Raw genomic sequence first — 57671 nt, 5'->3', positions numbered from 1 at the left:
GATCGACTTTAGCGGCGGGTACACGATTAGATATACAGACGACACATGGAATGTTGGATTTTCCCGCTACATAAGAAACCGCGATTCCATGGTTTCCTGTAGAAAAAGTAGCGACTCCTTTTTCCTTTTCCTCCGGTGTCAGAGAAAGAATTTTGTTCGCAGCTCCTCTCAGCTTAAATGATCCGGTGGGATGAAAGTGCTCTAGCTTCAAGTAGACGTGTGAGTCCACATGTTGGGAAAGGTGCTCAGAATAAATTAAAGGTGTGGGACCATCAACGATCTCCCGAATGCGTTTCTTTGCTTTCCAGACTTCTCTAAACGGTAATAATGGATGCTCCACCAGCCCGTCCCCCTTTGCTTAACTATATGAGACAACCATTCTGACTTTTCTGATATTTTTGTTGTAATTCTTATTATAGTTGATAGTACGCTTCTCATAAAAGAGTCTGGCAGGAAAAAAACAATATTCCTCCTTTTTTTTCGATAGTTTCAGTGTAGCTTGTTATAGATAAGTTCCCTTTTGTTGAAGACTCAGTTTCGAGCTATTTTGGGTCGATACTTCATATAGAGAAGGGATGGCTGCGGAAACAACTCGCTTTCCTGCGGGATGAACATAACAGGTGAGGCCCCGGAAGGCGCCAGCCTGAGGAGACTCAGCGCATGCCCGCGGAAAGCGAGCCGGTCCCTGGAGCCCCTTTCTCCACACAATATCTCGAAACGGAGTCTTACAGTAATCGGCCGGATTGTTGAATAAGGTGTTTGTAGAGTAAGATGAAAAACAGCCTGGAGAGGAACCAGGTGGGTTCTCTCCAGGCTGAGAAGCTTGGAATAATTTATTATTATCAGTAAAGGGTTCGACCCTTTCTATGACGATACTGTAGCGCGGGGCGTTAAACGTTCTCTAAGCCGTAGCCCATTTTCCTACGGTCTGAAGCATATTTTCTCCAGGGAAATGCTTTTTGAATATTTGATAGTAAAAAGCTTCCTGCTTCGAGCGGATTTCTACAGGGACAGTGTCCTTAAGACGAACCAGCTCATCATTCGTAATGCTTTCTTCCGCATGCGCATCCAGTAGATCCAGCGCTCCGCTTCCTTCGGAGAATTCTGCTTTCTTTCTCCAGAGAACTTCATCAGGGAGCATGCCATCAAATGATTTTCGAAGTAGCCATTTCTCCATTCGGTCTGTCTTATGAATCTTGAGACCAGCCGGGATCTTCAAGGCATTCTCTACAACTTCCATATCAAGAAATGGAACACGAAGTTCAAGCGAATGCGCCATGCTCATTCGATCGGCACGCTGCAGGTTAACATGATGAAGAGTATTTAGAATGCGGATAATTTCTTTATTAAGAGAGCCTGTATCCTGAAACCTCTCCATGTAGGCGTAACCTGCGAACAGTTCATCAGCTCCTTCACCTGAAAGGATTACTTTCACATGTTCGGATGCTAATTTTGATACAAAGTAGTTCGGGATCGCACTTCTGACTAAAGAAGGTTCATAAGACTCTAAATGGTAGATTACATCCTCTACAGCCGCTACCAGTTCCTCCTGCGTATAAATATATTCATAATGATCTGTTCCAATCGCTTCGGCCACTTTTCGTGCATTGATTACATCCGCACTGCCTTCCGCACCAACACAAAAAGATTTAAGCGGAAATGGCCCTTTATGATATCGTTTCGCGATCGCGGCTATTAAACTGCTGTCCAGACCGCCGCTTAGCAGAACGCCAACCTCTACATCCGCAAGCAATCGTTTTTCAATAGCTTCCTCCATCGTTTCACGGATTGAATGGTTCACCTGATCCAGAGAATCTTCGTTAAACGTTCTATCTGGAGCTTGTACATGTCGATAACATACAAAACCTTCTTCAGGAGTGAAGTAATGGCCATGAGGGAACTCTTCAGGCTGTTGAACGAAGCGCTCAATAGCTTTCAATTCAGAAGAAAATACATACTGTCCTCCCTGGTCTAATCCGTAATATAAAGGTTTTATTCCTAATGGATCACGAGCCACAATAAAGGTATCATTACGTTCATCCGCAATAAAAAAAGCAAACATTCCATCAAGCTGCTCAATGGCTTTCGCGCCTTCTGATTCGATCAGTTTTAAAGCAACTTCACTATCGGACTGAGTAAGAAAGCTGGTTTTCCTTTCCAACTCTGATTTTATTGATTCAAAATTGTAAATTTCTCCATTGCAGACGATCCACCGATCTTTTTCGGCGTTGTGAATGGGTTGAATACCATCATCCAGCCCTATAATCGACAGGCGCCGGTGTCCTAAATGGACGCGGTCGGTTACAACTGACTTCCCTTCATCCGGACCACGGTGATGAAGCAGTTGCAGTACTTCATCCATTTGGCTCTTTTCGATTTCTCCCATTGACACAAATATCCCACACATTTGACGGATCCTCCTCAATAAATATCTTTCTTTTCATTAGTCCTACAACAGGCTACGCCCATTTCCAACTTTATTCAAACCCCAAATAACTCCAAATTCCTGTAAAAAAAGCTACTTCCCATGTTCTGGAGTACTCTAGCAAAAAACACAGGGAATGTGTGTGTTTTGAGATAAAATAAAGCCTCCAGCTTTATAAAAGCCGGAGGCGGATAAGTTAATTCTTTTTACTTAACGATTCTTCAATCACTCGTCTAAGCATACAGGTGTCATGGACAGACTCGATGCTTGCTTCCAAAATCCGTTCTCTCGGGAGCACAGACCAATCAAGATCGAATTTCGCTTCTAAGGCCAGACAGCGGATAAACTCACGGAGTGCACGGCCATTTCCTTCTCGAAAAGGATGAAGGACATTTAACTCAGCCATATAATAAGCAAGAGCATCAGCGAGCTGTTCCCGTTCCATATGTTCCCAGTTTTCTTTCGCTAATGCTTCAAACAATGGCCCCGCAGCTTCTCTAATAAAGCGTGCTTGAGCAAAGGAAAACCCATCTTTGGTTATGTTTTCAGTCCTTATTTCCCCGGCAAATGGATACAAATCCCCAAATAGATACGTATGAATCTTTTGCAAATGGCGTAAATCAAAATCACCCTGGGCAGGGAATGCCTGTAATTCAGCTAATCGCTGGGTAGAAAGAATCGTTTCCATGCTCTGTAACTGATTGTCATCCATAATATCATAATGGTTAATCAGAACCGTAGAATCCCGGTAGTAATAACGGGAAGACCCACTGCCGTATCGGGAATTAGGCATGACGCGAAAGTTCCAAAGCCCTCTTAATAAATTCCTTATGGGTGATGGCACCGGTTAAGCATTTCTTCACAAGCGTCTCTTGCTTTTGGCTGAGGCGCAGTCCCTCGACAGCCAATGATGCTTTGGCTGGACGCATCAAAATTTCTGCCTCTTCCTCTGTACGCGTACTCATTAACAAACCCTCCGCCCCATAATCATTCTATTATATATTATACTACAATCCGGAGAATAAATACAGGTGAAGCATGCGACAAAATCCTATTATGACGCCTTTTTTACGAGGTTTTCTTCTTTGATCCTGCACTGGACTTTCGCTTTGTTGTCTTTTTCTTGGTTCCCGCTTTTGTTTTCTCTAAAGATTTCTCTAAAGCTTCCATCAAATCAGTTACATTATCAGGCTTCGGTTTATCCGCAGCTGTTGTAATCTCTTCATTATTTCTTTTCGCTTCAATTAAATCAAGCAGAGCTGTACGGTATTCATCCTTATATTTTTCCGGGTCAAACTCTGCCGTAAGCTGATCAATTAACGTCACGGCTGTACTTACTTCTTTTTTGCTTAGTTCCGTTTCTTCTGGAACGTTAGGAACATCTTTAGATTCTCGGACTTCGTCCGGAAAATGTATGGTCTCCATAACCAGCGTATTTTGGTAAACGCGCACAATGGCAAGCTGCTCTTTAGAACGAATAATAATTTTCGCTACGCCGATTTTGCCTGTGTCGGTAAGGGCTTTTCTTAACAATCCATAGGCTTTGCTCCCGCCCTCGTTCGGTGACATATAGTAGCTTCTTTCAAAATAAATGGGGTCGATTTCTTCAAGTTTTACAAAGTCCAAAATCTCTACTGCTTTATCTTCCTGTTCCTTTTTTAACGTTTCCAGATCTTCCGCATCTAAGACCACGAATTTGTTCTTAGCATATTCATAAGCTTTTACAATTTCCTGACTTTCTACTTCTCTTTCACAAACCGGGCACCGTTTTTTATATTCAATCGGCGATTTACATTCTTCGTGAAGCTGTCTGAGCTTAATGTCCTTATTCTCGGTTGCTGCATGAAGCTTAATTGGAATATTAACAAGCCCAAAGCTAATCGTGCCTTTCCACATTGTATGCATAGAGCCCACTCCTTTTTCCATAGCTTTCTCGAATGCAGGGAAAATATGTTTAAAAGAGCAGGGATAACCCAAACTAATGGAAAGAATGAGGAGGTTTAAAGATGGTCAAACCTATGCTGTTGACGCTAACGGAAGCTCTTCCTACAGGTGATGAGTGGATGTATGAAGTGAAATATGACGGGTTTCGTGTACTTTTACATGCGAGCGAAGGTAACATTACACTCACAAGTCGAAATGGCAAAAATTTCACTGCTCAGTTTCCGGAAATCAGCGAGTTGAAAATCGAGGCAGATCTCTCCCCTTTTACGCTGGATGGGGAACTCGTCATCTTAAACACCCCTTATCAAGCTTGCTTTTCTGCTCTTCAACAAAGAGGAAGGTTACGAAATGCAGATAAAATTCAGCAGTCGGCCAGGCAGAGACCCGCTGTCTTTATGGCGTTTGACTACCTGAATGATGAGAAGTCATCCTACATAGAAAGGAAGCATATTCTGGAAAAAATTCTTAACACCCTCCGTCATTCCAGCATACAGGCAGTCGAATCATTTACTGACCTGAAGGAGGTTGAAGATCTTGTCCATCTTCATCGCGGAGAAGGAATCATTGCGAAAAGAAAAACCAGCCGCTATGAAGCTGGGGTAAGATCCAAACATTGGCTTAAAGCCAAACAATGGAGAACTGCTTCCGGATTTCTTACAAGCTATGACCAATCAAACGGATACTACCAGCTTCATTTGGAAGAAGAAAATAACGGCCTTTATCCTCTGGGGAGTTTTAAACACGGCATGACATCTGAAGAAGATCATACTTTACGAAATTTTTTTAAAGAGAAAGGAACTAGAAAAAAGCAGGTGTGGGAGCTCGAGCCAAGTGTATGTGTTGATATCCATTGTTTGAATGCTGAAAAAGGTGAAATGAGAGAGCCAGCATTTCACCAGTTTCGGTTTGATCTATCTCCGTCCGACTGTACTTTACAGAAGCTGAAATGGGATTTGTCTCTCTTTCCGGAACAAGTAGAAGCTACAAATCTCTCTAAAGAATTATGGAACGGCCTGTCCAAAATGGACTATTTAGTGTATATGAGAATGGTATCACCCTATCTTCTACATTTTCTAAAAGATAAGAAAATAACATTAATCCGCTACCCAGACGGAATTAATCAGCAATCATTCTATCAAAAACACTTTCCTGATCATGCTCCGGATTACCTGAATGTATTTGAGGAAGCGGGAGAAAGGTATATTCTCTGTCAAAACCTGTCGTCTCTGATGTGGATCGCTAACCAGGGGACTCTTGAGCTCCACCTACCTTTTCAAAAAGCGGGGGCATATTTCCCTGATGAAATTGTCATTGACCTGGATCCTCCAGACCAAAACCATTTTCACTTAGCCGTATCAGCAGCCAGCCTGTTAAAACCTCTTTTGGACAAGCTGCACATTAAAAGTTTCATAAAAACCTCAGGAAATAAGGGTATGCAAGTTCATATTCCTATTCCAGAAGGTTCTTTGAGTTATGAAGAAACCAGGAAGCTGACCGAAACTTTTGCGCGTCTGCTCGTGAAACAAGAGCCTGACCTTTTTACAATTGAACGGCTCAAAAAGAAAAGGGGAAACCGCCTGTATATTGACTATGTACAGCATGCAGAAGGCAAAACCATAATAGCTCCCTATTCTGCTCGAGCCACTAAAGAAGCAACAGTTGCCGCCCCTGTGTACTGGTATGAAGTAACCAATAATCTTGATCCTCATTCATTCACGATTACCAATGTAGTGGAACGCCTTGAGCGAGTAGGGTGTCCTTTTTCTAATTATGAAAAAGCAAGACACGAGCAGCCAATTGAACAATTGCGAAATGTAATAAGCGATAAATAATCTGTATTTCTGTCGATTATTGCCCGGGAAATAAGAAAATCCCCGAGAATATTCCCGGGGATTTTAATAAGCTGCTACTCCGATACTAAATTGAAGTTTTCTCTTAGTTTGAACTTTTGAAGTTTACCGCTGGCATTTCTCGGAAGCTCATCTACAAACTCATAGCGTCTGGGTCGCTTATACCGGGCGAGCCGGTTACTGGAGGTACAGAACTCATCAAGGGTTTGTTCATTAAGGCTGTCATCTTGTTTAACAATAAAGGCTACCACTCGCTCTCCCCATATTTCATCCGGTTCTCCAATAACTGCTGCATCAAGTACGAGAGGGTGCTCAAACAGAGTATCCTCTACCTCTCTGGAATATATATTCTCCCCGCCCGATATAATCATATCTTTAACCCTATCACTGACCCATAAATAACCCTCATCATCTATCGAGCCAATATCTCCCGTATGATACCACCCTTTATACAGAGCTTCCTCTGTGGCTTCCGGTCGGTTGTAATACTCCTCCATCATACTGGGGCCTCGTACAATAATTTCCCCTCGTTCACCAGGTTTGCAGATAGCCTCCGGTTCAGATGGTCCATGCTCGTTCGTTCTTACTACCCGAACTTCATGATTTAAGAGAGCGCGGCCCGCTGATCCAGCTTTGGAAATCTGCTCGTCTTCCATTAAAGCAGTAATTGCCGGCCCCATCTCCGTCATACCATAAGCCTGCAAAAGCTGTACTCCAATCGCTTCGTGCAGTCGTAATGTTAAAGCGGGTGCCATTGGCGCTCCACCATACAGTCCTTTTCGGAGGGTCTGGAAATCCTCCTGAGAGAAATCCTCCTGGAGCATCATATTCCACATGGTAGGTGCAGCAAACAGAGTCGTAATCTGTTCCTGTTTAATCGTTTCAATAACAGAAGGAGCATCAAAGTGGTGCAGCAGCACATTGGTACTTCCAATCATGACTCTTGGGAAGAAAGCGCAGTGCAGTTCAGCACAGTGGAAGATGGGAGCCGTGGTTAATCCCCGGTCCTCTGGGTTTAACTGCAGGCAGGCGGTCATAATTAAAGACTGATCAATCATATCTCTGTGTGAGTGCACGACACCTTTTGGCAGGCCGGTGGTACCTGAAGTGTACATGATCGCATAGGGATCCGTTTCATCTAAATCGCAGGAAGGTCGGACAATCGGAGCATCCATCAATTGATCATAGTAATGGACAGCATAAGCAAGATCATGTTCATCGATTGACCATAACTCTACATCACTAAGTACAGGTACCAACGGCTCAATTCGATCCGCAACAGCCTTTTCGAAAAGAACCACCTTAGGATCTGCATCTTTTAGAATAAATTCGATTTCTTTAGAGGTCAGCCGGAAGTTGATCGGATTGAAGATGGCCCCAAGTTTCGTACAGGCAAAAAGGGCTGTAGCAAATTCGGCCGTATTAAACAGGATGGTGGAAACTTTATCCCCTTTTCCGACGCCGGAGGTCTTAAGGGCATTAGCCAGTCGGTTTACTTCAACATCCCACTCCTGAAACGTCCACCTTGTACCTAACCGAAGATCCACTAATCCCTCTTTGTTCGGAAATTTCGCTGCCGTCTGTTCAAACATGCTACGTAATGTTGCTCCCACTTTGATCGACTCCTTTTATATGATTTTTATAAAACACATTTTTCAGAACCCTCTCGTGAACCCCTACTTTGCCGGCATCCTCACTGCTCCGTCGAGACGGATCACCTCCCCATTTAACATGACGTTATCCAATATACTAAGAACCAGCTGGCTGAATTCTTCAGGCATGCCGAGTCGTTTAGGAAAAGGTGTCATCTTTCCCAGCGAATCTCGTGCCGACTCTGGAAGCTGACTGAACATAGGAGTATCAAACAATCCTGGAGCAATCGTCATCACCCTTATCCCGTGCTCTGCAAGCTCTCTTGAAATGGGTAGAGTCATCCCGATCACCCCGCTCTTAGAAGCGCTATAGGCGGACTGTCCGACCTGTCCATCATACGCTGCAATAGATGCAGTATTCACAATGACACCGCACTCCCCTTTTTCATTCGGCAGGTTGTGCTGCATCTGCTCAGCAGCCAGCCGAATCATATTAAATGTGCCTATTAGATTTACTTCAACCACCTTCGAAAAGGATTCCAACTTATGAATTCCCTGCTTCCCAATCACCTTTTCCCCAGCTGCAATGCCCGCACAATTGACAAGAACGTTGACCTTGCCAAAAGCGCGGCATGCCTGGTCGATGAGCTGTTTCGCTTGCTCAGAAGAAGTCACATCTGTGTTAGTAAATATAGCTGCTTCTCCTAACGATTGAGCAAGCTTCCTTCCTCTTTCGGTATCCTGATCGGCAATAACGGCCCGCCCGCCGTTCTCTACTATACTTCGAACTACTGCTTCTCCTAAACCGGAGGCTCCGCCTGTGACAATCGCTACGATTTCTTCACGGATCATTCCTGCATCTCCAGTCGTTCAATAATGGTGCCATTGGCCATTCCCAATCCTTCACATATCGCAAGCAATCCATATCGCCCCCCGATACGCTCCAATTCATGAAGTAAACTAGTCATGAGTTTAGCTCCTGTTGCACCTAAAGGATGACCGAGAGCGATAGCTCCTCCATTTACATTTAACCGGGCATGTTCCACCTTTGTTTCCTTCATCCAGAATAAAGGCACGGACGCAAAAGCTTCATTGACTTCAAATAGATCGATGTCATCGAGGCTAAGCCCGGCTTTTTGTACCACTTTTTGCGTGGCAGGAACGGGTCCCGTCAACATCAGTGTTGGATCGGATCCTACTACGGACCGGGCAACAATTCTAAATTTAGGCTGCACACCTAGTTCTTCCGCCTTTTCACGCGACATTAATAAAAGGGCAGCTGCTCCATCACTAATCTGACTTGAATTTCCAGCCGTAATGATTCCGTCTTCTTTAAAAGCGGGCTTCAGCTGAGAAAGAGTAGCTGTTGTGGTGCCCGGCCTTGGTCCCTGATCCACATCCACCTTAATGGACTCTCCCTGCTCATTCGTTCCCACCACTGGCATCGTTTCTCTTTCGAAATATCCTTTTTTAATCGCATTTAAGGCTCTTTCGTGACTGGAAGCAGCATAAGCATCCAATTCTTCCTTCGATATTTCCCACTTTTCTGCAATACGTTCTGCGGACAGACCCTGGTTGATCATGTCATACTTTCCGGTAAGCAGTTCACTATACTTGCTTCCTTGCATATTGGAAAACATAGGAACACGTGACATGCTTTCTACTCCTCCGGCAATAACTACGTCCATATCCCCACAGGCAATGGCCTGGGAAGCAAAATGGACGGCCTGCTGGCTCGACCCGCACTGACGGTCTATCGTTACTCCGGGGACCTCCAGTGGAAATCCAGCCATCAGCGCTGAAATCCTGGCTATATCCCCCGCCTGCTCACCTACCTGCGATACACAGCCTGCAATGACGTCTTCTACTTCCTTCGGATCTATCTGGCTCCGTTCGATTAGTTCCTTCAGAACTAACGCAAAAAGTTCATCCGGTCGTTTCCCACTTAATACACCATTTCTCTTTCCAACCGGAGTACGAACCGCTTCCACGATAACTACTTCTTTCATATTCCCTGCCTCCTAAACGAGTCCCATTTTCTTCGCAATGATCGATTTCATGACTTCATTCGTGCCTGCATAAATAGCTGTGACTGGTGCGTCACGGAACCTTCTGGCTATTTCATACTCTTCCATATATCCATAGCCTCCGTGCAATTGCATACATTCAAGTGCCACTTTTTTCACAAGTTCGGTTGTCCACCATTTGGCCATGGAAACCTGTTTTACCACATCTTCTGCCTGCATATGAGCTTCTATTGTTCGATCGAGAAAGGTGCGGCCTATTTCAACTTCCGTCTGCATTTCAGCCAGTTTGAACTGAGTATTTTGAAAAGAAGCGATCGACCTCCCGAATGCCTGGCGTTCTTTTACATATTGGATCGTAAGTTCAAGCATTCGCTCACAGGCAGCAATGGCTCCAATTCCTACGATCAGCCGTTCCTGCTGAAGCTGATTCATCAGATAATAGAAACCCTCTCCTTCTTTCCCTAACAGATTGGAAGTCGGTACTTTAGCGTCTTCGAAAATAAGTTCAGACGTATCCTGACTGTGCAGTCCCACTTTTTCAAGTTGTTTTCCTCTGGTAAAGCCCGGAGTGTCTTTCTCTACTACAATTAAACTGATTCCCTTATGGGCTGGGGAAGCTTTTGGATCCGTCTTGCACACAACCAGGACTAAATCGGCATAGGTACCATTGGTAATAAACGTCTTTTCCCCATTTAATATATAGTGGTCCTCTGTCTTCTGAGCAGAAGTCTTTACAGCTGCCAGGTCTGAACCCGCACCTGGCTCAGTCATAGCAATAGCGGTGACACATTCTCCAGTCGTACATTTCGAAAGCCACCTTTTCTTTTGATCCTCGGTCCCGTAAGCGGATAAATAGGGAACGACGATATCGTTGTGCAGACCAATGCCAATTAATCCTGTCCCCACTCTTTCCATCTCTTCATTAATAATTACAGAGTAACCAAAGTCAGCATTGAATCCGCCATACTCTTCATCGAGCCACGGACATAGATATCCTTGTTGCCCAAGTTTTTTCCAAAAGGACCTTGGTATGGCTTTTTGTTTTTCCCACTCCTTAAAGTATGGATAAGCTTCTTTCTCCAGAAATTGGCGCAATGACTTTCGCAAAATCTCATGCTCTTCTTTTATGTAACCTGCTTTCATCATAGCCTCCTAATTAGTTTCATCCTGAAGGGAAATCATTTTCTAATAGAATGATTCTCGCTGTTTACGTTCAATTCCTCCACGATTAGGAAAACGGTTACAAAAAGACGTTTAATTGAATAATATGACATGTTTTTACACCATGAATATAGGTGCACAGACGTTAATCCGATAAAAGCCTGTACGGGGACACATAGCTCTCCGCAGCGCATAAAAAAAGCTTGCAGGAAAACCAGCTGGTTTTCCTGCAAGCAAACGTTACGATCTCTATGAATTCAATATTTTTTCGATTGCCTGAGCTACTCCATCTTCAGCATTTGTTCCTGTGACGAACGTTGCTTCCTGCTTCACTTCATCCTGAGCGTTACCCATAGCGACTCCTACACCGGATTCACGGATCATCGCTATGTCATTCATGCTGTCCCCTACTGCCATTACGTTTTCCATCCGCAGATCAAGCCAATCACAAACTTTCAGTAAAGCCGCGGCTTTCGTGACACCTGTTGGGTTAACTTCAATATTTGTGGGACTGGAGTTTGTAACCTCCAGGTCCTGGTTGCCGTTCAATTCCTGTAGAATAGCTTCTCTGATATCATCATCCTCTATATCAAAGCCGAACTTAAGCCAGTTATATTCTTCAATTTCTTTTTCAAAAGGTTCCTGGGAATTAAAAATTCCTTGTTCCGTAGAGGACCAGAAATATAATCCATGTTCTTCTTTCAGCTCCCACAAACGACTGACGTGGTGAGGCTCCAGTAAGGTTTGGTCAACCAGTTCAAAGTCCTGATTATAAATCTCGCCACCGTTGATTGTTACAATATACGAAGAACGGCCAAGCTGATCAGCTATATCGCGGCATCGCGACAGTGACCTTCCTGTACTTAATAGGACATGAATTCCCTTATCCTTTGCTTTCTGGACGGCTTTAATATTCGCGTCTGATACAGTTCCCTCCGGATTTACAAGGGTACCATCTACGTCTAGTGCAATTAATTTAATATCTGTCATTGTATTCACGTCCTCTCTTCTACTTTCTCTATTCTAATACAAGGACAGACTTTCATACAACGAAATGACTATACGGTATCGGCTGGTTGATTCAATTGATTAACAATAGGTCCATTTTACGCTCCTATTTGCTTACCAGCCTATTTTTTCAAGTGATACAAATGTAGGGATCAAAGAGTCATTGTAAACTTCACGAATGTGCTGGGCTACGTCTTCTTCCTGATATAGATCGACAATGGTTTCATACACTTCTTTATCCGTTTCATCTGCACGGGATGCAATGATATTGATATAAGGCTGTGCCGTATCATCTTCAATAAAGATGGCATCGTCTACAGGAACAAAACCGGCTTCTACGGCCACGCCGTTATTTATAATAGATGCGGCAACGTCTGGCAGTACACGGGGGGTCTGGGCGGCCACGATTGGTTCAAATTTTAAATTTTTAGGGTTTTCCTGAATCTTGTCCAAGTTCCCATTTCCATCAAAATCATCTGGCAGACCAATCAGTTCTGCTTTTTCAAGAAGTAATAAAGCACGTCCCATATTGGTGGCCTCTTTTGGTATAGCAATGGTGCTTCCTTCTGGAATGTTTTTAACATCATCATATTTTTCTGAGTAAATTCCCATTGGAGCGATTAACGTTGTACCAATTGGGGCCAGATCCAAATCATGTTCTTTTATAAAAGAGTCAAAGTAAGAGACCGTTTGAAACGCGTTTAAATCAATGTCTCCATCCGCGAGCGCCATGTTAGGCCGTACATAATCTGAAAACTCAACTAACTCAATTTCAATATTCTCCTTGGCTGCTTTTTCTTTTATCTTTTCCCAGATCGGTACGCCGGACCCGTTCAGTCCAACTTTAACGACTTTTTTCTCCTCTGCTCCTTCACTGGATTGTGCTCCGCTGCTTTCACTGGAACATCCGGCTAATACGGTTCCAATGGCAGCTACTATACTTAATAAAATGATTAATTTCTTCATGTTGAGACCTCCTATTGTCTGCGAATTTTTTTAGATACAAAGTTTCCTATTGTTTGTGTGAGCTGCACAATGACGACGAGAAGAAGCACGGTCGCAATCATGATATCCGTCTCAAATCGCTGATAGCCATACGAAATGGCTAAGTCACCAAGACCACCGCCGCCTACAAAACCGGCCATGGCGGAAGCCCCCACAAGACCAATCGTCGCGATGGTCAGATTCAGTACAATGGAACTTAACGCTTCCGGTATATATACGCGCGCGATAATTTGCCAGGGTGTCGCTCCCATAGCCTCCGCCGCTTCAATAACCCCTGGCTTTACCTCGAGCAGACTGCTCTCTACAAGGCGTGCGATGTAGGGCGCCGAGAAAATGACGAGCGGGACTACTGCTGCAGCCGTACCAATGGATGAGCCCACAATAAATCTTGTCACTGGAAGAATGGCTACCAGTAAGATGATAAATGGGATCGACCTGAAGAAGTTAACGACTGAACTTAACGCATTGAATATAGGTTTGTTTTCAAGCAGCCCTCCGTTTTTAGTAACCACTAGCGCAATCCCGAGGGGAAGACCAATTAATGTGGCTGCAAGCAGAGAAATCCCGACCATTAAGAGGGTCTGATTGGTAGCTTCCAGAATTCTCGGCCAAAAATCCATTAACTTAACCTGCATGTGCTTTCACCTCCTGAACCGTCACGGAACGCTGGATTGAGTCGATTGCTCTCATAATTTCTTTATCTTCTCCTTGCAGTTCCACCACTAAATGCCCAAACGGAATGCCCTGAAGCTCTGTAATCTGCCCGAACAGTACATTCACTTCCACTTCATATGACTTCGATACGTGGGAAAGTACTGGCTGCCCCGCACTTTCATCTACAAAGGTGACACGGTAAATATGCCGGCTTGCTCCCCGCTTTTCAATCCCCTCCAGGATGGATGCTGGAATTTCATTTTCCATAACCGTTCTTACAAAGTTCTTTGTAGTGGGATGTTCCGGCTGGGAAAACAAATCAAATATAGATCCTTGTTCGATGACACGACCATGTTCCATAACTGCGATTCGATCACAAACTTCACGGACCACATTCATTTCATGTGTGATCATAAGAATCGTGATGTTATATTCATCCCGTACTCTTCGCAAAAGTTTCAGAATGGACTTGGTGGTCTCAGGATCAAGAGCAGATGTCGCTTCATCACAGAGCAATATGTCCGGAGAGGTAGCTAACGCTCTCGCAATTCCGACCCTTTGTTTCTGGCCTCCCGATAACTGGTCCGGATACTGTCTGGCCTTATCTGATAAACCTACAAATTCCAGGATTTCTTCTACACGTGAATCGATCTCTTTTTTAGGTACTCCTGAAATCGCTAATGGAAAAGCGACATTGTGACGTACCGTTTTAGACTCCAGGAGATTAAAGTGCTGGAAGATCATACCGATTCGCTTCCGGACTTTTCGTAATTCAGGTTTAGACAGCTGGGTCAAATCTTCCCCATCCACGAGAAGCCTGCCTTCAGAAGGATATTCCAGTAAGTTAACTAAACGAACAAGCGTACTTTTTCCTGCCCCGCTATAACCAATAACTCCGAAGATTTCTCCTTTATTAACGGTTAAATCCACTTGATCGACAGCTCGTAATTCATTTCCATTGTGTTCATAGATTTTAGATATTCCTTCAAATTCAATCATGAACGTCCCCCCTTTGTTTTTCGATTCTTCCAATTAGCTTGTCTTTCTATGTACGACAAAGTGTGAAACTTTCGTTATGGCACATAAAAGAGCCCCTCTTCTTAAAAGATAAGAAGAGGGGCTCTATCATACGTGATTTATGAGAACCGTCTCTTCTCATCTTTCACGTGCATAAAGCACCTGCTGGAGTTGGCACAGTTTCTGATGACGTATCAGTCCCGCTGCCGAGGTATCGTAGGGCCAGTCCCTCCACCTCTCTAGATAAGAAGAATTTCATTTGTTTTTAAATTGGATGGTGATTATCTTATTATAGCTCACCAGCTTTGTCAATTTTATCTGAAAACTTTTCGTTTTTTTCTCTTCCCTGACTAAAAACCGGATCCAATGTCTATTACAGGACAATCCAATTTTCACGATTATATTTATACCTGAACGGGTATGCTGAAATAGAGAGCTTATAAAGGAGGTTTAACATGTTTCATTACACTGTAGAAACAGAAAAAGGAATGGAAGAAGCAGTAGAAAGTTTAGAAGCCAGCCTTAAAGAAGCCCAGTTCGGAGTTTTATGGAATTTTGATATTAAAGATAAACTCAATGAAAAAGGATTAGAATTCGAAAAAGAATTTAAAGTATTGGAAGTATGTAACCCTAAGGAAGCTCAGCGTATTCTTAATGAAAATACACTAGCGGGTTATTTCCTGCCATGTAAAATGGTGGTTTATTCTGATGGAGGCTCTACTAAAATTGGTATGCCTAAACCAACGGCCCTCATTCAATTGGTGGAAGATGAACAAATCCAGAGACTAGCGGAAGATATTGAACAGCGATTAATCCATTGCATGGACCAAAGCGTGTAACGGTAAGGGGAAGGATAATCATTGCATTATCCTTCCTTTTTTACTGGCATTAGAATCTAAGTTTTGTTCGCTCTAAATTACCGAAGAACTACCTAATAGGAAAATCCTTAATTCTCTATCGGTGGAAGATTTGAAACCTTCTTTCCTTTGACAGAACAATGAAAATCCCCCTGATTCGTAATCGCACCATAAAATATATTTTCAATAGAATTTATACCGCAAGCTCTCAATTGGTTCTCCAACCATTCCTCGTTTTTATCGAGACGCTCCAAAATATCTTTTTGCAGTGTACCGTCCATAATAAGCGGAATGTCATAACCCCCGCCCCTATATGGAAGATGAAGATCTCCCCTCGTAATTTTTTCTTTTTCTGGCTTTAACTTCACAGACATTAATCCGTTCGCTTCAATCAGGGCTAATTCGACATCATTAATGTGATAAACATCCTTTTGCCTAAGCATTTGTAGGATATTATCTATAGAATAGTGGATACTCTTAATATTCTTTTCAACTATCTCTCCATTGTACACAACTACTGTTGGTTCAAAAGTTAAGAGCTTGCCCAGCTTGCGGTTTCGAAGTTTGTTTCTTATGATAAATTTCTGCAGTAAAGCGATCGCAATCATAGCTACAATCGTATGAATATGATCGACATTCGGATTGGCAATATCAGCCCCCACCACCGACCCCAGTACAAGAACCACCAGAAAATCAAATACCGGCAATTTACCTATTGCCCGCTTACCCATGATTAATCCAATTACCAGTAAGATCGGGAGGATCGTTACAATTCTACCTAGAACCTTAAGTAAATCCAACAACAAATCCAATTGAATCACCACCTATAGGTAGGTTTGCTTACCACATCACGTTTTATCCAATTTTCTTAAATCCACCTGTTGACAATATACCTTATGGGGTATATTATTAGTCATGTACTGTTCAACACAGCAAACAAAATCTTCATCAAGGGAGGGGAATCAATATGGAGTACAACGAAGCCATGAAAAACAGAGTAAAGCGTCTGGAAGGACAATTAAGAGGCGTTCTCAAAATGATGGAAGAAAATAAAGATTGCAAAGACGTCATCACTCAATTGTCTGCTTCCAGAAGTGCCATTGATCGCACCATCGGTTTAGTCGTCAGCTCCAACCTTGTGGAGTGCATTCAGGAATCGAATGATAACCAGAACACAGAAGATTCCATCAACGAAGCTGTTCAGCTTCTAGTTAAAAGCCGATAATTTTTAATAATTTTAATACCCATACACGTATATGTATAATCAACTTTTAGGAGGATAAAGATGTCTGAAACAAAATCAACGAATATCATCTTGTTCAGCGGAGATTATGATAAAGCGATGGCCGCATATATAATTGCTAACGGCGCAGCTGCTTACGATCATAATGTAACCATTTTCCACACATTCTGGGGGTTAAACGCTCTGCGTAAAGATGAACAAGTATCTGTTAAGAAAAACTTCATGGAAAAAATGTTTGGAAAAATGATGCCCAGGGGTGCCGATAAAATGGGCATATCTAAAATGAACTATGCTGGATTCGGCCCGAAAATGATTAAAGATGTCATGAAAAAACACAACGCGATGCCACTGCCTGACTTAATTGAAATGGCCCAGGAACAGGACGTTAACCTTGTCGCTTGTACCATGACCATGGATCTCTTAGGGCTTCAAAAAGAAGAATTGCTCGATGAAATTGAATATGCTGGTGTTGCTGCTTATATTGGTGATGCTGAAGACGGCAACGTAAATCTGTTTATTTAATAGGAGGTTACCTTAAATGAAAACCATAAGTGCGCAAGAACTGGAAGAAAAACTGAACAAGAATGAATCATTGAATCTCATAGACGTTCGTGAGGATGAAGAAGTAGCGGCCGGGAAAATTCCTGGTGCTGCACATATCCCTCTCGGCTCACTAGAAGCCCGTATAGATGAATTGGATCAATCCAAGGGCTATGTAATGATTTGCCGCTCTGGAGGCCGCAGCGGTCGTGCTGCGCAGTTTCTTGAACAAAATGGCTATGATGTTACAAACATGGACGGCGGCATGCTGGATTGGAACGGCCCTACTGAATAATTTAACAAATTATAAACCCTCTGGGGTTATAGGAGGATAAATGGATGGATATTAAAGCAGATCATTTATTAGATGCTAAAGGACTTGCGTGTCCAATGCCTATTGTAAAAACGAAAAAAATGATGAAGGACTTAAATTCTGGCGATGTCGTCGAAGTTCAGGCAACCGATAAAGGTTCTAAAGCAGATCTCCAGGCCTGGGCGAAGAGTGCCGGTCATCAATATTTAGGAACCATTGAAGAAGACGGCACCTTAAAACACTACATTCGTAAAGCCAGTGATGAATCAGAAGAGAAATTGCACCCGAATACCGTAAATAATGAGGAGCTATCTCAAAACCTTCAAAATGATAACGTACTCCTTCTCGATGTCCGTGAAGCAGCGGAGTTTGCATTCGAGCATATTCCGGACGCTGTATCTATTCCACTTGGTGAATTAGATGAGCGAATCAATGAAATTGACCAGAATAAAGATGTATATGTCGTATGCCGCACAGGAAGCCGAAGCGATATGGCTTGCCAGAAGCTTACGGAAAAAGGCTTTGACCGAGTATACAATGTGGTACCAGGAATGAGCGACTGGTCCGGTGAAACAACCTCACTGCGTTCATAAAATTTTTTAACCAAAATTATACCTTAGGGGGTAATTAACCATGGCAATAAAAGAAATCTCAGTTAAGGATTTAGCTGAAAAAGTACTTCAAAAAGAAGAACTGTTTTTACTTGATGTCCGTACAGAAGACGCTTTTCAGGATTGGAAGATCGAGAGCGAGAATTTCACTTATTTGAACATCCCTTACTTTGATCTTTTGGATGGCGTGGAAGAAATTGAAGATCAGCTTCCAAAAGATAAGGATATTGTAGTGGCCTGTGCCAAAGGCGGGTCTTCCCAGATGGTCACAGAAATGCTGGATGAAGCCGGATTTACAAATGTGTATTCCTTGGAAGGCGGCATGAAAGCGTGGAGTGAACACTTAATGCCTGTTAAGGTAAGTGATCTTACGGACGGCGGCGAGCTTTACCAATTTGTACGTATCGGTAAAGGCTGCTTATCTTACATGGTGGTATCGAACGGAGAAGCAGCGATTATCGACTCCACCCGTAAAACCGATGTATATGTGAATTTTGCTGAACAAATGGGTGTGAACATTAAACATGTATTTGATACCCACCTGCACGCTGACCATATATCCGGAGGCCGAACCATTGCTCAGCAAACAGGTGCAGCTTACTGGCTACCACCAAAGGATGCAGAAGAAGTAACCTTTGATTATCAGCCATTGGAAGATGGAGAAAAGGTGACCATTGGAAACACAACCATCGACATTCACGCGCTGTATTCACCAGGGCACACCATTGGTTCCACGTCTTTTGTCGTGGATGATCAGTACTTGATGACGGGAGATATCCTGTTCATCGATAGTATCGGCCGCCCTGACCTGGCAGGAAAAGCTGATGATTGGGTTATGGATCTTAGAGAAACTCTGTATGAGCGCTATAAAGACCTATCAGATGAACTCATCGTGCTTCCTGCGCACTTCATGATTATGGATGAATTAAATGAAGATGGAACAGTAGCCGAGAAGCTGGGTGTTCTCTTTGAGAAGAACCACGGTCTGAATATCGAAGACAAAGATGAGTTTAGAAAAATGGTAACAGAAAATCTTCCGCCACAGCCAAATGCTTATCAGGAAATCCGTGAAACCAACATGGGTAAAATTGATCCGGAAGAAGAAGAACAGCGTGAAATGGAAATTGGTCCAAACCGCTGTGCCGTTCGCTAATGAAATCTAAGATAAACAACCAAATGTTTTGAAACCAAACTAATTAATGGAGGTTATTCACTATGAACGTAACAAAAGTATTAGATGCCAAAGGTTTAGCATGCCCTATGCCAATTGTGAAAACAAAGAAAGCGATGAAAGAAGTGGAGACCGGCGAAACGCTTGAAATCCACGCAACCGATCAAGGTGCTAAAAGTGACTTAACAGCCTGGGCTAAATCCAGCGGCCACGAACTTCTTCAACATGACGAAGAAGACGGTGTATTTAAGTTCTGGATCCAAAAAGGGTAAGGAATTTTTCAAAAGAGGGAACCAGGTATGGTTCCCTTTTTTAAGGAGGTAGACCAAAAATGGAATTTGGATTAATTATAACTATTTTTCTTATTGGATTTGCAGGCTCTTATGTATCAGGAATGCTCGGTATCGGCGGGTCGATTATTAAATACCCGATGCTGCTTTACATCCCTCCACTCGTAGGGTTTACAGCTTTTACTTCGCATGAAGTATCTGGAATCAGTGCAGTTCAGGTTTTCTTTGCTACGATTGGAGGCGTATGGGCCTACCGAAAAGGTGGATACTTGAACAAATCCCTCATTCTCTATATGGGAGTTAGTATCCTAATTGGAAGCTTTATAGGTGGGTATGGCTCAAGATTCATGCCGGAAAGCGGAATAAACCTTGTTTACGGTGTGCTTGCACTAATAGCTACGATTATGATGTTTATCCCTAAAAAGGGCTTGGACGACCAATCTCTGGAAGAAGTAGACTTTAACCGGCCACTTGCTTCCTCTCTAGCTTTAATCGTTGGGGTCGGCGCAGGTATCGTAGGAGCTGCCGGCGCTTTCCTGCTCGTCCCTATTATGCTTGTGGTATTAAAAATACCAACCAGGATGACGATTGCTTCTTCCCTCGCGATTACTTTGATCTCATCCATTGGAGCAACGATAGGTAAAGTGACGACCGGCCAGGTTGAGTACTTTCCAGCGGCCATTATGGTCGTAGCCAGCTTGCTGGCAGCACCCCTTGGAGCCATGGCAGGCAAAAAAATCAATACAAGGATTTTACAGACCATTCTTGCAGTCCTGATTTTAGGCACTACAATAAAAGTATGGATGGATTTCTTTTAAGATATTTAAAAAGCTGACCCTTTGGGGTCAGCTTTTTTTCTTGATTGTAAGGATTGATGATAATTTTAAAAGTTTAATTCAACTCTCATGCAGGGCCGTTCGACGTTGCCACACGACGTGGCGGTCTTAGTCGAACTTCCTATATGCGCGGAGCCTCCTCAGGCATCGCCTTCCAGGATCTCCCGTGTCGTTTTCATCCCACTGGAGTCTACATCATCCCCCTCCGGACCTAGCGATACTAGAATCTCGAAATCATGTATGAAACGAACTAAATTTGGTGGGGATAAATCTATAACAACGAACGTTTTCGCGAAAAATCCTAGCTATAGAAGCATTAAAGGCTCATTCAGGATGATGAATTCTCCTAAGAAGGGTCCGTAATAGGGGGGCGGCGGAAACGACGAGACTCCCGCGGGAGAAGGAGCTAGACGAGACTCCACAGGGAGGGAAGCGACCAAGAAGGATTATATGTTAAAGGAGGATCAACTAAAATCCCCACGTTCTGTGGCAACGTCGAGCGCCCCTACGTCTTGCAGGGCCGCAGGAAAGCGAATTATTTCCCAACCAACTCTAGCCTACATACCTGAACGGACCGGACCCAAGGTATCTCGAAACTGAGTCTTACAGTAAACGGCCCTATTCCGTAATAATCCTCTTATGAAAAATCAACAACCCACTATAACAGAACCAAAAATAAAAAAGCTGCCGGTCTGGATTTAGGCCGGCAGCTTTTCATTATTTATTCTTTTTTATTGTCTGCATTTAAAGTCTGGTCTGTGTTAACCATTTCGGTCTCATCAAGATAGCGCAGCAAGTCACCGTAAATGACAGAGTCAGAGACGCTGAGTTCCTCTTGCGCAGCTTTAAAGCCTTCTTCACAAGCTTTACCTTCGACCTCTTCTCCAGTTTCTCTGTCATAACAAACTCCCTGAATACCCACATACTCTTCATTAGCAAAATCACCATCGCGGGTAATCATCATTTCACGACGATCTTTATTCAGCAAGTCCTGACCAAATTGTACAGGGTTCTCATCCTCAATTCCAAGCAGGTTGGTAATCGTTGGACGAAGGTCAATCTGACCTCCTACGGTATGGTTCGTTTCAGAAGGAATGTCTTTACCATAAACCAACATAGGAACACGCTGTAACTGGAACTGTTCATAGGCGTTGATATCTTTACCTAGATACTCTCCCATTGCTTTCTGGTGATTTTCAGAGATTCCGAAGTGGTCACCATAGATTAAGAGAATCGTATCATCATAAAGTTCTGATTTCTTGAAATCCTCTACAAACTGTTTTAAAACTTCATCCTGATAACGGATGGTCTGGAAATAACGGTTTAATGTTCCACTGGATGTTTCGCCTTCCTCAATCATGACTTCTTCTTCAGGTAAGGAGAAAGGATAGTGGTTCGTCAGCGTAATCATTTTTGAATAGAATGGTTGATCCATTTCTTTCATTTTCTGAAGGGAATCTTCAAAGAAATACTCGTCCAGATAACCCCATCCATGAGATTTCTCCGGCGTGATTTCATAATCTTCTTTAGAGAAAAACTCATTGTAACCAAGGGAGTCGTACATGACGTTACGATTCCAGAAAGTCTTGTCGTTTGCATGCATGACATTCGTAAAGTAGCCATTTTCACTTAATAACTCAGGCATAGCTTCATATTCATTTCCTGAGTGGGTGAAAAAGACAGCGCCGCGGTTCAATGGATACATGGAATTCGCTAATAGGAATTCAGAGTCTGACGTCCGTCCTTGCTTCACCTGATGATAGAAGTTATCAAAGTATAAGCCTTCTTCTTTAAGGTCATTGAAGTATGGAGTAAGCTCTTCTCCATGAAGCTTATTATCGACTACGAACGTTTGTGTACTCTCAAGCGAGATGGCAATAACGTTCTTACCTTCAGCTACCCCTTCCAGGCGGTTGCTGTCTTCTGTCTTCTGTTCATTCAGATAGTTGATCACGGGCACAAGTTCGTTACTGTCAGCGAGCGTTTTCTTCATTTCCGTCTTACCTTGCAGCACGGCATCATAGACGTGATAGTTTAACAAGCCAATATATTTCACCAGCATCGTGCGGTCAAATGTACGCTCAAGAAGATCAGTACGCTCTTCTTCAGCCCACTGCAAGTTAATCACAAACAATGGAATCGCAATAATCGCAAGCAGAAATCCTTCACGTCTTTTCGGTGTAAATTGACTTAAGCGTGCAGGCTTCAAATAGAACAAGAAGAATGCAGCGATTAAAACATCCACGAACAAAAAGATATCTGATGCTTCAAGGATCGTTTGAATACTGCCTCCCATTCCTGCCAGGTTCGCTACCTGATTTAACATAGGAATGGTGATAAAGTCGTTATATTCCCTATAAAAAAGAATGTTCACATACAGAAGTAAAGATCCAAGAATATAGGAAACTAACATCCCCCGGCGTCCTGCCAGCAGTACTCCAATACCAAAGATTAGAAAAATACTACTTAGAGGATTGAATGCAAGAATATTAGCTTCATTAGGGTTTTCTACATTTAAAGAGAAGATATTGCTTTGAATATATGACATTTTCAGCCAGAATAAACCTATGACAAGGGCATAGACAGTTAATTTCAACAATGTGTTTTTGTTTAAATATTTTTTTAGTGTAAACATTGTAAAACCTCCGTTAAATTTACATTAACCTATTTTACCTTATTTGAACCGATTTTTGTACCATAAAATGATAGTTTAAATTAGCTGAAATAATTGTAACCTTATCTATAAAGCTTTGTAATCTAAAAATGCATCTGTAGACCTATGCTTGTTTTTACCAATTTTTAAATACATCCGATTTTACATTCCCGCCATCCTATTTACTTAAACTTAATAATCCTACGCTGAATTTATGTACAAACCTTCCTGTTTGACTTCCTTAGATATACAAATTACGTTTGAACGGAAGCAAATTAATTTAGGAGGTTACGTACATGAGTAAAGTTGAACAATTCATCAATTCCTTGTCTCCTCACCGCGGAGCATTAAATGATTTAATTGAAATGATCGATGAAAATAACTATGCATTTAAACCTACTCCTACATCTATGGAGACAGAAAAGCTGGTTAACCATACGCTGAAAACTACTTATACCTTTGCCCGCCTTGCAGCCAAGCAGTCACCTGAAGATCTTTTTCCAGAAGGTGATGACACTCCCTTAGCGGAGCGCGCCAGAGTTTACACGGACGAAACATATGCATCGATTAAACTGTTGGAAGATGGAGATTTGGATGAACTTATCGATGTTAAGAAAATGTTCGGATCTGAAATTCCTGCAGGTAAATTGCTGGAAATGGCTAAAGACCATGAGATCCATCATAAAGGTCAGCTATTCGTATATGTAAGAGAGATGGGAAATACGGATTTACCTAGTTTCGTTAAAAAATAATGCCCCTCCCGTTTTGAACCAACAGGCCGTTCAGGAGCAATTAAAATTAAACAGTAAAAAGGACAGGAACTCACTCTTCCTGTCCTTTTTACTGTTCTGTTAAATCTCATAAGTATCCTTACACAAAAGCTCCCATTATTTGAAGACTCAGTTTCTAGATAACTAAGTCCAATACGTTTGATTGAGGAAAGGGCTGGTGGGGAAATGACTCGCTTTCCTGTGGCCCTACATGACGTAGGGTCGATCGACATTGCCACAGGACGTGGCGAATTTAGTCGATCCTCCTTTTTTCCATGAGCCTCCTCATTCGTTTCACTCCTTGTGGGGTCTCACCTAGATCCTTCTCCCACGGGAGTCTCGCCATTTCCCCACCAACCCAACTATAATGTTGTGAACGGACCCTTACAGAAGAAGAAAGCTTTCTCCTTAATTTGCATTAAATGCTTTTTTGACAGGCTATTGGAATTCGTTATACCTGAAAATAGGTGTATAACCATATGGTCTAATACCTCAACACGCAGGTAATGTTTGAAACGGTTTCGAGCTTCTTATTCGGCCAGGTCCGGAGGAGGACGATGGAGACTCCTGCGGGATGAACATGATCGGTGAGACCCCGCAGAGCGTCAGCTCGAGGAGGCTCAGCACAAGGGATGTTCGACTAAGGTCGCCACGTCGTGTGGCAACGTCGAACGACCCTGCGTCGTGCAGGGCCGGAAAGCGAGATCATCCCCCGCAGGACCTACCCTCTCATCAAATATCTCGAAACTGAGCCTTCAACTATCCGGCCCTATAGTTTAATAAACCTTTTCTGAAAAAATCCACACTGCTTGTAGCATAGCTCCATTCTCACTTAATGAGAAGATAGGGAGTCATTCTGCTTGTTCTCATATTCTTTCCGGTAAATATTTTTCAAATGAATACGGTGCACTAAACGAATAGTTGGGCGGATGAGCATTTGAAGACTTCCAAGTACAAATAAACTCACACCCCATGTTTTAGCAGCTTCAAAATAAAAACAAACACTTCCGATCAGAAACCAGAGACCCAATAAAAAATCATTAACCGTGTAGAGTACTTCATAGCTTTTTTTGAAGAATAGATCATGTTCCCCCATTTTTATATCCACGTATTGATCTTTACTATGCTTTTGCGCATCAGCTTTTTCATTCGATAGATTACTCATTCCTATCCTCCTTACCTGAACATCTATTCCCTTTATACCCGATGAATCGACAAACAAAATCATTTTTTTCTTCTGGATTACATAGAGAAACTTGTTTATTAAAGGTACAATATACCTAAGTGATTTTTACGGAGGTGCATTTTCCTTGGGGTCAATTCTAAGGTTGTTGTGTTTGTCTATCTTGTTTTTCACGACCGGGTGCGGGCTGTTTATGAATGATGAAGAAATCAAAACGGTTAATAAGCAGCCCACATCCACGGTTGATCCTCACGATAAGAGTTCAATTGATTTGTCTAAAGAGATCAGTATTACAGCTATTGGTGATGTGCTGATTCATGACCGTGTCTATGAAGCGGCTGAAACCTCTGAAGGGTATAACTTCATGCCCATGATGGAACAGACTGAACCTTACCTGGAAGCATCCACTATTACCATTGCTAACCAGGAAACGATGATCGGCGGGAAAGAATTAGGGCTTTCCGGATACCCTGCTTTTAACTCCCCTGTTGAAATAGGTAATAATCTAAAAGAACTTGGAGTAGATGTGGTAACCCTTGCCAATAACCACACGTTGGATAAAGGAACCAGAGGAATTAATAATGCGATTGAGCACTGGGAAAAAATCGATATGAAATACACGGGAGCTTATCAAAGTAAAGAGGACAGCGAAGAAATCCTTATACACGATACGAAAGAAGGCATCAGTGTAGCCATATTAAGTTACACCTACGGGACAAACGGTGTGAAAGCGCCCGACGGAAAAAGCTATGTGGTGAATCGAATCCAGCTTGATAAAATGGCCCAGGATATAGAGAAAGCGAAAGAACAAGCGGATGCCGTCCTTTTAAGCCTTCATTTCGGGAATCAGTATGAACCCTATCCTAATCAATTCCAAAAAGATGTTGTCCAGTTTGCCGCAGATCGCGGAGTAACGGCTGTGATCGGTCACCACCCTCATGTCCTTCAGCCATTAGAGTGGGTTGAAGGTAAGGACGGACATAGAATGCTGACCGCTTATTCCCTGGGAAATTTTTTCTCAGGTCAGGAATCATTTGAGAAACGAGTTGGAGGCATTCTCACTTTCAATTTAAAAATGGACGACAGTGATCATGTGGAAGTAGTCAAACCAAGGTTTAAAGTGACATACGTTACATCAGCACGTGAGCATGGATATGAAGTGATCCCGATGGATGATTTCCCTAGCTTAAAAGAAGAGTATGAGGCAAAGAAAGAACACCTTGCCCAATGGATGCCTGAATTGGAATTTATGGAATGAAAGAAGCGGAAAGCTGCCAGCTTTCCGCTTCTTTCTATTTCAATCTTCCTCTGTCTGCAAATCTACAATAATACTGCTCAAAACAAGCGTGAGAATAATGGATGCGATAGTAAAAGCGAATGAAAAAGTCATATGATCTCTCCTCCCTTACCACGTTTGGAATCGCCCTGAACCTGGAGGGGCGTGCTGAATAATTTCAGATAGCGGGATCGTATAAGCAAGCGCAATCAATAGAAAGGCAATGCCGATCCATATTTTCCAATTTTCCAAGAAACGCGGTGTCATACTAGAATCGCTTTCTGCAATTGGAAACGCCTCGTAGGTTTCTTCATCTGCTTTTGGAGCAAGCCACCATAACTGGATTACAATGAAAATGAGTAAAGCAGCGGACAAAAACAAGATAGAACCTCCGACAGCCATCGTCACATGATTGGTTAATAAGCCATCAAACCAGGCGAGTGCGTCGTCGTGAGCATACCCTGTATAAGCTGTCCGCCTTGGTGCCCCAAGTAATCCCAGCAGGTGCTGAGCTGTACTCATGAGCAGCATACCAATAGACCAGGTAGCAATTTGCAGGAAGGCTAACTTCTGCAGGGACTTCGTAAAGCGCCGGCCCGTTAAATTGGGAATAAGCCAGAAGGTTAAACCGAAAAATGTCATCGCTACCGGCGTTCCTACTGTGATGTGAAAATGTCCAACGACCCAAAGTGTATTATGAATAACTTCATTCATCTGGAAGCTCGCATTGATGATCCCTCCCGCGCCTCCCGGGATAAAAAAGGCCATAGCTATGAAGATGGATGTAAAGCGAACATCTCTCCACGGAAGCTTGCGAATCCACCCAAACAGACCTCTTCCGCCAAGCTCCCTGCCTCTTATTTCAAACGTCGCAAACATAGAGAAGGCTGTAATTAAAGAAGGGATAATAACCATAAATGTCAAAACCGTCTGCAAAAATTTCCAGAAGCTGGAGATTCCAGGTTCCGTTAACTGATGGTGAAACCCGACCGGAATAGAGAATAAAATAAACAGGACAAAGGATAACCGGGCCAGCGAATCACTGAAGACTTTTCCTCCAATAATCTTCGGAACAATGACATACCATGCCATATAAGCAGGAAGCAGCCAGAAATACACAAGTGGATGCCCGAAATACCAGAATAATGAGCGACTTAACTCGACATTAATCCCGTTCGTCCAGCCAAAAGCCCATGGGATGAATTGAAAAAGAACGGTGGCTACAACACCCAGGCAGGCAATAACCCAGAGAATAATGGTTGCCACTGCCATGAAAGCAAATAGTGGACTAAGTTCGCCTTTATGATGCCTTCTCCAGACGGCATAATGCCCGACCAGACTGAATCCCTGAATCCATGTGCCAATTACAAATAAGGCAAGGCCAACATAAAATAATCCGTGAGCCTGAAGAGGAGCATAAAATGTATACAATACAGATGCCTGCCCCGCTACGACCATGACCACGACCAGGAGGGTTCCTAAAGCGGTCACAGCGAAGCCAATCCAGTTCCACAACCTCACTTTCGGCCCAAATGCTCCGAGGGTTCGACTCATGCCTGCTTGAAAAAAGGCAAAAATAAAGAAAGTTGTAAAGACAATAGCGAGTAACAAGCCGTGAGCCGTAAGAATCTGATAGTAATCCAGCCATTCTGGCAGTTTAAGAGCATCATTTCTAATAAATACCTGCAGAAGCCCGCACAGCGTTCCGATAAGAAAGGCTGAGTAGGCAAATCCTAAATTAAATAACGCTACTTTTCGATCTTTGATTGCAATTTCCCCGGTTCTCATTGTTCCACCACCTCAATTTCTGTACTCATAAAATGGTGGCCTGAGCCACAATATTCATTACAAATGACCAGATAAGATCCTGGTTCTTTAAATGTGTGTGTACGATGATTAATCTGACCTGGAACGGCCATCATATTGACGTTGGTGCCGATGATAGAGAAACTATGAACGACATCTTCACTCGTTAACGTGAATGTGATTTCCTCCCCTGCCGGGAGTTGTAGCTTGCTTGGTTCATAACCAAAGGTAAGTGCAATCATAGCGACTTCATAAGTTCCATCCTCTTTTTTATGAAGTCCAGGCTGATCAAATGGAGCCGTTTCACGCACTTTTTCCGGATCAATGGTCATATGCCCGCTGGATGGTGCATGTCCCTGTGCAAAAGCACTCACGCCTACCACGGATAGAAAAATGACAAGTGCAATAACTCCAAATCCCAGCCAAATTTTTTCATATTTGTGTAAATGCATCCTTTCTCCCCCCTACATACGAACGATATATAATAAATAAATACAAACCCACATCACGACAATAACGGCTCCAACGGCCATTACACTGATTAAAGTCCCTTTCAAGCTTGGTTGAGATGGGCCACTTTTTTTCATGGGCCAGGCCTCCTTTTATGTATTTGATCTACTTCTATTGTATTAGTGAAGAGGGTCATAATAGAATCGGGGAATCCCCCCATTTGTGATGGTGAAATCCCCCAATTCAAAAAAAAGAAACCTTTTTTATCAGGTCTCTAATGGTATATATAATTCAATTCTCGTACCCTTGTTCAGTTCGGAAGTTATTTCAAGTTCCCCGCCTGCTGCGCGTGCCCTTTCCTCCATGCTGAAAAGCCCTACTCCTTTTTGTGCACGGTTATTCATAAAGCCTTTCCCCTGGTCGGTAATCGAAGCGAAAATCCCACCTTCTGCTTCTTTCAACACAATAGAGGCTTCATCTACACAGGCATATTTTCGTATATTGGTCAGTGCCTCCTGAATGATACGGTAAATCGTCGTTTCGATTTGAGGCGATAACCGACAGGAAACGGAGGAGGTAAAGTGTACTTTTAATCCATACGAATGGTTAAGACGATTTAGAAAGGAACGAACAGCAGGCATCAATCCCAGCTCATCCAATGCAGAAGGCCGAAGCTCCCAAGACATGTCCCGCACGTTTTGAATTAAATTTCGTATTTCATCAGTCATCTGGTCTAAAAGGGAATGATCCACTTCCTGCTGGATGCGGTGCATGCTAATTAGCAGGCTGTACAGCTCTTGCCCAATTCCATCGTGAAGCTCTCTTGATACCTGCTTTCTTTCTTCTTCCTGCACATGGATCAGCCGCGTCATCATGTGCTGCAGCTCCTGCTGAACCCTTTTCCTCTCCGTAATCTCATTTCGGATGGCGAGATATTGGTATGGTTTTCCTTTATCATTTAAGAAAGGAACAATGGTCGTATCCACCCAATAATAACTTCCATCTTTGGCCTTATTCTTAATTTCTCCTTTCCACACGTACCCGGTACCAATCGTACGCCACAGATCCTTAAAAAAATCTTTAGAATGATGACCTGAATTCAGAAGCCTATGATCGTTCCAAATCAATTCTTCCACTCCATACTTAGAAATCTCACAAAACTTCTTATTTACATAACGGATTCTTCCTCGTTGATCTGTAACAGCCACAATGGAAGACTCGTCAAGCGCATATTTTATATCTACGAGTTCTTTCAACGGTTCGTACGATTCACTATCAAGCAGACTTCTCTCATTCAAGTTATGAATGGTCAAAAAATAATTTGATCTATTGTTATCCATCCATTCGTGAACGACTATAAAGACAGGAAAAGGATTTCCAGCCATAGGCTTTGCGTAATGCTGCAGCAATACTCCCTTTTCACAATGAATCAGCTCTTCTACCGAAAAATGAAGAAACAGATCTTCCACACTTACCTCAGTCGAAGAAATATGGAAAAGAAGTTTCGCTTTTTCATTGAAACCTTGTACCATCCCGTTTTCTCTTAATACGAGAAATCCTTCCTCCTTAGAGGAGATTAGAGCGGGAGGAAAAGGACTGTGTTTGGTCATGATAAACCTCCTTGCTTCAAATAATTACTTAGGCGAGCGGCATAAGGACGCCATTGCTGTTCTAACGGTAAGTCATGCTCATTTCGATAGCCTATCAACAGCACAGCATCAAATAAATGCCCTGTTTGAAGAGGGATGGCAGCAAAAGATTGTAGCTTCTCTGCTAACACTATGGGGTATTTCGACAAAACTAAAGGAAGATCCTTCCTCGAACGGCAGAGAAAAGTTCTTCCTGTCTGCATGACGGTGCCCGCCACACCCGAACCATAGGAAATAACCATGCGTTTATATTTATCATTCAAAGGATGACTTACATACTTCCACTGTATCTGCTTTGAATGATAATCAAACTTTGCGATAGCGATGACGCAGGCGTCGACTTCCTCTTTCAGTTCGTTGCATATTTCTTCTAATGGAGTGCCCACTTTTCACTCTCTCCTTTACTACAATGAATAACCCAGCAGACCTTTCTTCCACGCATATTCCACTAATTCAGGACGCGTTTTCAGCTGCAGTTTCTCCATTACCCGTGCCTTATGTGCTTCGACCGTTTTCACCGAGATCACAAGTTGGGCGGCAATATCTTTATTCGCAAACCCTTTAGCGACCAAAGCCAGCACTTCTCTTTCCCGATCACTTAGCAAGCGGTAAGAGTCCGTTTTGGCGCCGTTTTTCAGCTTGCTCATATAATCCTCCATCAATCGTTTCGTTGCGGATGGATACAAATAGGCATCTCCCCCAGCCACCTGCCTGATGGCTTTTACCAATTCCTCATGCGGTGCATTTTTTAAGATACACCCGGAGGCCCCTAATTCTATTGCACGGAACAAATATTCCTCATCGTCATGCATCGTCAAAATTAGAATCTGGGTCTCAGGGAATTGTTTTTTTATTTCAGAAGTTGCTGATAATCCGTCTTTTCCATGCGGCATAGAAAGATCCATTAACACAACACTTGGATTCTTCTCCTGTACTTGTTGGTAAGCTTCGTTTCCTTCTGAGGCTTCTCCAATTACATTAAAATCTTCAACAGCGTCCAACAGCATCATAAGCCCTGAGCGTACGACGGCGTGATCATCAACTATGACAATCGAAATCATGTTATCCACCCCTCTTTTATTCAGCCTCTAAACCAGCGCCATTCCACAACATCTTTCGTGCGCTCCCATTGCATTTCCATTGCGGTATCTTTCTTGATGACTTGAAGCAAATCCTCTTGTTCAGGCGGGAATTCATCCAGGAAAGAATGATAGCGGAAAGCAATCCCTTTCCGGTCGACCTCAATGAATATTTCGTCAGTATCGGCGTACTCCACAATCATCCGTATAGTAAGCTGAAGTGCTCGAAATGCCAGTACATCATTGGTGGAGAACACCTCTGTAAGTTTATAGGAGGTTGGGAATTCTACCTGTATCCCATAGCGTCTTTCCACTTCTTTTATATATCGTTTGAAGGCCACCGCCAGTCCATATTCGTGAAAAGATAAAGGGTAAATTTCATTCGAGCGGCTTCTCATTTCTTCAATCAAATGTGATAGAAGCACATGAGCTTCTTTACAAGAATCTTTTGTCGAATCAATACGGTGTAACGCGCTCGTTAATAAATGAGCATATCGCTCATGTAAATCATATGACATTTCATAAAGCAGCGATTCGTACATTTGAGAGACTACATATAATGGGGAACGAGTGGTATCATTCATCACTTTACTTCTCCCTTCTTTATTCTTCATACCCTCTATATTACACGCTCCTTTCTCATGTTCCTATTAGGGCATTCCCTTATTTTAAAATCAGCTCTTTTCATTCGCCGTTTTAAATTTATTCATCCAATAAGCTCTCGTTTGTTTAGGACTCCGTTTCGAGATATTTTGGCCAGTTAATTTAAGAAACCTGATTTTCAACAAGAGACTTTAAGGGAATCTATTAAAAAAATCCTGCATCAACTGGAATGCAGGATTCATGATTAAGCGGTTTTATAGAGTGAAAGGTAAGAAATTATTCTCCTGAGAATTGAAGACTACCTTGAAGATTCAAATCCTCTATCAGGGCCGAAAGTTCATCCAATAACGCTTGGTTAACGGCTTTAATATGCTTTTTCTTACTATCGATATCGTCCCTGTATTTATTAAATATTTCGATCCCGTCTTTTAAATCATTGATTTCACCCAGCTGTCTCTGAAACGATTTAAAGTATTTCGCTTCTTCCTTGTAGTCTGAGGCATAAATGGTGTGAAGGGCATTATGAATGTACCTGATCTTCTTGGAGATAATTCGTACAGAATGTAAGGCATCCAGGGTTTCTTCATCCGTACGCTCCTGTTGTGAAGACACTTCTAAATACTGCTCTATCGAATTAACAAAATCGTTTTCGAACTCCTGAATTCTCTCATCTACTTGAAGGGGGAGGACATAATAGCGCAGCTCCTTATCTTTAAAGTGCTCCCATTGATCCATAAAAGAACCGTCAATGATGTCAGGCAGTTTATTTTTAAGTTTCTTCTGATGCTTCAGCCTCTTCTTGCCTACTTGATCACTGAGCTGACGGTACACTTCTTCATGCTGCTCTTTAGAAGACTGATCAGCTCGTTCTTCAAACTCTTTAATAAACACATCGCGCTCTCTCACTTTACCCAAACGTTTATGGGCGTCATTTAAGCGATCCACCAATGGATGGCTGGTTACGTGAATAAACTCCAGAATGGCACAGATCTTCCGCCCGTGAACACGAGTCTGGTGGACACTTTCCTCATCTTCCTGCTCAAGCGACAGCCTGCAGTAATTCATATAAGAACTAACTAACCCCTGAAGATAGTCCTTCCAACGGTCTACTACTTGATCATTTCCATCTCCAAGACAATCTTCACAAACTAGTTTCTTCTTAACAGACACCAAAGAATCGGCTGATCCGCAAATTTCACAAACCTGAACCTGATCCTGCAATACAGCATAATCATGGTCGAATGTCACATCAATCTTTTTTCCCTGATTCCAGTCCAGCTCGTTTCTGTAATCAGCAGGAATAAGCAAGCGGCCGTAGCTGTCTAGTGTCTTTACGGATTCGCCTTCCTCATCCGTTATGGAAAGCTTGAGTCCCTTTTTATGACTCAAAGGTTCCAGCATAAGGTTTTGATTCGATAATTCTAGCTGGTCTCTGATTTCCTTAGGAATCACCAGTCTGCCCATTTTGTCGACCTGTCTCGTGAAAGCTCCACTCATAACCTAACGCCCACCTTTAGAAAGCTTTTATATATGTCATTCCCCAGATTCCAGTACTTCCTAACTAATTTCTAAACATTTTTACAATTTCTTTATAAACCTCACTATTACATATATTCCCCCAGACCGCACATCCTATAAAAGGAGGTGTTCATAATGCAGCCATACTTATGTCCAAACTGTAAAACCAATCGATCCAGGTTCAACATCATCGAACAAAAAGCAACATCCGTAAAAATTGATCCAGCGTCAGGTGAATTGATTAGTGAATTTACGTCAGAGAATCTGGATCCTTTTCATACCGCTTACCATGGTCCAGACAAAAAAATCCAATGTGGAGCATGCGGTTTGATAGAAGATGAGAAAACGTTTGCTGCTTTTGCCAGTTCAAAACCTATTTAATGTCTTTAGCGGCATTTAAAGGGTCGTAGGAACTGTTCAACGATTCAGGTAATGTTCAATCTCCACCCTGCGATTGAACAGCTTAAAAGGGGTGTAAAAGGGATAAATGAGAAGGTTTCAATTTTATAAAAATACCCCCTGTCACAATATGACAGGGGGTATAGGCTAATCATTCATTCGGGAGAGGAAGTCTCCCAGCAGATCATCATCGTCTTCATCTTCTGTTGTTCCCTCGTCCTGAGAGTGGATCTCACCTTGTAAGCTATCAAGATTCAAACCATCGAGTTCATCATCGATACTCTTCCATTCTGTTTCAGACTCAGCATTTGAATCTTCCTCAGCATGGGCTTCCGTATAATGGCCGGATGAAAAGTCAGTTGCAGCTGCTTCTTCTTGTAAATAAAGGGCTTCGTCTATATCGAATGCATTACTATTAAGCGAAGCTAAGAGAGTGGTTGCACGTACAGGATCCATCATCAGCTGGTACAGGATACTTCCTATAAGAGCCTCCGAATGTTCGTGTTTAATCCAGTTTCTCTGTTCTTTATTTAAAGCCTTAGGCAGCGGGATGGTAACGGTTTCCTTATTCTTAGCGTACGTTTCGTTCACTCCATCCAGGACGAATTGGGCAATCTTGCTTGAAAAATTTCGCCTCTCTGTCTCCTTCAGTTGAGTTAATTGTCTCAATAGATGATCAGGAGTATCCGAGGGGATCCGGAACGTAATCGATTGTCCCCTCTCTATCTTTTTCTTTGATTGACTCATAACATCACCTTATTTAGATGAGCCGGTTTTTTGTTCTACTTTTTTACCTTGTTCTTGATTTTTGCCGTGGTTTTTTTTCTCGTTTTTACGGATGAAGTCAGAAATCAATTTGTAGTAGGCATTTGCCATCATCCAAATGCTCTCTTCTTCATCTTCAAAGAATTCGATATTGAAACCATCTAGTTTGTTGTTTAATGACTTGATGTAATCTTTTAAGACGGCAGAACCTCCGCCCACAAAGTAACAAATCTCTGATTGGGAATTTCTCTGCCATACATTTCTTAAGAAACGGTACTGTTTCTTAGCAAGTTCAAGAAGAATACGGTCCGTAATATCGTGTACGTTTGTACGGCTTCCTTTAACCATGATGTGGTGACGATCATTTTTCCTTGTAATGATATCCACGACATCGCGGCGGCTGTCTAATTCAACTCCATGCTTTCTAAGAATCTCTTCACGGATCATTTCTAATGATTCAGCTACACCCAAGTTGAATCCCTGCGCTTTATCATCGTCAACATTACGGTTTTTAATAACCGCGATATCTGTAGAAAGACCACCAATATCCTGAATTAGTATTTGTTTGTCAATCAATTCTTTGTTGATGATATTCAAATCATTATCCATTACCAGGTTAACGTAAGCTGCAAAACCTTCCGGATAAACTTTAACCTCATCAAATTTAAGATTTACTTTCATTCCTTGATATTTTGGAGTGACCAGGAATTCAATTTGGTGAACAGATCCAAGCAGGGAAGAACGGTAACCTACGTCTTTGCCTTCTTTTACTTCACGAAGCGGCAGCCCTGTTCCCAATGTGTAGTTAGCTTCTACCACATTGTTCTTCGCAGATTGTGCATTCTTCTCTCTAACTGCATCCAAAGCAAGCGATGCAAAGAGCATAATAAGGGTCTGATCTTCTTCAGATTTATAGCTGCCTGGGTCTAATTCCGTAGAGTTCGTCGTTTTTGTAGCCAGGTTCCCCACACGATAAATAGCATTATTCTCTCTCAAAGCCGGAGAATGCACTCGAATATGTAGATTATCGAGTGGATCTTTTTCATCCAGGTCCTCTATTCCGATAACAGGACGATCCTCTAAGTCTCTAGCGACTACGTTAGGAATATATAAAGATGAATCTAGTTTTCCAAAGTTTGCTTTAACTGCATCATTACCAACATCCACAGCTGCAATTCTTGAGTTTGTCATTAATCAGCTCTCCTTTTAAATTACTATAATTTACCTTGCCCTTCTATTAATCTATTAGACTCTGCCGCAATAGTCAATGTGACTTTAGGAGTATTCAAACGCGTGTACATGTTTCCTTTTTTGTGTACAAGTGTGTTTATATTGTGTACTTGATTACAATTTTGTGTACATACTGTTATGACGGCATGTGTACGAGTTTGCATACTTGCATACATTCACGTGTACGTTTGTCTTACAAATTGTGTACATGAAAACATTTATGTACACGTGAGAGGATGTGCTATTATGTGACACGAATCTACACAAAAACACGGACTTAGTTTTTTGTTTATTTTCAAAAACATGGACTGGGTGAGGGCCCAGGGAAATAAAAAGGAAAACCTAAAAAAATACCTGTCAGGAAAATTAATTCCAGACAGGTATTTCTATAAAAAGAAAGAAGATGTTTTATTTTATAGCCGTAGTGTAGGTAGAGAAAAGTTCTTCTAATTTATCTGTAAGAGAGAGCATTAATAAGCCATTCCCTTCGGCTGATTTAGAGTAACCGAGAGGGAGAGTGCGTTTAATTAACTGCGAGAATATTTCCGGTTCTGACATGGATCTTTGGAATTGAGCTTCTACAAGAGGAATAATGAGGGCTAAACCACCAGACACATGAGGTGTAGCCATGGAAGTGCCTGAGAGACGGGCGTATTTTCCTTCAATATAGGTAGAGAGAACGTTAACTCCAGGGGCTACCAGATCAATTTCATCATTAGTGTTGGTAAAGTCAGTGATTTCCCTTTGAGTATCAATCGCTCCGACTTGAATCACTTCATTATAGCAGCCGGGATAAGCGTATTCATAAGTATTCTCTCTTCCATCGCCCTCATTCCCAGCAGCACATACGACAGAAATACCCTGATTTACCGCTTTTTTGACAACCTGATGCATTTCTTCGGCATCTTCTGGTCCACCAAGAGACATAGAAATAACTCTCACACGTTCTCCCTGGGGACCTTTCCAGTTAATGGCATAATCTATCGCATTAATAATCCAATCGTACTGCCCGCTCCCCTCTCCGGAGAGGACTTTAAGAATTAATAAATTCGCCTGCGGAGCCACACCTATGACACCAAGTTCATTATCTATGGCTGCAATCGTTCCGGCTACATGAGTACCGTGGCCGTTATTATCGTCATAGTTCGTTTCATCGCCTTCATAGTCATCAGTAAAGTTATAGCCTCCAAGAATACGGTTCTCAAGATCTGGATGGTCCTTTTGACATCCTGTATCGATTACAGCTACGACGCTCCCTTTTCCCTGACTCGTTCTGTCCCACAAACTTTGTGCCTCGATCATCTTCACGCCAGTTGGAAACTCTTGCGCTTCCTGCAGGATCTGTTCGGTACGGTATGGAATTAACTTGATCTTATTCATTTAACTTCCTCCCCTATTTTGAGTCATGCAAGAGCAAATTGAAGAATGCTAACTCATGATGATAGGTAAAGCTTTCCATTATTATATCATTTTTTGTAAGTATCTGAATATACTGACATATAATAAAATAGCTGGACAAGAATGAAAAAGCAGGAGTCTGTTAGGACAGCCACCCTGCTTTCTTTAGCAATTCTTCAGCTAATAATGGGACAAGATTATCAAAGATATGGGTATCTCCATTACTCACCGCATATCCACCTTTATATTTGAACATGGTTTCTCTAAAATCGGTCATTCTATGGTAAGCCTGTAGAGCTAATTTCTTATCATCTAATTCCATTGCGTATAGGATAAGAAAACCATACAAAGCTGGAGATTCGTATTCGACAGTGGGGGCTTTGGTTTCAAGAGAGTATCGTCCGTAAAGTTTTCCTTTTGTGGTCATTTCTTCGGTAACGAAATTTGTAAATTCAGAAGAAGCGCTTCCCCATTTTGCCTGATTTAGAGCCACCAGTATTTGATCAATCATATTGACTTCATTGTTGTAAGATACCTTATTTGAGTCAGCATGGATGGACTTTGGATAGAATCCATTCTTCAGTTCAGCTTCTGTAAGCAGGGAAGTCATCTGCTTATAGGTACTGGGGGGAATAAGCTGATGATCTTTGAGCAGTTTTAAGGCTTCTACATCAATATAGGAGTACGTTAGAACATTGGAGGTCTGACGGTGCCGACGGTCATAAAAGTCCGTCCATATATTCTCTGTTCCAAAATAGTCCTTCATATATTCCCCTATTCGTATCGCTGTTTCCCCATACTTTTTTTCATTCCACTGCTCTTCAGCCTTAAATAATGCTTCCGTAATTCGAAGGTTATCCACCAGAGCGTCTGTATCCACTTCTGCTTCACCACTTTCAGTGAGCTTCCAAAATATAAATCCATCATCGGTTAAAAAGTAGGTTTCTAATACGTGGTAAGCTTCTTTGAAGATGGAATGGTCTCCCTTTTCAACAGCGTACAACATCCATAACCCCAGTGATTCTGATAAAGCTTCTCTCCCTCTCACTTCATCAGAATCAAGATGTTCGGCGTTCTTTATATAAGTTGCCAGCGTCCCATTTTTATTTGTCATAAATGTTTTAATAAAGCTTTCGGTATGTTTAGAAACGGCTTCTGCCCCCCATAATTTTGTGAAAAAGGCGATATTGATAACGACAATAATCAACAAGGATATCATGATGGTTTTTTTCACTCTCCTACCTCACCTTTTTCCGATATTAGGCTATGCAGAGCGGTTCTCGCTTGTTTCTTTTTCTTTAAAGCGCTGAGTCTTATACCAGGTAACTTCCTGTTTTAATAATACTCGTTTGGCTTCTAAATAAGTAGCATAAACTACAAGGAGCAGCCACAGCTGAGAATAAGTGAAGTACATAAACAGAATGATCCCCGCGTTTTTCAGAGTTAATTGATCTTTTTCAAAACTAAGCGCGAGAGCAACCTCCGTCACAAATAATAAGAAACCAAGAACCAGCAGCACATAAGATACAGCCCCCATAGAGAGGTTCAAGTCAAAAAATAGATTTAGTACAAAGATGCTGTGAGAGATCATCACTCCACCAAAAAATAAAAGGTAAGTAAACAGAAAGTAGATGAGGTCGAGACCCACTTTTTTATTGTCCATATTCTTAAAGTTCAAAAGGTACTTAAAAATAACATATTCATTGCCCCTGGCCCAGCGGGTCCGCTGCTTCCACCATACCTTAATCATTTCAGGTTCCTGCTCCCACGTAACGGCTGAAGGAAAAAAACGGATGTGGTATCCCAGATTGTAAACTCGGAAGCTTAACTCGGTATCTTCTGAAAGAGCTTTTTCATCCCATCCGCCAAGCTTCTCAAGGATAGAGCGGCGAATTGCAAAATTCGTCCCGGGAATCGTTGAAAGTTTGAACCAGAACCATCTTCCCGCCTGAGCCAGCCACTGAAAGGTGATCGTTTCAATATTAATCAGCCGGGTTAACAGATTTTTGCTGCCATTGGTCACACGGAACTTCCCTACAACTGCTCCCGCTTTCGGATCATTCATAAGCCCGGAGGCAAGCTGTGTCACAGCATCAGGCTCAGGTGTGTTATCGGCATCATAGACAACGATGAATTCGCCAGTAGAATGTTTCAAACCTGTATTCAAGGCTCCAGACTTCCCTTTGCCGCCAAGGGGAGGTTTCGTATGAATGACTTTGATATAGGGATATATATTCGCATAGCCTTCTACAATATTCCCCGTGTCATCGCTGGAATTATCATTAATCACGATTACTTGAAGTTTATCCTTCGGGTAATTCAGGCGTACCATGCTATTCAACGTATTCTCAATCACCATTTCCTCATTGTGCGCTGGAATGAGAATGCTGACCGCAGGGTACTCCTTCATCTGACTAAGATACTTCTCAGCCGTTTTCCGGTATGACTGGGCGTGCAAGTATCCCCCCTGCATTAAAAACATATGGTAAAACAACATGACCCAAATTAAGAACAAGGATAGGTACAATAGAAAATCAGCCAACATGATCCCTCCGTTCTATTTTTGAAAACCGTCTGCGGGAAATGATCGTCGAGCTGAAGAAAAAGAGAACGCCTAAGGATCCGGTTCCGACCAGTCCCCATGAAATCTTCTCGAGCGTCTGATGAATAAAGTAACTCAGCGAAGTTTTCGAATCCGTCACTAAGCTGAATTGACTTCTATCAACCTCCACTTTCCCAGCCGCTGCCTGAATATTCACTTTATCGGACGTAACACTGTGATCTCCCTCTTTCAAGTTAATCCAATCTACGTCAGGGAGGGTTTCAAGTCGACTAAGTAACTCTTTAAATCTCTCCACTCCCAGATACGGGTGGTAGAATAGCGAGAGCATTCCATCTCTTACGATCATCTGCTGTTCAGCACGCTCCATAATGGCATCCACAGCATCAGGAGCATCCGGCTCGACGTAACCTAATGTCTCTGGGAGAAGTGTCATTCCATGTAAAAAGGATGGCTTCGTAATATAAGGGGCACTCGACATAATCTCCCAATTCTCATCACTCAGCTGCAGCTGCCCTACGTAAGTAGAAAAGTACTCAGATGTTGTTTGATACCCATTCTGCGACATTGTATAATGAGGCGCTTCAAAGGCTAGCGGGTGAAGGCCAAAGCTTGTTAATTCATTAATTCCGCTCGTAAGTTTACCGGATACATAAGACTGCTCAAATTCAATTAATTCCTTCCTGTAACTTTCATATTCTCCCTGATTATTAAAATCCTTACGCTTCTTCAAAGGAGTGTCGTCTTCCGCATCTATATAAACCGGTGTATTGTTTTTTACATCCCAGAACTCGAAGCCTTCTCCTGTTTCAGAGTCACGGTACTGATGGGTATAGCCATGCAAAACCACAGAACCGCCATTAGCCTGCATATACTTTAAAGCTTCCAATACTTCTGGATAGTCAGATAAATGAACACGCTCCCCGTTCTCAGGATTAATATAAACAGGGATGACCGCAATCATATAAGGAATTTCCTTTTCCTTCAGCACTTCAGCAATCCCTCGAAGGTTACCTGGATCCACAAGGGGATGCACATCCTCAAGACGTATATAGCCCTGGTGGAGAGAGTCATGATCTGACTGGAACACTTCATGAAGTGTCTCTCCCAGAAACGTTGAAAAAGGGGAATCAATCATGGGCGTTCCTACGTAATAAGCTTTTTCAAAATGACTGACGATCGGAAAAGTACGCTTTCCAGATTCTACTTCTACAATCGTCTCGGCTTCCTCACCGAGTTTCACATTAAATACAGTGTGTATGGACGTCTTCACTTTTTTTTCCGGGTTAGCTTTCATGTTCAATTTCGTATAAGCTTCTTCTTTCATAGGAACAGCGAATGATAAACGATTTCCCAACTGATTCAGATTGTGTCCCTGCGCTACAAGGGTTCCCTCATAGTCCTCTAAAGCCTGTTGAAACCCCTTCGGTAAATCTTCCTTCTCCGTCCCCTGGTAAAATACATGAGAGTATGTTTCTAAATCATGTTCTTCAATTTCGTCCGGCTGTTTAAAGTCAATATCTGTTGTGAAGTGGCTAATAAGCATATCCAGGATCCGCTGCTGCTCATTTATCTCCTTCTGATCAGAAGGGAAAACAATCAGTACTTTCGGATCACTGTCTTTATCTGCCATAACTGGATGGGTTGTTAGAATGAAAACAACGGCGATTAAGACTGTCATTAAAATCGTTACAGGATAATGTTTTTTCATTCCATTTCCTCCTAAAGATTCTTACTTTCTAACAAGCTTACGTTCTATATAAAGAACGGTGAGTTAAAAAAATAGACTCTATTCATTTTCTTTTTTGATTTTTAGAGACAGAGCGTAAGACAGCAGGATGACCAGGATGGTGATGCACCCACCAATTATGATAGGATTCCATAGTAAGTTTAAGGATAGGAAAGAATTTTGTTTAACCTTTCCGTTCAATAGTAAATCTTCTTTATCCCGAGATTTTTCATTATCAGCTACTCCTTGAGTAAGAGAAGCGTCTGCCTTAAGATCTACCCATTCCACATTAGGATAAGTCATTATCTCTTCGACCACTTCCTCTAACCCTTCTGGACCGAGGTAAGGGTGGTAGAAAGCACTCAATACGCTGTCTCTTAAAATCATTAAATTGTCTGCCCTTTCAGCCATACGTTCTATAGAATGAACCTCCCCTTCCTGTACGTATCGAAGAGTCTCTGGAATCAATTCCATCCCTTTAAGATACGTTGGGGAGGTAAGATACGGAGCCTCCATCATGACTTTCCAGTTATCATCTGTGAGCTGTAACTGACCCAGGTATTTCGCGAAGTGGTTGGCTGCTGCTCCATATCCATCTTGAGATATGGTGTAATGGGGAGTTTCCAAAGCAAGAGGCGTCAACCCCATCTTTATCAGTTCTTTTTTTCCTTTCTCAATCCGTGTTTCCAGCTCGGAACGTTCCATTTCACTAAATTCAAACCCATCCCCGGTTTTTCCAGTACCTGATTGATCGGTATAGCCATGAAGAATGATGGATGCTCCTTGGTCCTCAATATCATGAAGGATGTTTAGAAGGTCAGGTGCATCGGTTAAGTGGTACTCTTCTCCGGTCTCGGGGTTTTTGTAAACTGGCGTCACGGCTACCATAAATGGAATATCTTTTTCTATTAACACATCCGCACACTGACGAAGCATTTCAGGATCCAGTCTGGGATTCACATCCTCCAATCGGATAACAGCCGGGTGACTCTCTTTATGCTCCTTTTCGAATACTTGATGCAGAACTTCTCCCATTAGGATGGCATCCTCCAGTGAAATTTCACTGTCTGCATAATAATAATTGGAATGGCTCTTCACTAGCAGCGGATGTTTATCCGCTGAGATGAGCGTTTGTGCATTAGATTCCATATCGATGTTAAATATTTGATGAGGTTCTGATAGAGTGATCGTTTCCTCAGTCTTCCTTAACGTTAAATTCTCGATAATTGCATGACCGTTCTTTTTAACGAAACTATAGCTATGCGGAAACTGATTTTCGTTATTTCCCAGGATCATCTTTACGCCAGAGAAATCATCAATCAGACGGGCTGTTTTTTCAGACAGTACGGTTTGCTCTTCCCCAAAATAGAAAAGATGCGTGATGTCCTGGAGATCTTCACTGGCTAAATCTTCGGCAGATGTAAAACGTACCTCCTTCGTAAAATGACTAATTAATAGATCCAGTTTTCTCTGCTGCTCCGTCAGCTCGTTGTTCTCCGTCGAATGCACGACTAGTACATCAGGATGCTGGCCGGATGTCTCCTTAGATAAAGCAGGCGAAGGAAAGAATAAGAATTGAACCAAAATGAAGATACCCATTCCCAGAAGTGCTGTCATTATTGAACGACGAGTACTCAAAGTACCTCCCCCTTTCTTGAATTACATCATGCGGGAATAATTGCTTAGCGGTTGTTCTTTATAAAGCACAATACATGATTTTATCACGAAATACAAGGGTTATTTTGTAAAATAAGCAAGATTTTTTCGTAATAAAGAACATGATGATGGCCGTTTTCTGATCCATTGCTTAATTTTAAGTCTTCGATATAGACTTTCTATCCTATGTATTTTCCTTTTTGTTGGAATATTCTAAATTATTAATTTATTTAGAACCACTATACCTCGTCGAAATTTGGTACTTTATAACGTTTTCGTTCTATATAAGAAATAATTTAAGAAATACTTTTTAAAAAAGTAAGTATTTCGTAGCATAACGAGGGATATGATGGTTAATTTGTTCTTAATTACGAAAAATGGTCAATTTTGGGAGTTTCCAATTTATAACCAGCCGATATATACTCACGTTAGTTAATTCGTAATAAAGAACGAGTCAACACTAAAAAGAACAAGGGTTGAAAGGGGTGTATTCCTCTGGGAAAAAGGCCGAAAAAGAAAAATGGTCAAAAGAATGAACAGATAAAGCTGGCAAAGTCTATTACTTCAGGATTAGCTGTATCGTCTCTGTTAATTAGCGGACTTTCACAAGTTACCGGCCATACATACGGATCGTTTAATGATTTGGAAACCGTAAGTACTGAAGTAGCCACGTGTGAAGTTTTCCCTGTAACCATTGAAGGAAAGTTTGAGGAATTGATCAAGTCACTCGACCGTTTATCGGAACTCATCCACTCTGTTTCTTCTTATAAAGAACACTCAATTGATTTGGAAGAACCAACTAAGCCAGATGAACTTACATCTGATGCGCTAGAACAGTATATCAAAAAAAGTGATGATCAAATAAAAGAGTATGAAAAAGAAATGGATGCGCTTGAGAAAACACGCAGCCAGTATGAAAAGAAACAGTCCAAAGTGTTAAAGGAAATTAATAAGATCAACGAGCTCGCCCGGCAGATTCTCGAATTCAAATCCTACGACCCAGAATGTACATTGATCGATAGTAAAAATATGAAGAGCGAAGTAAACGATATCTTTGAAAAAACACCTGAGTTTCCTGACAAGATTCAGCAATCCTTGTTAGCCATGCTTGATTCATTTTCCTCCAAAGAAAAAGGTTCGCCTTCAGCAGATCCATTAGATCTGCCTAAAGAAATGGAAGCATACTTCGAAGAGTTTTCGGATTCCTTTGATAAAGCGGAGAAGGAAATGAAGGGCGAAATTGAAGAACTAGAAAAAGCTCAAAAAGAACAGAGCATGCTTACTGAAGAGCGACTGGAAGAACAAAAGGCTAAAGAAGCTGAAAAACTGAAGAAAGAGAAAGAAGCTGAAGAAGCTGAAAAGCTGAAGGAAGAAGAGGCAGCTGAGAAAGAGAAGTTGGAGAAAGAAAAAGCTGAGAAGCAAACGGAAGAAAAGAGCAAGGATAAGGAAGAATCATCTGAAAAAGCCAAGCCCAAAGAGACAGCAAATAAGGAAAAGGATGATGAAAAAGAAAGCGATCAGGAAAAGCCAGAATCTAAAGATAAGGCGTCTGAAGACCAACCATCTAAAGAAGATAAATCAACCAAATCGTCTGATTCAAGCAAGGAAAATAAACCAGAAAAAGAAAAAACAGAGAAGTCTGACTCTACAACTAATGAGTCAGAAGCTCAAGAAAAATCCTCGCAACGTCAGGATAAGCAGTCCGATGAAGCTAAGAAATCAGCCAAGAAAGATAATCCTGAAGAAAAAGATGAAAGCTCTGACAAGAAAGAAACCGAAAAATCCACTGATGATCATAAATCTGAACCTTCAGCCAAGGAAAATTCATAACCCTATGAGGAGGGCCTATTCAAATGAATGGAAAAAAAGTACTCGGGCTGCTTAGCAGTCTAGTCAATGTAGTGTTGTTCACGCTGCTTGCCTGTATGATCTTTCTCGTAATTTCGTCGAAAGCTTCTGGAGGGGAGCCTAATATTTTAGGCTACCAATTAAAAACTGTTCTTTCCGGCTCCATGGAACCTACCTTTCAAACCGGTTCTGTGATTGCTATAGATCCCGCTATTGATAAAGAATCTATGACAAAAGGTGACATCATTACCTTTGTAAAAGAAGACGACACCCTAGTCACTCACCGCATCATGGAAGTTCAAGGTACGGGTGAGAACGCAAGCTACGTCACAAAAGGTGACAACAACGAAAACGCAGATGGTGAATCAGTCATGGCCTCCAATGTGGTAGGAGAATATTCAGGCTTCACGGTTCCTTACCTTGGTTATGCTATGACGTTTGCCAACTCTCAGAAAGGCGCTGTCCTTCTGATGATTGTTCCTGGTGTATTACTCGTTTTGTACTCTGCTTTCTCCATATGGCGATCCATAGCGGCTCTTGATCGCAAGGAAGAATCGAGTGAAGCCAAAGCACAATAGTTTGTACCTCCTTATGTACATACATAAGGGTTCAAAAAATAAAAAAAGATTTAAGAGGAGGAAGAAAAATGGGTATTAAGAAGAAGTTGGGTATGGGTGTTATGACTGGTGCGCTTGGACTATCGTTGATTGGTGGAGGTACATTTGCAGCGTTTAACGATGTGGAAGGTGCGCAGGGTACTTATTCTGCTGGGGAACTTGATTTGAGTTTAGGCCACTTGAACAAATCCTTGGGTGTAGATGGTATGGTGCCTGGAGATACTATCTCACGTTCCTTTGAAATTATGAACAGTGGTAATGTGGATATCGCAGAAGTCTTGTTTGATGTAGATGCAACTTTTAATGCTGGAAGTGCAGAAAATGGAGGTAATGACTCCGCTGAAGCTTTTTATGGACAGTTTAAGATTACTATGTTTGATTCTGATGGACGTAATATTTTAGCGGAGGAATTTGGTGGTAGTGCGACGATGGCTGAATTAATAGCTGCTGACTCTTTCGATATTGCTTCGGGTGATGGCTTTAATAAGAAAGAAGGAGAAAACCGGGATTCTGATACTATAACAATTAATGTAGAATTCGTGGAAGATGGAGAGAAAGATGCTGAAGGTGAATACCTTCAAAACCAATATCAAGGAAATTCAGCTACACTTGATTTCAACTTTGAAGCAACTCAAGAAGCCCCTTCAGCAAAATAATATAACTTCAAAAGGGTGGGGTAAAACCCACTCTTTTTCTATCTTACAAATGAGGTGAAAGCTATGAATTTAAAGAAGAAACTAGCGGCAGGCGTCTTAATAGGGGCTTTAGGATTAACTATGATCGGCGGCGGAACCTGGGCCTCCTTTAACGATGTAGAAGCAGCTTCCGGCCAGTACGGTGCAGGAGTCTTGGATTTATCCGTAAATCCTCAAATCCTATTTGACATTGATGGTTTAGTTCCAGGAGATCACATGCTTCGAGATTTTAAGATTATTAACAACGGTACTGTCGATATTGAAAAAGTACTGATGCACACAGATTATACGGTTACTGATGATAATGGAAACGTCGCAGACAAAGATCTAGGTTCGCAATTTAAAGTGCGTTTGCTAACCAGCGATTTACAGCCGATCATCACTCCTTTCAACAGTCTCACCTTAGCTGAGTTGAAACAGTTATCCGAGAATGGGAACTCCCCAGATATTACTACATACTTAGAGAAAGTTTGGATCTTTCCACTCAAACCAAACCTCCCTGTTAATGATAATGACCATATCGTTATGGAAGTAAAATTTATCAATGATAATGAAAAGGATGCGGATGGCGTATACGTACAGAATGAATATCAGGGACTCAACCTTAATCTGGAGTTCAACCTAGAAGCTACTCAGCATGCGGGCGAAGCCCAATAATTAATCTAGCATACTGGCTGAGCAGATAAAATGAGGCAGCCGCCTTGTAGATGGTAAACTATTAAAGTTTCCAATGATGACTAGCTTGGAATATAAACTATGCCATACATCCTGTTCCTGCTTAAAATGATTCAGTAAGTAAATATATCCATTTATTCTGTTGTACTTTCAACTTAATAGGGTAAGCAAGTATTAGGTAGATGACTTACGCCAAGCATAACTGACTTATGATAACTATTTATATGTCATATTTTCATCGGTTAACAGGGAGGGAAACTATGTACAAAAAACAATGCCCACGCTGTCACCGCCCCTCTTACAGCAGCAGCGAGGGCACCTGGATGTGCCCCATATGCCATGAAGATTTAACGTCATTCTCTGCTCTTCCTATTCACAACAAAAAATCAAAATCGGAAGTTGTTAGCATATATGATCAGACCATGAACGGAACTCCACTCCGGGAAATATAAGAAAAGCAGCCTTGTGGTCGTACTTTCAAACCCACACAGTCGAATAGTCACAAAAAAGGATTGCACCCGACGTGCAATCCTTTTTTACTAGTATTATAGAATTTATGGCAGGAAACGGCGCGGGTCCACTGAATTAGACCGGCTTGGGTTCCACGAACCGATATGAATCTCAAAGTGCAGATGCTGTCCGGTTGAGTTCCCGGTACTTCCCATATTACCCAGGAAATCGCCTTGTGATACAGACTCTCCTGCAGAAACAGCTGGAGTGGACCTCAGGTGGGCATATACAGTCGTGTACGTCTTTCCGCCGATACGATGCGTAATAAATACATTATTGCCGTAACTGGATGAATAACCGGCACGTATGACCGTTCCATCAGCTGAAGCCCTTATCGGAACCGTTCCGCTCTTAGCAAGATCAATACCGGAATGTAAACGCTCTTCGTTATCAATCGGGTGATATCTCATACCATATTCGGAGGTTGTTCCGGCGGAAGCAGGCCAGGCGAAGTTGGAACTGCTGCCTGAAGAACCTGAAGAGCTGGAGGTTGCCTTTTTATCTTCTTCAGCTTCCTCTTCTGCTTTCTGCTCTTCTTCTTCGGCTTTTCGTTCAGCTTCAGCTGCTTCTTCCGCTGCTTTTTCATCAGCTCGATCCTGGGCAGCTTTTCTGGCGGCTTCCTCAGCTTCTTTTCTTGCCTTTTCAGCTGCTGCTTTTCTAGCTGCCTCTTTACGTGCTTTTTCTTCCGCTGCTTTTTGTTCAGCTTCTTCGGCTGCCCTCTCGGCTCGTTCGATTTCTTTCTTAATTGCTTCTTCCTGTGCAGCTAATGTTTGGTTTTCTTCTTCTAAATCCATCACATGATTATGAAGTTCTTCTTCTTCCAGTTCAAGTGAATTCATCAGTTCATTTTTATCTTCCTTCTGGCTGTCCAGGTCACTCTTTAATGATTCCAGTTCAGAGAGTTTTTCTTCAAGAGAGGTTAATTCCTCTTCCACCTCTGCCTTTTTACTCTCCACAGCTTCTTTATCAGCTTTATGCTGTTCAAGTATTTCCCTGTCCTGTTCGGCAATGGTATTTAAGCTCATGATTCTTTCGAGGAAGTTACCGAAGCTTTCTGCTCCCATAAGTACGTCTAAGTAATCGATGGCTCCTCCATTCTGGTACATGGACTTCACACGATCTTTGAGAAGCTCGTCCCTTTCAGCGATTCGTTTTTCCAGTTCAGCAATATCTTCTTTCAGCTGTTCAATATTCTCTCTGGTTTTCTCTATTTCTTCTTCTTTTTTATCTATTTTGTCAGTCGTCTCCATCATTTGTTTGTCCAGGCGCTCAATTTCTTCGTTCAATTTTTCCTGGTCTTCTTTCAATTCATCAATCTTTTCCTGTTTTTCCTGTTTCTCAGATTCATTGTCTGATTGGCTGTTTTTGTTTTCTTCTAACTGATCCTCATTTTCTTCTACTTGCTCTTTACTCTTTTCGATTTGGTCTTCATACGATTCTGCGAAAACTGGACTTGTTCCGGATGATAAGCCGGCAAGTACAAGCGTGGCGATCAGGAGTGCAACTGTAAACTTAAACTTCAATCCCTCTTCCTCCCCAAAACACATGTGTATTTTTATATTAAACTTTCAGATATTTTCTAATAGACGTAAAGCTTCCCCATAGTCCGATAATGATCCCCATTAAAATGAGCAGGATGGATACTTTCCATACAAACGGGTACACAGGGAGTAATTCAACAAATAGTGTCGGATATCGAGTCGTAACTTCCTGGAACAGGTATCTATACCCAAAGACTACGACAGCAATTGGAATAGCTGCTCCTAACATACCAATTAAGATGCCCTCTACTAAGAATGGCCAGCGGATAAACCAGTTGGTTGCTCCTACCATTTTCATAATGCTGATTTCTTTTCTGCGTGCCACAATGGTAATACGAATCGTATTCGCAATGAGGAACATAGCGGTGAACAATAGACCGGCAATTATGGCAAGGCCAATATTACGAGCTAAATCCATTACATTAAAAAGCCGTTGAACGGTTTCTTTGGCATACTCCACCTTTTCAACGTTTTCGAATGACTTAATAGATTGAGCCACTTGAATGGTATCTTCAGGATTTTTGGTTTTGACGATGTACACATCATTTAACGGATTCTCATCTTTAAGGGATTCAAATACTTCTCCCTCTTCTCCCAGACTGTCAATTAACTTCTCCAGTCCTTCTTCCTTAGATTGAAAGGTAACGGTGTCCACTTCGGGGATGTCTTGCAATTTATCTTTCAGTTCATTTTGACCCGGCTCTTCGAGTGTTAAGTCCATAAAGACACGGACTTCTACGTTTTCTTCGATTTGAGAGCCTATATGGTTTAAATTAAGGAGTAATGCAGCGAAGACTCCTACCAGCAGCAGCGTAACCGTTACAGCTGATATAGAAGCTAAGGACATCCAGCGGTTTCTCGTAATGTTCTTTACGCCCTCTTTACCATGTCGTCCAAATGTCTTAAGTTTCATCTTTGATGCCACCTCTTACTTCCGAATTGCCGATTTTTCTCTCTTTTATTAAATCGGATGGCTTTCAGAACACCGAAAGATAAAGGATTGAGATGATGCTTATCCAACAATTTATATCACTTCCTGCTTTCCACTCATGATGTAAATCTTCGATGTCTGAAATATGTAGTCTTACATTTCCGGCTTCTTTTACCTTTCTAATTATAACAAACAAGTTCGATAAAAAAAGACAATTTATTATTACATTTGTGTTTCATGCTTTTACATAAACGTGACAAAACCAGGGTGTTTATGGTCAGTTAACCAATATTTTGTCGAATGACACATGTATATACATAAAGCGTTCAGACCACAAAAAAAGACAACTCCTTTTGGAATTGTCTCTCGTAACTGTATGAAATTCAGCCTTAACTTTTTAATTGCTTTAATACTTCAAGTTCACGTTTCAAGCGCGTATTTTCATTTCGAATGGCTTCCACGTTTTCTGTTTGGCCTTCCACCGGCAAAAGGTTGATTTCATACCAGGCTTTACTCTGCACATCGTTCCCTTCACTCGTTCGTTTGATGAGAGCTGTCGGGTACATCATTTTTACTGCATCGATCTCTTTCTGAGTCAGCCTAAGCTCTCTAAAATAAACACCTTCACTAAAGGATTCTGACAAAAACTTATTAAAATCATCAGCTGCCATGTGCCTCGCTCCTTTATATATGGGTCTTTAAAAACGAGTTCTCCACCTTTTACCGGCTTAGGATTGTTGATATACGGATTCTTTTACAACGACATTAGCTACCACTTCCATCGGATCGACGAGAGGTACAGGTAGGTGATAAGGTTTCAGTACCAGACCAATCTCTGTACATCCGGATATGATTAATTGTGCGCCGTTATCCAGCAGTTCCTGAGAAGCTTCTTTTAATAGCTCAAGCGGCTCTCCATCCGTATTCCCACTCTTGATTCCATTTTCACCATAAATGGACTTCATGACCTTTTCATTTTGGGTCATGGGCGTCGGATATACAATATCCAGATGATCGAGATACTTCTCAAAAAGACCGGTTTCTAATGTACCCGTCGTAGCTAAAATGCCGATTTTAGATATATCCGGATAGAAATTGCGGATGAAATTTTTCAACTCTAAAAAAGCATTCAGTAATGGATATGAAACCTCTTTTTGTACGTCTTCTATGAAATAGTGGGCGGTCATACACGGAATACAGGCAACCTCCACGTCCAGCTTTTCTAAGTTTTTTGCGGCGTGGATCATTTCGGGCAGCGGATTTTCGCCTCTTCCGGAAATAGCTTCTGTGCGGTCAGGGATCTTTGCATTGCTGTCGATAATGACGCGGAAATGTTCCTGATCCTTTCTGGCACTGGTTGCCCGGATGATTTTGAGATAGCATTCGGCCGTAGCCTCAGGCCCCATACCTCCGAGTATACCGATTAGTTTATCGTTCATGAAATGCCTCCTTGCGTAAGACCCGAACCTTCCTATGATGACTACATGATTCCTGCCACTCTGTTTTTCAGCGGCTTGAATAGTTCTTCTTCATCCATTTCTGGTCTCGCTTTGTTTAATTGCTCAAGTGCGATTTTTGCTCCTGGGTCCATACCTTGGCATCCCGCTAAGAGTACAACATCGTCTGTTCCTACTTCTGATAAAGCGTGGCGGACAGCGTCATCCAATTCTTTATATAAGTGTACCTGGATACCTGCATCTTTCATCATTTCCTGGAAAACCCGCAGCTCCTCATCAGTGACCTGGTCTTTATCGGTAACATGAGACTCACTGAGGGTCGCAATGACCTCTTTAATGCCGAGCTTTGGAGCCCATTCCACAATCGCTTTTGCATTCTCACGGTTAACCGTTACCCCCCGGCTTCCGCGGATCGCATAGACGAGCTTTAATTGATTATACTCCATCTGCTGCAATGTACTTAAAGTCACATTAATATTGCCGTAATTCGCAAAATGGTCATCTAAAATTTTAAAATCATCTTCAAATACCATTTCAAAGCGGCGCTCCACCCCTCCAAAGGACTTCAGTCCCTTTTGAATCGTTGGAACCGGCACCTCACTCAATAATCCAGCTGCAATAGCCACCATGGAATTATACACAGAGTGGTAACCAGGAGTGGATAGTTCAATATCAAATTCCTGAGGCTCAATTGGTGCCTCTCCTACATATATCGGCTTTCTGATTTCAACTGTAAATTTCGCGCGGCCGGTGGACAGGTCAAGGTTCTTACAGATCAGATCGCCATCTCCTGTTTCCACGCTGAAAGTAAGCAACTGCGCTTTCGTTTCATCCACCAGAGAAGCTGAATAAGGATCATCCAGGTTAAGGATGGCCCATTTATCTGCACCCGCTTCCCTGATCAGACTCGCTTTAGCGTTAAAGTACTCCTCAAAGGAACCGTGCAGATCGATATGCTCGCGGCTGATATTATTCAGCGTGACAATATCAAAATCCACGCTCCCTACCCTTTTTAAATCAAGGGCAGAAGAAGACACTTCCATCGTTACGTGAGAGACGTCCTGCTCCCGCATTTGGGCAAAGTAGTGATGAAGGTCGAGCGATTCCGGCGTCGTCAGTTTCGTCGGCTCGGAGTAATCACCGAATTTAACAACCACTGTGCCTATAAGACCCGTCTTAACTCCGTGCTCTTCGAGGATCGCATCGGTCATAAATGATGTAGAGGTTTTTCCATTGGTCGCGGTGATGCCGATCGTCTTCATCGATTGGGATGGATGATGATAGAAAGCGTCGCTCAGCGCGGCAAGGGCCTGACGACTGTCCGCTACGCGAAACTGCGGGATATCATCCCATCCTTCTTGATAATCTTCAACTACAATGGCTGCCGCTCCATTAGATATAGCTTCTAATATATACGCATGCCCATCCGTTTTAAACCCTTTAATACATACAAAAATATCTCCTTGTTTCACTTTTCTGGAGTTATAAGCCAGTCCATGAATATCCAGCTCTTGTTCGTTCCAAGCATCTAAAACTTGAATGGATTTCAGCAATTCATATAGTTTAGCCATTCTAATCTACCTTCCCTGCAATGTTTTAACCTTATCCGATTATTGCGATCCTTATTTTGTATATGGGTGAACTTTTTTGTTATTTTACAACCTTACTGAATCAGCTTGTTTTCCGTACTTTTCCAGCCACTAGACCTGCCATTTTCTTTCCGAATGCAAAAGCCGGTTTTGGATCTTTTGCGTCCCAAATCGCGTGGGCTTTTGGACGGAAATAAGAGGCCAGTACCTTTGGAATGGAAAGTTGTCCGGTTTTAACGTATTCACGTACGGCCAGTAAATCCTCGTAAGCATACCAGAAGACCAGATTCATGTCTTTCTCTACAGCTTTTGGCTCGATCGGGTTCCCCATAAGCTCCCTGTACGTAATATAAGGAATATTGATTCCCGTTTTGTATAACAGGCTGTTTAAATTCGTAATTCGGACGTTAATTTCAATTAAATAGAATTGTCCGGTTTGTTCATCTTTTTTAAATTCAATTTCTGCAAATCCTTTATACTGGATGCCTTCAAGAAACTTCTTCCCAAGGTCATACAGTTCCGGGACATATTTCTGCTGGGTATAAACCGAGGCCCCGTAGTTCACAGGGAATTGACGAAGTTTCTGGCATGTGACCCAGTGTGTAACCTCTGAATTTTGATTCAAGTAGGCGTCGAAAGTGTACATATGATCATCGAAGCCCGGAATAATCCGCTGTACAATCACTTCAATATTTTCTTCTTTAGCCATATTGACTTTCTCAAGAAGCTCTTCTTCTGTAAAGACTTTGAACAGCTTCCTTCTGAACTTGGAAACAAAAGCAGGAGAATCCACCGGTTTAACGAGACACGGAAATTGAATCTTTTCCTCTACTTTCTGTAAAAAGTTCTCTTCATCAATATGAACCGTTTCAGGAACCGCTACGCCGTGCTCGGAAGCAAGTGTATGCAACGTGCCTTTGTCCATTATTTTAGTATATAGCCCTTGTTCTTTCTGGGGAATAAGGAAATGTTCCCGTAATTCCATTAAATGCTCGTCTACAAACTCTACGTACGGATCAGCTGTAGGAATAAGCACAGGCGTATTGCTCTGCTGTTTGGAGTAATCAATCAAAAAGGAAAGAAGTCCTTCCGGATCGTTTTTATAATGAGGAGCAATTAACGCTTCAGAGACGTACTTGGACTCAAGTCCATAAGCCCCTTCCCACGAATAATCAACAGCCGCTACGTGCACATCGTGAATGCCTAAGCAGCGGATTGTACTCAATCCTATATAATAATTCGCACCTAACACAACCGCTTTATTATCCATGAATAATCCCCTTTTTTCAAACGTGACATAACATTTATTTCATTAAACTCATACATAGTTGAGTAAACCTATTCGCCGAATATCTAAACATATCTATTCTACCATATTATTCAGGCTAACAAAACGAGCAGCCCCTGAGTATGGAATAAGGATGCTGGAAATATATGTATGACCTGGTCCGGTAATATTTGGTAATATTTGTAAAAGGCTTCACCACTTCTCTCTCATGTAAAAAGCGGCCTTTCCCGTTAGGGAGGCCGCTTGGACGTAAGCATTTATTTATAGGAATGACTGAAATCAATTTCCGACGGGACTTCTTCAGTTTGAGCTGGCTCTTTTTGGATCTTCTTAAAGCGGTTCGCCACTTTATCCACGGCATATAATACTAGAAACGTTAGAAGGACAGTAAGGGACAGCATATAAAGAGATGTAAGCATAAGCTAATATCCCCTTTCAAGTAGTATTTATCAGGATTTATCATCAAATCCTTGTATATAATACCAGAAATCAGGGTCTTGTAAACCTATATCCATAAATTCTTACACATACATCTTTTTCCTAGCGTATTTAAAGTCTTCCTTGTAATTCTGCTCACTCAACACTCCTCTGATATACTGAATATACCCCCGTATTATGCAGGCGTCCCTCTTAAAAAGGTTACTTTACTATGAAGGAGAGATCGTGATGAGAGAGCAAGCAGGCAAGTGCCGCAACTGTGGAACGTCCATTTATTGTTCAGGTGGATTTTTGGAAGGAGTGGTGAACAATGATCAGACTCTTTGCTGTTTTCCTTGTGCGAACCAGACTCCAATAGAAAGGCCAACGGTCTCATTAGATCCCTATCGTCCAGTATGGCCCGCATTATTCGAACGGGAACAAGGGTTCATCGCAGAAGCTTTGGGCGAAGGTGCGCTTGGAATTGAACACATTGGCAGCACTGCCATACCTGGGTTAGAAGCTAAGCCTATTATTGACATTATGGCAGGGGTCAAGTCTCTGTACTCTTACGCTTCATACATACCGCATTTATCAGCTATTGGATATATGTACATCCCTAAGCCGGAACTTGTGGAGCGTCGTTTTTTCAAGAAGGAAAAGGATAGCCAGACTTTTCATTTACATGTTTGTGAATTTGGAGGGAAGGAATGGGATGAAAAGCTTTTATTTCGGGATTACCTGCGCCAGCACCCGGAAGCGATGGAAGAATATAATTCCCACAAACAGACACTAGCCGTTCGTTATCAAAAAAACCGGCCGGCCTATACGAAAAGTAAGGAACCCTTTATTTCATCTATCATTAAGAAGGCTAAGGAAAAATAAAGCACCCAAACCCTGAGAAGGTCTGGATGCTAATGGTTATTTATTTCCTAATCTATTGTAATAATTAGCAGCGGTTTCGATCCCTTTTGTAAAGTTCTCCAGGTGAAAATGTTCATTCGGAGCATGAAGATTTTCAGAAGGAAGCCCAAAACCCATTAATACTACAGGTGCTTTTAAGACGCTTGCAAACACTTCAACAATGGGAATCGATCCTCCCTCTTTAGGAAAAAGCGGACGAACGCCGTACACTTCCTCATAAGCATCCGCTGCTGTCTGGATATAGGCATCTTTAGAATCAATAGCCACCGGATCTGCCTGAATCAATTGCTCCGTTTCGATTCGGGCTCCAACAGGCTTGCGAGTCTGAAGATGACTCTGAATAGCCTCATAAACAGCCTGAGGATTCTGTTCGCCTACTAAGCGGCAGCTAATTTTGACACTGGCCTGATTGGGCACAATGGTTTTTAACCCTTCTCCCTGAAAGCCGCCTGTAATCCCGTTAATCTCAAGAGTAGGACGTATTCCTACACGCTCCTGGAAGGTAAACCCTTCTTCACCAAAAAAAGCTTCCAACCCAAGTTCTCTTTTTATTTTCTCACTATTAAATGGTACTTGCGCCACTTCTTCTCTTAACTCCTCAGTAGCTTCAGGAACACCCTCATAAAAACCTTCCACAGCGATTTTTCCGGTCTCATCATGAAGACTGTCCATTAGAGAAACAAGAGCGTGAATCGAATTGGGTACAGCTCCCCCGTAGGAGCCTGAATGTAAGTCTGTGTTTGCTGTATTCACTTTTACTTCCATAGCAAGGGCTCCGCGGAGCGAAGTGCAGATGGCCGGCTGTCCTTCCTCAATAAAAGTGGTATCGCTGATGACGACAGCATCTGCAGCCAGCTTTTCTTCATGATTCCTGATAAAAGGAGAAAGGTTCGGGCTCGCGACTTCCTCTTCTCCCTCGATACAAAACTTCACATTAACCGGGAGCGTTCCGTTTTCTTTCTTGAGAAGCTCCATCGCTTTAATATGAAGGAACAATTGCCCCTTGTCATCCGTTGCTCCGCGGGCATAAATTTTCCCATCACGGACCACTGGTTCAAACGGAGGCGTTTCCCACAGCTCAAGAGGGTCTTCGGGCTGAACATCGTAATGACCGTAAATAAGAACCGTAGGCTTGTTCTCCGCATGGAGCCAGTCCCCATATACAATAGGATGACCTTCCGTCTGAATGACCTCTACGTTTTCCATACCGGCTTTACCTAGAGCTTCAGCTACCCAATCGGCTCCCCTATTTACATCTTCTTTACGGTCAGGTAAGGAAGATATGCTCGGGATCTTTAAGAAATCTTTTAGTTCCTCTATAAACGAATCCTTATGTAATTCCACCTGTTCTTTCACGATAGAAACCCTCCTTTAGATTATACGTATTAGTATAACGAAAAACTCACCTTTAGAAAGGTGAGTCTGATGAATAAATAATTAAATTATAGCAATGAAATGATAAAACCAATAACCACAATAAGACCAATAATCATTAGAATCGTACGTAACATCGAAACACCTCTTCACTTTAGGATTATGTATATGACTATTCCTTATTTTGCACAAGTTAAAACAATCCATTCTGCTTATTTTTATTATAGTAAAAAAAGACTGACCCAGCGGGGTCAGTCTTTTATATCTCCTTCTTATATCACCTGGCGGTCCCAATGACGGTGAGCCGCTACTGCTTCAGTGAATTTACTTACAAATTCAACACCATTTTCTTCTGCGACAACGCCTGATTCTTCCAACAATTCATTATCTTTCAATAGCTGGATTCCTTCATGCGTAGCACCAATCGGCTTGAAGTGTGTGAAGGCTTCGTTCAGATAATAAGATACTTTCTTCCTGAATGCCTTACTCTGTTCGCCGCCTCCTGCAACATATACAGCATCCACCAGTACAGGATCA

The 57671-nt window shown here is 42.1% G+C and carries 57 protein-coding genes and 1 riboswitch (2 of these 58 cut by a window edge); of the genes, 17 read left to right on the top strand and 40 right to left on the bottom strand.

What is annotated here, in order from left to right; all coding sequences use genetic code 11:
* From LCM11_RS16565 to LCM11_RS16545, 5 genes are all read right to left on the bottom strand, one after another.
* A protein-coding gene (locus LCM11_RS16565; protein WP_224895398.1) for a pyridoxal-phosphate dependent enzyme crosses the window boundary here: on the bottom strand, positions 1 to 340 show its 5' portion. The gene continues 635 nt to the left of window position 1, outside the view; the window shows 340 of its 975 coding nt (coding positions 1-340); its start codon is at positions 338 to 340; its stop codon lies off the left edge, out of view.
* Between the two features lie 561 nt (positions 341 to 901).
* The gene (asnB, locus tag LCM11_RS16560) at positions 902 to 2407 is read right to left on the bottom strand and encodes an asparagine synthase B (protein ID WP_224895397.1); all 1506 of its coding nucleotides are present in this window, start codon (positions 2405 to 2407) and stop codon (positions 902 to 904) included.
* 214 nt (positions 2408 to 2621) lie between these two features.
* Positions 2622 to 3218, bottom strand: a complete 597-nt coding sequence (locus LCM11_RS16555; RefSeq protein WP_224895396.1) for a Fic/DOC family protein — start codon at positions 3216 to 3218, stop codon at positions 2622 to 2624.
* Positions 3211 to 3390: a hypothetical protein gene (locus LCM11_RS16550; RefSeq protein ID WP_224895395.1), complete on the bottom strand. Its 180-nt coding sequence runs from the start codon at positions 3388 to 3390 to the stop codon at positions 3211 to 3213. Before LCM11_RS16550 ends, LCM11_RS16555 begins: the two co-directional genes overlap by 8 nt.
* A gap of 103 nt (positions 3391 to 3493) precedes the next feature.
* Positions 3494 to 4330, bottom strand: a complete 837-nt coding sequence (locus tag LCM11_RS16545; protein WP_224895394.1) for a Ku protein — start codon at positions 4328 to 4330, stop codon at positions 3494 to 3496.
* Between the two features lie 101 nt (positions 4331 to 4431).
* On the opposite strand from LCM11_RS16545, the gene ligD reads away from it, so the two are divergent.
* A complete protein-coding gene (gene ligD / locus LCM11_RS16540) occupies positions 4432 to 6201 on the top strand; it encodes a DNA ligase D (protein WP_224895393.1) in 1770 nt (589 codons plus the stop codon).
* A gap of 74 nt (positions 6202 to 6275) precedes the next feature.
* Here ligD and LCM11_RS16535 read toward each other — a convergent pair whose 3' ends face one another.
* The 8 genes from LCM11_RS16535 to LCM11_RS16500 all read right to left on the bottom strand — a co-directional run bounded on the left by LCM11_RS16535 (position 6276) and on the right by LCM11_RS16500 (position 14665).
* Positions 6276 to 7832, bottom strand: a complete 1557-nt coding sequence (locus LCM11_RS16535) for a fatty acid--CoA ligase (RefSeq protein WP_224895392.1) — start codon at positions 7830 to 7832, stop codon at positions 6276 to 6278.
* A gap of 63 nt (positions 7833 to 7895) precedes the next feature.
* Entirely contained in the window at positions 7896 to 8663 is a 768-nt protein-coding gene (locus LCM11_RS16530; protein WP_224895391.1) for a 3-hydroxyacyl-CoA dehydrogenase, read from the bottom strand.
* Positions 8660 to 9820 carry a thiolase family protein gene (locus tag LCM11_RS16525; protein WP_224895390.1) on the bottom strand — a complete coding sequence of 387 codons (1161 nt, stop codon included), beginning with the start codon at positions 9818 to 9820 and terminating at the stop codon, positions 8660 to 8662. The genes LCM11_RS16530 and LCM11_RS16525 overlap by 4 nt, the downstream gene beginning before the upstream one ends.
* A 12-nt stretch (positions 9821 to 9832) precedes the next feature.
* Entirely contained in the window at positions 9833 to 10981 is a 1149-nt protein-coding gene (locus LCM11_RS16520) for an acyl-CoA dehydrogenase family protein (RefSeq protein WP_224895389.1), read from the bottom strand.
* A 267-nt stretch (positions 10982 to 11248) separates the two neighbouring features.
* A complete protein-coding gene (locus LCM11_RS16515) occupies positions 11249 to 11989 on the bottom strand; it encodes a Cof-type HAD-IIB family hydrolase (RefSeq protein ID WP_224895388.1) in 741 nt (246 codons plus the stop codon).
* 132 nt (positions 11990 to 12121) lie between these two features.
* Positions 12122 to 12973, bottom strand: coding sequence for a MetQ/NlpA family ABC transporter substrate-binding protein (locus LCM11_RS16510; RefSeq protein ID WP_224895387.1), 852 nt, complete (start codon positions 12971 to 12973; stop codon positions 12122 to 12124).
* Between the two features lie 11 nt (positions 12974 to 12984).
* Positions 12985 to 13647, bottom strand: a complete 663-nt coding sequence (locus LCM11_RS16505; protein ID WP_224895386.1) for a methionine ABC transporter permease — start codon at positions 13645 to 13647, stop codon at positions 12985 to 12987.
* Complete coding sequence (locus tag LCM11_RS16500; RefSeq protein ID WP_224895385.1) at positions 13637 to 14665, bottom strand: methionine ABC transporter ATP-binding protein; 1029 nt, start codon at positions 14663 to 14665, stop codon at positions 13637 to 13639. The genes LCM11_RS16505 and LCM11_RS16500 overlap by 11 nt, the downstream gene beginning before the upstream one ends.
* A 153-nt stretch (positions 14666 to 14818) precedes the next feature.
* Positions 14819 to 14933, bottom strand: a riboswitch (SAM riboswitch).
* A gap of 205 nt (positions 14934 to 15138) precedes the next feature.
* Here LCM11_RS16500 and LCM11_RS16495 point away from each other — a divergent pair.
* Positions 15139 to 15522 (top strand): DUF302 domain-containing protein, encoded by a 384-nt coding sequence (locus LCM11_RS16495; protein WP_224895384.1) that lies wholly within the window; start codon positions 15139 to 15141, stop codon positions 15520 to 15522.
* Between the two features lie 107 nt (positions 15523 to 15629).
* Here the strand turns inward: LCM11_RS16495 and LCM11_RS16490 are convergent, their stop codons facing one another.
* On the bottom strand, positions 15630 to 16361 hold the full coding sequence (locus LCM11_RS16490) for a DUF421 domain-containing protein (RefSeq protein WP_224895449.1): 732 nt from the start codon (positions 16359 to 16361) through the stop codon (positions 15630 to 15632).
* A 146-nt stretch (positions 16362 to 16507) separates the two neighbouring features.
* Here LCM11_RS16490 and LCM11_RS16485 point away from each other — a divergent pair, with 146 nt between their 5' ends.
* The 7 genes from LCM11_RS16485 (at position 16508) to LCM11_RS16455 (ending at position 20526) form a co-directional block, all read left to right on the top strand.
* Positions 16508 to 16765, top strand: a complete 258-nt coding sequence (locus LCM11_RS16485) for a metal-sensitive transcriptional regulator (protein WP_224895382.1) — start codon at positions 16508 to 16510, stop codon at positions 16763 to 16765.
* Positions 16766 to 16825: 60 nt separating this feature from the next.
* Positions 16826 to 17305, top strand: coding sequence for a DsrE/DsrF/DrsH-like family protein (locus LCM11_RS16480; protein ID WP_224895381.1), 480 nt, complete (start codon positions 16826 to 16828; stop codon positions 17303 to 17305).
* A 16-nt stretch (positions 17306 to 17321) separates the two neighbouring features.
* Positions 17322 to 17618: a rhodanese-like domain-containing protein gene (locus LCM11_RS16475; protein WP_224895380.1), complete on the top strand. Its 297-nt coding sequence runs from the start codon at positions 17322 to 17324 to the stop codon at positions 17616 to 17618.
* A gap of 44 nt (positions 17619 to 17662) precedes the next feature.
* Complete coding sequence (locus tag LCM11_RS16470; RefSeq protein ID WP_224895379.1) at positions 17663 to 18229, top strand: sulfurtransferase TusA family protein; 567 nt, start codon at positions 17663 to 17665, stop codon at positions 18227 to 18229.
* Positions 18230 to 18269: 40 nt separating this feature from the next.
* Complete coding sequence (locus tag LCM11_RS16465) at positions 18270 to 19400, top strand: MBL fold metallo-hydrolase (protein ID WP_224895378.1); 1131 nt, start codon at positions 18270 to 18272, stop codon at positions 19398 to 19400.
* A gap of 62 nt (positions 19401 to 19462) precedes the next feature.
* Entirely contained in the window at positions 19463 to 19690 is a 228-nt protein-coding gene (locus LCM11_RS16460; protein ID WP_224895377.1) for a sulfurtransferase TusA family protein, read from the top strand.
* Between the two features lie 59 nt (positions 19691 to 19749).
* Entirely contained in the window at positions 19750 to 20526 is a 777-nt protein-coding gene (locus LCM11_RS16455; protein ID WP_224895376.1) for a sulfite exporter TauE/SafE family protein, read from the top strand.
* Positions 20527 to 21265: 739 nt separating this feature from the next.
* Here LCM11_RS16455 and LCM11_RS16450 read toward each other — a convergent pair.
* Positions 21266 to 23179, bottom strand: a complete 1914-nt coding sequence (locus LCM11_RS16450; RefSeq protein ID WP_224895374.1) for an LTA synthase family protein — start codon at positions 23177 to 23179, stop codon at positions 21266 to 21268.
* A 314-nt stretch (positions 23180 to 23493) separates the two neighbouring features.
* Here LCM11_RS16450 and LCM11_RS16445 point away from each other — a divergent pair, with 314 nt between their 5' ends.
* On the top strand, positions 23494 to 23949 hold the full coding sequence (locus LCM11_RS16445; protein ID WP_224895373.1) for a DinB family protein: 456 nt from the start codon (positions 23494 to 23496) through the stop codon (positions 23947 to 23949).
* Positions 23950 to 24799: 850 nt separating this feature from the next.
* Here the strand turns inward: LCM11_RS16445 and LCM11_RS16440 are convergent.
* Positions 24800 to 25132 (bottom strand): YrhK family protein, encoded by a 333-nt coding sequence (locus tag LCM11_RS16440; RefSeq protein ID WP_224895372.1) that lies wholly within the window; start codon positions 25130 to 25132, stop codon positions 24800 to 24802.
* 145 nt (positions 25133 to 25277) lie between these two features.
* Between LCM11_RS16440 and LCM11_RS16435 the strand changes: the two genes are divergently transcribed.
* Complete coding sequence (locus LCM11_RS16435; protein WP_412098157.1) at positions 25278 to 26408, top strand: CapA family protein; 1131 nt, start codon at positions 25278 to 25280, stop codon at positions 26406 to 26408.
* Positions 26409 to 26555: 147 nt separating this feature from the next.
* Here the strand turns inward: LCM11_RS16435 and LCM11_RS16430 are convergent, their stop codons facing one another.
* From LCM11_RS16430 to LCM11_RS16395, 8 genes are all read right to left on the bottom strand, one after another.
* Positions 26556 to 28214, bottom strand: a complete 1659-nt coding sequence (locus LCM11_RS16430; protein WP_224895370.1) for a b(o/a)3-type cytochrome-c oxidase subunit 1 — start codon at positions 28212 to 28214, stop codon at positions 26556 to 26558.
* Positions 28211 to 28684, bottom strand: a complete 474-nt coding sequence (locus LCM11_RS16425; RefSeq protein WP_224895369.1) for a cytochrome c oxidase subunit II — start codon at positions 28682 to 28684, stop codon at positions 28211 to 28213. Before LCM11_RS16425 ends, LCM11_RS16430 begins: the two co-directional genes overlap by 4 nt.
* Positions 28685 to 28696: 12 nt before the next feature.
* A complete protein-coding gene (locus tag LCM11_RS16420) occupies positions 28697 to 28819 on the bottom strand; it encodes a cytochrome C oxidase subunit II (protein ID WP_224895368.1) in 123 nt (40 codons plus the stop codon).
* A gap of 129 nt (positions 28820 to 28948) precedes the next feature.
* A complete protein-coding gene (locus LCM11_RS16415; RefSeq protein ID WP_224895367.1) occupies positions 28949 to 30292 on the bottom strand; it encodes a PAS domain-containing sensor histidine kinase in 1344 nt (447 codons plus the stop codon).
* Entirely contained in the window at positions 30289 to 30717 is a 429-nt protein-coding gene (locus LCM11_RS16410) for a GAF domain-containing protein (protein WP_224895366.1), read from the bottom strand. The genes LCM11_RS16415 and LCM11_RS16410 overlap by 4 nt, the downstream gene beginning before the upstream one ends.
* An 18-nt stretch (positions 30718 to 30735) precedes the next feature.
* Positions 30736 to 31392 carry a response regulator gene (locus tag LCM11_RS16405; RefSeq protein WP_263622657.1) on the bottom strand — a complete coding sequence of 219 codons (657 nt, stop codon included), beginning with the start codon at positions 31390 to 31392 and terminating at the stop codon, positions 30736 to 30738.
* Positions 31393 to 31412: 20 nt separating this feature from the next.
* The gene (locus tag LCM11_RS16400; RefSeq protein ID WP_224895365.1) at positions 31413 to 31994 is read right to left on the bottom strand and encodes a hypothetical protein; all 582 of its coding nucleotides are present in this window, start codon (positions 31992 to 31994) and stop codon (positions 31413 to 31415) included.
* 295 nt (positions 31995 to 32289) lie between these two features.
* Positions 32290 to 33510, bottom strand: coding sequence for a CHAD domain-containing protein (locus tag LCM11_RS16395; RefSeq protein WP_224895364.1), 1221 nt, complete (start codon positions 33508 to 33510; stop codon positions 32290 to 32292).
* Between the two features lie 153 nt (positions 33511 to 33663).
* Between LCM11_RS16395 and LCM11_RS16390 the strand changes: the two genes are divergently transcribed.
* Entirely contained in the window at positions 33664 to 33912 is a 249-nt protein-coding gene (locus tag LCM11_RS16390) for a DNA alkylation repair protein (protein WP_224895447.1), read from the top strand.
* Positions 33913 to 34077: 165 nt separating this feature from the next.
* On the opposite strand, the gene LCM11_RS16385 is transcribed toward LCM11_RS16390, so the two are convergent.
* The 7 genes from LCM11_RS16385 to LCM11_RS16355 all read right to left on the bottom strand — a co-directional run bounded on the left by LCM11_RS16385 (position 34078) and on the right by LCM11_RS16355 (position 43250).
* Positions 34078 to 34677, bottom strand: coding sequence for a hypothetical protein (locus LCM11_RS16385; protein ID WP_224895363.1), 600 nt, complete (start codon positions 34675 to 34677; stop codon positions 34078 to 34080).
* 9 nt (positions 34678 to 34686) lie between these two features.
* Positions 34687 to 35886, bottom strand: coding sequence for a ParM/StbA family protein (locus tag LCM11_RS16380; RefSeq protein WP_014645190.1), 1200 nt, complete (start codon positions 35884 to 35886; stop codon positions 34687 to 34689).
* A 447-nt stretch (positions 35887 to 36333) separates the two neighbouring features.
* Complete coding sequence (locus tag LCM11_RS16375; protein ID WP_224895361.1) at positions 36334 to 37305, bottom strand: S8 family peptidase; 972 nt, start codon at positions 37303 to 37305, stop codon at positions 36334 to 36336.
* A gap of 160 nt (positions 37306 to 37465) precedes the next feature.
* Positions 37466 to 38557, bottom strand: coding sequence for a glycosyl hydrolase family 8 (locus tag LCM11_RS16370; protein ID WP_224895359.1), 1092 nt, complete (start codon positions 38555 to 38557; stop codon positions 37466 to 37468).
* A gap of 30 nt (positions 38558 to 38587) precedes the next feature.
* Positions 38588 to 39865 (bottom strand): glycosyltransferase, encoded by a 1278-nt coding sequence (locus LCM11_RS16365; RefSeq protein WP_224895358.1) that lies wholly within the window; start codon positions 39863 to 39865, stop codon positions 38588 to 38590.
* Positions 39858 to 41594 carry a DUF2334 domain-containing protein gene (locus LCM11_RS16360; protein WP_224895357.1) on the bottom strand — a complete coding sequence of 579 codons (1737 nt, stop codon included), beginning with the start codon at positions 41592 to 41594 and terminating at the stop codon, positions 39858 to 39860. Before LCM11_RS16360 ends, LCM11_RS16365 begins: the two co-directional genes overlap by 8 nt.
* A gap of 78 nt (positions 41595 to 41672) precedes the next feature.
* Positions 41673 to 43250: a DUF2334 domain-containing protein gene (locus LCM11_RS16355; protein ID WP_224895356.1), complete on the bottom strand. Its 1578-nt coding sequence runs from the start codon at positions 43248 to 43250 to the stop codon at positions 41673 to 41675.
* A 660-nt stretch (positions 43251 to 43910) separates the two neighbouring features.
* Between LCM11_RS16355 and LCM11_RS16350 the strand changes: the two genes are divergently transcribed.
* From LCM11_RS16350 to LCM11_RS16335, 4 genes are all read left to right on the top strand, one after another.
* Complete coding sequence (locus LCM11_RS16350) at positions 43911 to 45098, top strand: hypothetical protein (RefSeq protein WP_224895355.1); 1188 nt, start codon at positions 43911 to 43913, stop codon at positions 45096 to 45098.
* A 23-nt stretch (positions 45099 to 45121) separates the two neighbouring features.
* A complete protein-coding gene (gene sipW / locus LCM11_RS16345) occupies positions 45122 to 45694 on the top strand; it encodes a signal peptidase I SipW (RefSeq protein WP_224895354.1) in 573 nt (190 codons plus the stop codon).
* A 68-nt stretch (positions 45695 to 45762) separates the two neighbouring features.
* Complete coding sequence (locus tag LCM11_RS16340) at positions 45763 to 46389, top strand: TasA family protein (protein ID WP_224895353.1); 627 nt, start codon at positions 45763 to 45765, stop codon at positions 46387 to 46389.
* Positions 46390 to 46452: 63 nt separating this feature from the next.
* Entirely contained in the window at positions 46453 to 47085 is a 633-nt protein-coding gene (locus tag LCM11_RS16335; RefSeq protein WP_224895352.1) for a TasA family protein, read from the top strand.
* A gap of 572 nt (positions 47086 to 47657) precedes the next feature.
* Here LCM11_RS16335 and LCM11_RS16330 read toward each other — a convergent pair.
* From LCM11_RS16330 to LCM11_RS16300, 7 genes are all read right to left on the bottom strand, one after another.
* Positions 47658 to 49136 carry a murein hydrolase activator EnvC family protein gene (locus LCM11_RS16330; protein WP_224895351.1) on the bottom strand — a complete coding sequence of 493 codons (1479 nt, stop codon included), beginning with the start codon at positions 49134 to 49136 and terminating at the stop codon, positions 47658 to 47660.
* Between the two features lie 37 nt (positions 49137 to 49173).
* The gene (gene ftsX, locus LCM11_RS16325) at positions 49174 to 50067 is read right to left on the bottom strand and encodes a permease-like cell division protein FtsX (RefSeq protein ID WP_224895350.1); all 894 of its coding nucleotides are present in this window, start codon (positions 50065 to 50067) and stop codon (positions 49174 to 49176) included.
* Positions 50068 to 50474: 407 nt separating this feature from the next.
* Positions 50475 to 50756, bottom strand: coding sequence for a hypothetical protein (locus LCM11_RS16320; protein WP_224895349.1), 282 nt, complete (start codon positions 50754 to 50756; stop codon positions 50475 to 50477).
* 57 nt (positions 50757 to 50813) lie between these two features.
* Positions 50814 to 51524 carry an aspartate/glutamate racemase family protein gene (locus LCM11_RS16315; RefSeq protein WP_224895347.1) on the bottom strand — a complete coding sequence of 237 codons (711 nt, stop codon included), beginning with the start codon at positions 51522 to 51524 and terminating at the stop codon, positions 50814 to 50816.
* Between the two features lie 41 nt (positions 51525 to 51565).
* Positions 51566 to 53113 carry a Mur ligase family protein gene (locus LCM11_RS16310; RefSeq protein WP_224895346.1) on the bottom strand — a complete coding sequence of 516 codons (1548 nt, stop codon included), beginning with the start codon at positions 53111 to 53113 and terminating at the stop codon, positions 51566 to 51568.
* Positions 53114 to 53213: 100 nt separating this feature from the next.
* Positions 53214 to 54401, bottom strand: coding sequence for a carboxylate--amine ligase (locus LCM11_RS16305; RefSeq protein WP_224895345.1), 1188 nt, complete (start codon positions 54399 to 54401; stop codon positions 53214 to 53216).
* Between the two features lie 275 nt (positions 54402 to 54676).
* A complete protein-coding gene (locus tag LCM11_RS16300; protein WP_224895344.1) occupies positions 54677 to 54838 on the bottom strand; it encodes a hypothetical protein in 162 nt (53 codons plus the stop codon).
* Positions 54839 to 55085: 247 nt separating this feature from the next.
* Between LCM11_RS16300 and LCM11_RS16295 the strand changes: the two genes are divergently transcribed.
* On the top strand, positions 55086 to 55721 hold the full coding sequence (locus tag LCM11_RS16295) for a GrpB family protein (protein ID WP_224895343.1): 636 nt from the start codon (positions 55086 to 55088) through the stop codon (positions 55719 to 55721).
* 36 nt (positions 55722 to 55757) lie between these two features.
* Here LCM11_RS16295 and LCM11_RS16290 read toward each other — a convergent pair whose 3' ends face one another.
* The gene (locus LCM11_RS16290) at positions 55758 to 57116 is read right to left on the bottom strand and encodes a dipeptidase (RefSeq protein ID WP_224895342.1); all 1359 of its coding nucleotides are present in this window, start codon (positions 57114 to 57116) and stop codon (positions 55758 to 55760) included.
* A gap of 290 nt (positions 57117 to 57406) precedes the next feature.
* Positions 57407 to 57671 carry the end of a catalase gene (locus tag LCM11_RS16285; RefSeq protein WP_224895341.1) on the bottom strand. 1784 nt of this gene lie beyond the right edge of the window, so the window shows 265 of its 2049 coding nt (coding positions 1785-2049); the start codon falls outside the window, past its right edge; its stop codon occupies positions 57407 to 57409.

The organism is Halobacillus halophilus (assembly GCF_020171985.1).
GTDB lineage: Bacteria > Bacillota > Bacilli > Bacillales > Halobacillaceae > Halobacillus > Halobacillus halophilus_A.
Note: the sequence above shows the minus strand (reverse complement) of the source record. Positions and strands in the feature narration are given on the sequence as shown.

Excerpts from the sequence above, each read along its gene's own strand:
- asnB (WP_224895397.1), bottom strand. The coding sequence starts at position 2,407 with ATGTGTGGGATATTTGTGTCAATGGGAGAAATCGAAAAGAGCCAAATG.
- LCM11_RS16555 (WP_224895396.1), bottom strand. The coding sequence starts at position 3,218 with ATGCCTAATTCCCGATACGGCAGTGGGTCTTCCCGTTATTACTACCGG.
- LCM11_RS16550 (WP_224895395.1), bottom strand. The coding sequence starts at position 3,390 with ATGAGTACGCGTACAGAGGAAGAGGCAGAAATTTTGATGCGTCCAGCC.
- LCM11_RS16545 (WP_224895394.1), bottom strand. The coding sequence starts at position 4,330 with ATGCATACAATGTGGAAAGGCACGATTAGCTTTGGGCTTGTTAATATT.
- ligD (WP_224895393.1), top strand. The coding sequence starts at position 4,432 with ATGGTCAAACCTATGCTGTTGACGCTAACGGAAGCTCTTCCTACAGGT.
- LCM11_RS16530 (WP_224895391.1), bottom strand. The coding sequence starts at position 8,663 with ATGATCCGTGAAGAAATCGTAGCGATTGTCACAGGCGGAGCCTCCGGT.
- LCM11_RS16525 (WP_224895390.1), bottom strand. The coding sequence starts at position 9,820 with ATGAAAGAAGTAGTTATCGTGGAAGCGGTTCGTACTCCGGTTGGAAAG.
- LCM11_RS16520 (WP_224895389.1), bottom strand. The coding sequence starts at position 10,981 with ATGAAAGCAGGTTACATAAAAGAAGAGCATGAGATTTTGCGAAAGTCA.
- LCM11_RS16515 (WP_224895388.1), bottom strand. The coding sequence starts at position 11,989 with ATGACAGATATTAAATTAATTGCACTAGACGTAGATGGTACCCTTGTA.
- LCM11_RS16510 (WP_224895387.1), bottom strand. The coding sequence starts at position 12,973 with ATGAAGAAATTAATCATTTTATTAAGTATAGTAGCTGCCATTGGAACC.
- LCM11_RS16505 (WP_224895386.1), bottom strand. The coding sequence starts at position 13,647 with ATGCAGGTTAAGTTAATGGATTTTTGGCCGAGAATTCTGGAAGCTACC.
- LCM11_RS16500 (WP_224895385.1), bottom strand. The coding sequence starts at position 14,665 with ATGATTGAATTTGAAGGAATATCTAAAATCTATGAACACAATGGAAAT.
- LCM11_RS16495 (WP_224895384.1), top strand. The coding sequence starts at position 15,139 with ATGTTTCATTACACTGTAGAAACAGAAAAAGGAATGGAAGAAGCAGTA.
- LCM11_RS16485 (WP_224895382.1), top strand. The coding sequence starts at position 16,508 with ATGGAGTACAACGAAGCCATGAAAAACAGAGTAAAGCGTCTGGAAGGA.
- LCM11_RS16480 (WP_224895381.1), top strand. The coding sequence starts at position 16,826 with ATGTCTGAAACAAAATCAACGAATATCATCTTGTTCAGCGGAGATTAT.
- LCM11_RS16475 (WP_224895380.1), top strand. The coding sequence starts at position 17,322 with ATGAAAACCATAAGTGCGCAAGAACTGGAAGAAAAACTGAACAAGAAT.
- LCM11_RS16470 (WP_224895379.1), top strand. The coding sequence starts at position 17,663 with ATGGATATTAAAGCAGATCATTTATTAGATGCTAAAGGACTTGCGTGT.
- LCM11_RS16465 (WP_224895378.1), top strand. The coding sequence starts at position 18,270 with ATGGCAATAAAAGAAATCTCAGTTAAGGATTTAGCTGAAAAAGTACTT.
- LCM11_RS16460 (WP_224895377.1), top strand. The coding sequence starts at position 19,463 with ATGAACGTAACAAAAGTATTAGATGCCAAAGGTTTAGCATGCCCTATG.
- LCM11_RS16455 (WP_224895376.1), top strand. The coding sequence starts at position 19,750 with ATGGAATTTGGATTAATTATAACTATTTTTCTTATTGGATTTGCAGGC.
- LCM11_RS16450 (WP_224895374.1), bottom strand. The coding sequence starts at position 23,179 with ATGTTTACACTAAAAAAATATTTAAACAAAAACACATTGTTGAAATTA.
- LCM11_RS16445 (WP_224895373.1), top strand. The coding sequence starts at position 23,494 with ATGAGTAAAGTTGAACAATTCATCAATTCCTTGTCTCCTCACCGCGGA.
- LCM11_RS16440 (WP_224895372.1), bottom strand. The coding sequence starts at position 25,132 with ATGAGTAATCTATCGAATGAAAAAGCTGATGCGCAAAAGCATAGTAAA.
- LCM11_RS16430 (WP_224895370.1), bottom strand. The coding sequence starts at position 28,214 with ATGAGAACCGGGGAAATTGCAATCAAAGATCGAAAAGTAGCGTTATTT.
- LCM11_RS16425 (WP_224895369.1), bottom strand. The coding sequence starts at position 28,684 with ATGCATTTACACAAATATGAAAAAATTTGGCTGGGATTTGGAGTTATT.
- LCM11_RS16420 (WP_224895368.1), bottom strand. The coding sequence starts at position 28,819 with ATGAAAAAAAGTGGCCCATCTCAACCAAGCTTGAAAGGGACTTTAATC.
- LCM11_RS16415 (WP_224895367.1), bottom strand. The coding sequence starts at position 30,292 with ATGACCAAACACAGTCCTTTTCCTCCCGCTCTAATCTCCTCTAAGGAG.
- LCM11_RS16405 (WP_263622657.1), bottom strand. The coding sequence starts at position 31,392 with ATGATTTCGATTGTCATAGTTGATGATCACGCCGTCGTACGCTCAGGG.
- LCM11_RS16400 (WP_224895365.1), bottom strand. The coding sequence starts at position 31,994 with ATGAATGATACCACTCGTTCCCCATTATATGTAGTCTCTCAAATGTAC.
- LCM11_RS16395 (WP_224895364.1), bottom strand. The coding sequence starts at position 33,510 with ATGAGTGGAGCTTTCACGAGACAGGTCGACAAAATGGGCAGACTGGTG.
- LCM11_RS16385 (WP_224895363.1), bottom strand. The coding sequence starts at position 34,677 with ATGAGTCAATCAAAGAAAAAGATAGAGAGGGGACAATCGATTACGTTC.
- LCM11_RS16380 (WP_014645190.1), bottom strand. The coding sequence starts at position 35,886 with ATGACAAACTCAAGAATTGCAGCTGTGGATGTTGGTAATGATGCAGTT.
- LCM11_RS16375 (WP_224895361.1), bottom strand. The coding sequence starts at position 37,305 with ATGAATAAGATCAAGTTAATTCCATACCGTACCGAACAGATCCTGCAG.
- LCM11_RS16360 (WP_224895357.1), bottom strand. The coding sequence starts at position 41,594 with ATGAAAAAACATTATCCTGTAACGATTTTAATGACAGTCTTAATCGCC.
- sipW (WP_224895354.1), top strand. The coding sequence starts at position 45,122 with ATGAATGGAAAAAAAGTACTCGGGCTGCTTAGCAGTCTAGTCAATGTA.
- LCM11_RS16340 (WP_224895353.1), top strand. The coding sequence starts at position 45,763 with ATGGGTATTAAGAAGAAGTTGGGTATGGGTGTTATGACTGGTGCGCTT.
- LCM11_RS16335 (WP_224895352.1), top strand. The coding sequence starts at position 46,453 with ATGAATTTAAAGAAGAAACTAGCGGCAGGCGTCTTAATAGGGGCTTTA.
- ftsX (WP_224895350.1), bottom strand. The coding sequence starts at position 50,067 with ATGAAACTTAAGACATTTGGACGACATGGTAAAGAGGGCGTAAAGAAC.
- LCM11_RS16320 (WP_224895349.1), bottom strand. The coding sequence starts at position 50,756 with ATGGCAGCTGATGATTTTAATAAGTTTTTGTCAGAATCCTTTAGTGAA.
- LCM11_RS16315 (WP_224895347.1), bottom strand. The coding sequence starts at position 51,524 with ATGAACGATAAACTAATCGGTATACTCGGAGGTATGGGGCCTGAGGCT.
- LCM11_RS16310 (WP_224895346.1), bottom strand. The coding sequence starts at position 53,113 with ATGGCTAAACTATATGAATTGCTGAAATCCATTCAAGTTTTAGATGCT.
- LCM11_RS16305 (WP_224895345.1), bottom strand. The coding sequence starts at position 54,401 with ATGGATAATAAAGCGGTTGTGTTAGGTGCGAATTATTATATAGGATTG.
- LCM11_RS16300 (WP_224895344.1), bottom strand. The coding sequence starts at position 54,838 with ATGCTTACATCTCTTTATATGCTGTCCCTTACTGTCCTTCTAACGTTT.
- LCM11_RS16295 (WP_224895343.1), top strand. The coding sequence starts at position 55,086 with ATGAGAGAGCAAGCAGGCAAGTGCCGCAACTGTGGAACGTCCATTTAT.